This is a genomic window from Enterobacter sp. BNK-18, from assembly GCF_047456135.1.
Taxonomy (GTDB): domain Bacteria; phylum Pseudomonadota; class Gammaproteobacteria; order Enterobacterales; family Enterobacteriaceae; genus Enterobacter; species Enterobacter ludwigii.
In genome coordinates this window covers 516067-572721 of sequence record NZ_CP179899.1, presented here as the reverse complement: position 1 = coordinate 572721, position 56655 = coordinate 516067, and the positions used below count along the sequence as shown (strand labels likewise).

At 56.2% G+C, this 56655-nt stretch carries 56 protein-coding genes and 1 riboswitch (2 of these 57 cut by a window edge); of the genes, 29 read left to right on the top strand and 27 right to left on the bottom strand.

Translation table 11 applies throughout. The features are described 5' to 3' along the window. Positions 1 to 475: the 5' portion of a 23S rRNA (adenine(1618)-N(6))-methyltransferase RlmF gene (gene rlmF, locus ACMGG3_RS02785; protein ID WP_414149557.1), read on the bottom strand. The gene continues 437 nt to the left of window position 1, outside the view; only the first 475 of its 912 coding nucleotides appear in the window; the start codon lies at positions 473 to 475; its stop codon lies beyond the left edge, outside the window. Positions 476 to 718: 243 nt separating this feature from the next. Between rlmF and mcbA the strand changes: the two genes are divergently transcribed. The 3 genes from mcbA to ybiJ all read left to right on the top strand — a co-directional run bounded on the left by mcbA (position 719) and on the right by ybiJ (position 1914). After that, complete coding sequence (gene mcbA, locus ACMGG3_RS02780) at positions 719 to 985, top strand: DUF1471 family periplasmic protein McbA (protein ID WP_032677729.1); 267 nt, start codon at positions 719 to 721, stop codon at positions 983 to 985. A gap of 116 nt (positions 986 to 1101) precedes the next feature. Continuing rightward, entirely contained in the window at positions 1102 to 1368 is a 267-nt protein-coding gene (locus ACMGG3_RS02775; RefSeq protein ID WP_414149556.1) for a DksA/TraR family C4-type zinc finger protein, read from the top strand. A 285-nt stretch (positions 1369 to 1653) separates the two neighbouring features. Beyond that, positions 1654 to 1914: a DUF1471 family protein YbiJ gene (ybiJ, locus tag ACMGG3_RS02770; RefSeq protein ID WP_020884917.1), complete on the top strand. Its 261-nt coding sequence runs from the start codon at positions 1654 to 1656 to the stop codon at positions 1912 to 1914. A 115-nt stretch (positions 1915 to 2029) separates the two neighbouring features. Here ybiJ and ybiB read toward each other — a convergent pair whose 3' ends face one another. Further along, on the bottom strand, positions 2030 to 2992 hold the full coding sequence (ybiB, locus tag ACMGG3_RS02765; protein ID WP_032677728.1) for a DNA-binding protein YbiB: 963 nt from the start codon (positions 2990 to 2992) through the stop codon (positions 2030 to 2032). A 256-nt stretch (positions 2993 to 3248) separates the two neighbouring features. Here ybiB and ACMGG3_RS02760 point away from each other — a divergent pair, with 256 nt between their 5' ends. The 5 genes from ACMGG3_RS02760 (at position 3249) to ACMGG3_RS02740 (ending at position 8619) form a co-directional block, all read left to right on the top strand. Beyond that, positions 3249 to 3785, top strand: a complete 537-nt coding sequence (locus ACMGG3_RS02760) for a fimbrial protein (protein WP_014169244.1) — start codon at positions 3249 to 3251, stop codon at positions 3783 to 3785. A gap of 68 nt (positions 3786 to 3853) precedes the next feature. Then, positions 3854 to 4528, top strand: coding sequence for a molecular chaperone (locus ACMGG3_RS02755; protein ID WP_059305587.1), 675 nt, complete (start codon positions 3854 to 3856; stop codon positions 4526 to 4528). A 26-nt stretch (positions 4529 to 4554) separates the two neighbouring features. Continuing rightward, complete coding sequence (locus ACMGG3_RS02750) at positions 4555 to 7098, top strand: fimbria/pilus outer membrane usher protein (protein ID WP_414149555.1); 2544 nt, start codon at positions 4555 to 4557, stop codon at positions 7096 to 7098. A 22-nt stretch (positions 7099 to 7120) separates the two neighbouring features. Next, a complete protein-coding gene (locus ACMGG3_RS02745) occupies positions 7121 to 8110 on the top strand; it encodes a fimbrial protein (protein ID WP_153852459.1) in 990 nt (329 codons plus the stop codon). Between the two features lie 5 nt (positions 8111 to 8115). Further along, positions 8116 to 8619, top strand: coding sequence for a fimbrial protein (locus tag ACMGG3_RS02740; RefSeq protein WP_025204629.1), 504 nt, complete (start codon positions 8116 to 8118; stop codon positions 8617 to 8619). On the opposite strand, the gene dinG is transcribed toward ACMGG3_RS02740, so the two are convergent. Both dinG and rhlE read right to left on the bottom strand, forming a co-directional pair. Next, the gene (gene dinG, locus ACMGG3_RS02735) at positions 8606 to 10783 is read right to left on the bottom strand and encodes an ATP-dependent DNA helicase DinG (protein WP_106503852.1); all 2178 of its coding nucleotides are present in this window, start codon (positions 10781 to 10783) and stop codon (positions 8606 to 8608) included. The two genes, ACMGG3_RS02740 and dinG, sit on opposite strands and share 14 nt — an antisense overlap. Before the next feature lie 96 nt (positions 10784 to 10879). Beyond that, positions 10880 to 12268, bottom strand: coding sequence for an ATP-dependent RNA helicase RhlE (gene rhlE / locus ACMGG3_RS02730; RefSeq protein WP_020884924.1), 1389 nt, complete (start codon positions 12266 to 12268; stop codon positions 10880 to 10882). Between the two features lie 237 nt (positions 12269 to 12505). Between rhlE and cecR the strand changes: the two genes are divergently transcribed. The 5 genes from cecR to ACMGG3_RS02705 are packed head-to-tail and all read left to right on the top strand — an operon-like array spanning position 12506 to position 18146. After that, positions 12506 to 13183 carry a transcriptional regulator CecR gene (gene cecR, locus ACMGG3_RS02725; RefSeq protein ID WP_014169235.1) on the top strand — a complete coding sequence of 226 codons (678 nt, stop codon included), beginning with the start codon at positions 12506 to 12508 and terminating at the stop codon, positions 13181 to 13183. Beyond that, positions 13180 to 14175, top strand: coding sequence for a secretion protein HlyD (hlyD, locus tag ACMGG3_RS02720; protein ID WP_078774840.1), 996 nt, complete (start codon positions 13180 to 13182; stop codon positions 14173 to 14175). The genes cecR and hlyD overlap by 4 nt, the downstream gene beginning before the upstream one ends. Continuing rightward, complete coding sequence (locus ACMGG3_RS02715; RefSeq protein ID WP_414149554.1) at positions 14168 to 15907, top strand: ATP-binding cassette domain-containing protein; 1740 nt, start codon at positions 14168 to 14170, stop codon at positions 15905 to 15907. The genes hlyD and ACMGG3_RS02715 overlap by 8 nt, the downstream gene beginning before the upstream one ends. After that, positions 15897 to 17030 carry an ABC transporter permease gene (locus ACMGG3_RS02710; protein WP_041162504.1) on the top strand — a complete coding sequence of 378 codons (1134 nt, stop codon included), beginning with the start codon at positions 15897 to 15899 and terminating at the stop codon, positions 17028 to 17030. Before ACMGG3_RS02715 ends, ACMGG3_RS02710 begins: the two co-directional genes overlap by 11 nt. A 9-nt stretch (positions 17031 to 17039) precedes the next feature. Next, on the top strand, positions 17040 to 18146 hold the full coding sequence (locus tag ACMGG3_RS02705; protein WP_014169231.1) for an ABC transporter permease: 1107 nt from the start codon (positions 17040 to 17042) through the stop codon (positions 18144 to 18146). Here the strand turns inward: ACMGG3_RS02705 and ACMGG3_RS02700 are convergent. After that, positions 18108 to 18518, bottom strand: a complete 411-nt coding sequence (locus tag ACMGG3_RS02700; RefSeq protein WP_014169230.1) for a YbhQ family protein — start codon at positions 18516 to 18518, stop codon at positions 18108 to 18110. The two genes, ACMGG3_RS02705 and ACMGG3_RS02700, sit on opposite strands and share 39 nt — an antisense overlap. Positions 18519 to 18651: 133 nt before the next feature. Here ACMGG3_RS02700 and ACMGG3_RS02695 point away from each other — a divergent pair, with 133 nt between their 5' ends. The 3 genes from ACMGG3_RS02695 to ACMGG3_RS02685 are packed head-to-tail and all read left to right on the top strand — an operon-like array spanning position 18652 to position 21613. Further along, on the top strand, positions 18652 to 19413 hold the full coding sequence (locus tag ACMGG3_RS02695; RefSeq protein ID WP_014169229.1) for an endonuclease/exonuclease/phosphatase family protein: 762 nt from the start codon (positions 18652 to 18654) through the stop codon (positions 19411 to 19413). Continuing rightward, positions 19410 to 20651 (top strand): cardiolipin synthase ClsB, encoded by a 1242-nt coding sequence (gene clsB / locus ACMGG3_RS02690; RefSeq protein ID WP_014169228.1) that lies wholly within the window; start codon positions 19410 to 19412, stop codon positions 20649 to 20651. The genes ACMGG3_RS02695 and clsB overlap by 4 nt, the downstream gene beginning before the upstream one ends. Beyond that, entirely contained in the window at positions 20651 to 21613 is a 963-nt protein-coding gene (locus tag ACMGG3_RS02685) for a lysylphosphatidylglycerol synthase transmembrane domain-containing protein (RefSeq protein WP_020884928.1), read from the top strand. The genes clsB and ACMGG3_RS02685 overlap by 1 nt, the downstream gene beginning before the upstream one ends. 58 nt (positions 21614 to 21671) lie before the next feature. On the opposite strand, the gene ACMGG3_RS02680 is transcribed toward ACMGG3_RS02685, so the two are convergent. The 6 genes from ACMGG3_RS02680 to moaA form a co-directional block, all read right to left on the bottom strand. Further along, entirely contained in the window at positions 21672 to 22379 is a 708-nt protein-coding gene (locus ACMGG3_RS02680) for a Bax inhibitor-1 family protein (protein WP_014169226.1), read from the bottom strand. A gap of 58 nt (positions 22380 to 22437) precedes the next feature. After that, positions 22438 to 22890 (bottom strand): molybdopterin synthase catalytic subunit MoaE, encoded by a 453-nt coding sequence (gene moaE, locus ACMGG3_RS02675; RefSeq protein ID WP_014169225.1) that lies wholly within the window; start codon positions 22888 to 22890, stop codon positions 22438 to 22440. A 1-nt stretch (position 22891) separates the two neighbouring features. Continuing rightward, complete coding sequence (moaD, locus tag ACMGG3_RS02670) at positions 22892 to 23137, bottom strand: molybdopterin synthase sulfur carrier subunit (RefSeq protein ID WP_020884929.1); 246 nt, start codon at positions 23135 to 23137, stop codon at positions 22892 to 22894. Next, entirely contained in the window at positions 23130 to 23615 is a 486-nt protein-coding gene (gene moaC / locus ACMGG3_RS02665; protein ID WP_008501142.1) for a cyclic pyranopterin monophosphate synthase MoaC, read from the bottom strand. Before moaC ends, moaD begins: the two co-directional genes overlap by 8 nt. A gap of 3 nt (positions 23616 to 23618) precedes the next feature. Continuing rightward, positions 23619 to 24131 (bottom strand): molybdenum cofactor biosynthesis protein B, encoded by a 513-nt coding sequence (gene moaB / locus ACMGG3_RS02660; protein WP_020884931.1) that lies wholly within the window; start codon positions 24129 to 24131, stop codon positions 23619 to 23621. Positions 24132 to 24155: 24 nt separating this feature from the next. After that, on the bottom strand, positions 24156 to 25145 hold the full coding sequence (moaA, locus tag ACMGG3_RS02655; RefSeq protein ID WP_063925241.1) for a GTP 3',8-cyclase MoaA: 990 nt from the start codon (positions 25143 to 25145) through the stop codon (positions 24156 to 24158). Further along, positions 25133 to 25267, bottom strand: a riboswitch (molybdenum cofactor riboswitch). (Overlaps the previous gene by 13 nt.) Before the next feature lie 226 nt (positions 25268 to 25493). Between moaA and yvcK the strand changes: the two genes are divergently transcribed. After that, the gene (yvcK, locus tag ACMGG3_RS02650; RefSeq protein ID WP_020884933.1) at positions 25494 to 26402 is read left to right on the top strand and encodes a uridine diphosphate-N-acetylglucosamine-binding protein YvcK; all 909 of its coding nucleotides are present in this window, start codon (positions 25494 to 25496) and stop codon (positions 26400 to 26402) included. A gap of 86 nt (positions 26403 to 26488) precedes the next feature. Here the strand turns inward: yvcK and uvrB are convergent, their stop codons facing one another. Further along, a complete protein-coding gene (gene uvrB / locus ACMGG3_RS02645) occupies positions 26489 to 28504 on the bottom strand; it encodes an excinuclease ABC subunit UvrB (RefSeq protein WP_414149553.1) in 2016 nt (671 codons plus the stop codon). A gap of 752 nt (positions 28505 to 29256) precedes the next feature. On the opposite strand from uvrB, the gene ACMGG3_RS02640 reads away from it, so the two are divergent. Beyond that, the gene (locus ACMGG3_RS02640; RefSeq protein ID WP_414149552.1) at positions 29257 to 29979 is read left to right on the top strand and encodes an ABC transporter ATP-binding protein; all 723 of its coding nucleotides are present in this window, start codon (positions 29257 to 29259) and stop codon (positions 29977 to 29979) included. Here ACMGG3_RS02640 and bioD read toward each other — a convergent pair. From bioD to bioB, 4 genes are read right to left on the bottom strand one after another with little or no spacing between them, the layout of a single operon-like run. Then, positions 29942 to 30643: a dethiobiotin synthase gene (gene bioD, locus ACMGG3_RS02635; RefSeq protein ID WP_414149551.1), complete on the bottom strand. Its 702-nt coding sequence runs from the start codon at positions 30641 to 30643 to the stop codon at positions 29942 to 29944. The genes ACMGG3_RS02640 and bioD overlap by 38 nt on opposite strands. After that, positions 30636 to 31391 (bottom strand): malonyl-ACP O-methyltransferase BioC, encoded by a 756-nt coding sequence (gene bioC, locus ACMGG3_RS02630; RefSeq protein WP_032677719.1) that lies wholly within the window; start codon positions 31389 to 31391, stop codon positions 30636 to 30638. Before bioC ends, bioD begins: the two co-directional genes overlap by 8 nt. Next, positions 31375 to 32532: an 8-amino-7-oxononanoate synthase gene (gene bioF, locus ACMGG3_RS02625; protein WP_414149550.1), complete on the bottom strand. Its 1158-nt coding sequence runs from the start codon at positions 32530 to 32532 to the stop codon at positions 31375 to 31377. The genes bioC and bioF overlap by 17 nt, the downstream gene beginning before the upstream one ends. Beyond that, complete coding sequence (gene bioB / locus ACMGG3_RS02620) at positions 32529 to 33569, bottom strand: biotin synthase BioB (protein ID WP_014169215.1); 1041 nt, start codon at positions 33567 to 33569, stop codon at positions 32529 to 32531. The genes bioF and bioB overlap by 4 nt, the downstream gene beginning before the upstream one ends. A gap of 86 nt (positions 33570 to 33655) precedes the next feature. Here bioB and bioA point away from each other — a divergent pair, with 86 nt between their 5' ends. Together bioA and ACMGG3_RS02610 are read left to right on the top strand one after the other, a co-directional pair. Beyond that, a complete protein-coding gene (gene bioA / locus ACMGG3_RS02615; RefSeq protein WP_032681394.1) occupies positions 33656 to 34945 on the top strand; it encodes an adenosylmethionine--8-amino-7-oxononanoate transaminase in 1290 nt (429 codons plus the stop codon). A 72-nt stretch (positions 34946 to 35017) separates the two neighbouring features. Then, positions 35018 to 35494 (top strand): kinase inhibitor, encoded by a 477-nt coding sequence (locus ACMGG3_RS02610; RefSeq protein ID WP_014169213.1) that lies wholly within the window; start codon positions 35018 to 35020, stop codon positions 35492 to 35494. 42 nt (positions 35495 to 35536) lie between these two features. Here ACMGG3_RS02610 and hutH read toward each other — a convergent pair whose 3' ends face one another. The 5 genes from hutH to hutI form a co-directional block, all read right to left on the bottom strand. Then, positions 35537 to 37057: a histidine ammonia-lyase gene (hutH, locus tag ACMGG3_RS02605; protein WP_032677716.1), complete on the bottom strand. Its 1521-nt coding sequence runs from the start codon at positions 37055 to 37057 to the stop codon at positions 35537 to 35539. After that, entirely contained in the window at positions 37057 to 38742 is a 1686-nt protein-coding gene (hutU, locus tag ACMGG3_RS02600; protein WP_020884940.1) for a urocanate hydratase, read from the bottom strand. Before hutU ends, hutH begins: the two co-directional genes overlap by 1 nt. A gap of 136 nt (positions 38743 to 38878) precedes the next feature. Then, positions 38879 to 39613: a histidine utilization repressor gene (locus ACMGG3_RS02595; RefSeq protein ID WP_014169210.1), complete on the bottom strand. Its 735-nt coding sequence runs from the start codon at positions 39611 to 39613 to the stop codon at positions 38879 to 38881. A gap of 19 nt (positions 39614 to 39632) precedes the next feature. After that, positions 39633 to 40571, bottom strand: coding sequence for a formimidoylglutamase (gene hutG, locus ACMGG3_RS02590; protein WP_414149549.1), 939 nt, complete (start codon positions 40569 to 40571; stop codon positions 39633 to 39635). Next, positions 40568 to 41791: an imidazolonepropionase gene (gene hutI / locus ACMGG3_RS02585; protein ID WP_414149905.1), complete on the bottom strand. Its 1224-nt coding sequence runs from the start codon at positions 41789 to 41791 to the stop codon at positions 40568 to 40570. Before hutI ends, hutG begins: the two co-directional genes overlap by 4 nt. Positions 41792 to 42015: 224 nt before the next feature. Between hutI and ACMGG3_RS02580 the strand changes: the two genes are divergently transcribed. After that, positions 42016 to 43299 (top strand): putative acyl-CoA thioester hydrolase, encoded by a 1284-nt coding sequence (locus ACMGG3_RS02580; protein ID WP_014169207.1) that lies wholly within the window; start codon positions 42016 to 42018, stop codon positions 43297 to 43299. Between the two features lie 91 nt (positions 43300 to 43390). On the opposite strand, the gene pgl is transcribed toward ACMGG3_RS02580, so the two are convergent. Next, entirely contained in the window at positions 43391 to 44386 is a 996-nt protein-coding gene (gene pgl / locus ACMGG3_RS02575) for a 6-phosphogluconolactonase (protein WP_182268363.1), read from the bottom strand. Positions 44387 to 44526: 140 nt separating this feature from the next. Here pgl and ACMGG3_RS02570 point away from each other — a divergent pair, with 140 nt between their 5' ends. Continuing rightward, positions 44527 to 45345, top strand: a complete 819-nt coding sequence (locus tag ACMGG3_RS02570; protein ID WP_182268362.1) for a pyridoxal phosphatase — start codon at positions 44527 to 44529, stop codon at positions 45343 to 45345. Here ACMGG3_RS02570 and modC read toward each other — a convergent pair whose 3' ends face one another. The 4 genes from modC to ACMGG3_RS02550 all read right to left on the bottom strand — a co-directional run bounded on the left by modC (position 45346) and on the right by ACMGG3_RS02550 (position 48198). Next, complete coding sequence (gene modC / locus ACMGG3_RS02565; RefSeq protein WP_414149548.1) at positions 45346 to 46404, bottom strand: molybdenum ABC transporter ATP-binding protein ModC; 1059 nt, start codon at positions 46402 to 46404, stop codon at positions 45346 to 45348. A gap of 2 nt (positions 46405 to 46406) precedes the next feature. Further along, on the bottom strand, positions 46407 to 47096 hold the full coding sequence (modB, locus tag ACMGG3_RS02560; RefSeq protein ID WP_020884946.1) for a molybdate ABC transporter permease subunit: 690 nt from the start codon (positions 47094 to 47096) through the stop codon (positions 46407 to 46409). Then, complete coding sequence (modA, locus tag ACMGG3_RS02555) at positions 47096 to 47869, bottom strand: molybdate ABC transporter substrate-binding protein (RefSeq protein ID WP_414149547.1); 774 nt, start codon at positions 47867 to 47869, stop codon at positions 47096 to 47098. Before modA ends, modB begins: the two co-directional genes overlap by 1 nt. A 179-nt stretch (positions 47870 to 48048) precedes the next feature. Then, positions 48049 to 48198, bottom strand: a complete 150-nt coding sequence (locus ACMGG3_RS02550; RefSeq protein WP_020884948.1) for an AcrZ family multidrug efflux pump-associated protein — start codon at positions 48196 to 48198, stop codon at positions 48049 to 48051. Between the two features lie 127 nt (positions 48199 to 48325). On the opposite strand from ACMGG3_RS02550, the gene modE reads away from it, so the two are divergent. The 7 genes from modE (at position 48326) to gpmA (ending at position 56077) form a co-directional block, all read left to right on the top strand. Then, positions 48326 to 49114, top strand: coding sequence for a molybdenum-dependent transcriptional regulator (gene modE, locus ACMGG3_RS02545; RefSeq protein WP_414149546.1), 789 nt, complete (start codon positions 48326 to 48328; stop codon positions 49112 to 49114). Between the two features lie 67 nt (positions 49115 to 49181). Beyond that, positions 49182 to 50654 (top strand): molybdate ABC transporter ATP-binding protein ModF, encoded by a 1473-nt coding sequence (modF, locus tag ACMGG3_RS02540; RefSeq protein WP_032677710.1) that lies wholly within the window; start codon positions 49182 to 49184, stop codon positions 50652 to 50654. Positions 50655 to 50856: 202 nt separating this feature from the next. Further along, positions 50857 to 51873 carry a UDP-glucose 4-epimerase GalE gene (gene galE / locus ACMGG3_RS02535; RefSeq protein ID WP_079231262.1) on the top strand — a complete coding sequence of 339 codons (1017 nt, stop codon included), beginning with the start codon at positions 50857 to 50859 and terminating at the stop codon, positions 51871 to 51873. A 9-nt stretch (positions 51874 to 51882) separates the two neighbouring features. Further along, positions 51883 to 52929, top strand: coding sequence for a galactose-1-phosphate uridylyltransferase (gene galT / locus ACMGG3_RS02530; RefSeq protein WP_044858639.1), 1047 nt, complete (start codon positions 51883 to 51885; stop codon positions 52927 to 52929). Positions 52930 to 52932: 3 nt separating this feature from the next. After that, positions 52933 to 54081, top strand: a complete 1149-nt coding sequence (gene galK, locus ACMGG3_RS02525) for a galactokinase (RefSeq protein ID WP_025204645.1) — start codon at positions 52933 to 52935, stop codon at positions 54079 to 54081. After that, positions 54075 to 55118, top strand: a complete 1044-nt coding sequence (galM, locus tag ACMGG3_RS02520) for a galactose-1-epimerase (protein WP_333177724.1) — start codon at positions 54075 to 54077, stop codon at positions 55116 to 55118. The genes galK and galM overlap by 7 nt, the downstream gene beginning before the upstream one ends. A 206-nt stretch (positions 55119 to 55324) precedes the next feature. Beyond that, a complete protein-coding gene (gene gpmA / locus ACMGG3_RS02515) occupies positions 55325 to 56077 on the top strand; it encodes a 2,3-diphosphoglycerate-dependent phosphoglycerate mutase (protein WP_020884954.1) in 753 nt (250 codons plus the stop codon). A 61-nt stretch (positions 56078 to 56138) separates the two neighbouring features. On the opposite strand, the gene aroG is transcribed toward gpmA, so the two are convergent. Next, on the bottom strand, positions 56139 to 56655 hold the 3' portion of the coding sequence (aroG, locus tag ACMGG3_RS02510) for a 3-deoxy-7-phosphoheptulonate synthase AroG (protein WP_040016953.1). Its footprint extends 536 nt past the window's final position; only the last 517 of its 1053 coding nucleotides appear in the window; its start codon lies off the right edge, out of view; the stop codon is at positions 56139 to 56141.

Below are 56655 nucleotides of genomic sequence, written 5' to 3'. Positions count from 1 at the left end.
GGACAGACCGGCTTAACCCAGGGTTGGCGTTGATAATCGCCTGTGCGCTGGAAAACGCCTCATTACCGATTTCACTGCCGGTAAAGCGCCAGTGATATTCATGAACGCCAATCAACGGATAAATCAGATTCGCCCCGGTACCGATATCAAGCACGGATGCTTGCTCAGGGATGACACCGTTGCAATCGTCTGCGAGAAGATCGGCAAGATGGTGGAGATAATCGGCCCGCCCCGGCACGGGTGGGCAGAGAAAGCCTTCCGGAATATCCCAGTGCGCCACACCGTAATAGTGTGCCAGCAGGGCTTTATTGAGCATTTTAACCGCCTGCGGATCGGCAAAGTTGACCGAAGGTTCACCGGCAGGTGTCTGCACAATGTAGTCCTGCAGCGAAGGACAGCTCTGACACAACGCATTCATGTCATAGCGGTTACGATGGCGATTTCGTGGGTGCAATCCCGGCTTTTGGGAAGTCATGGCTTTCTCCTTTAAACAGCGGCGTAAGATACCCTTTGCAGGCTCAACGGTAAATATTTCTCTGCGACGCTCAAAAACCCGTCATAAATCAAACACCTTTATGTCTATGATCTGTCAGTAAAACGTCAGTTTTTATCGTTCAAAAAATAAGCAGATCATCATCAAATTTTTGCGCTAAATCACACTCGCCAGGCTTCTAAACTTAAAGGGAATCACCTGTTGTTTCCTCATGAGGATGTGATTATGAAAAAATACCTGACCCTTGTTGTTCTCGCGGGTGCACTGGCTACCGCGTCATTCTCTGCCATGGCGGTACAGTCATTGACCGACAATACAGACACCAGCCAGCTTAAGCCTGCGGGCACCGTCTCGGTAAGCCGCGCAAGTAACCTTGACGATCTCCAGAATAAACTCGCCGAAAAAGCCCGCCAGGAAGGGGCTAAAGGTTTCGTGGTTAACGCCGCGGGCGGGGATAACCATATGTATGGCACGGCGACCATTTATAAATAACGTCTCTTTCTATAAACAAACTGCATCTGCCTGACAGATGCAGTTCCTCTCTACCTTGACTGCACGTTTTTTCACCCCATATTAAAACAGGGTTTAACAGATTCCAGGAGTAAACCATGGCTTCCGGTTGGGCGAATGATGACGCCGTTAACGAACAAATCAACAGTACAATTGAAGATGCGGTTGCACGCGCTCGCGGTGAAATTCCGCGCGGTGAAAGTCTCTATGAATGTGAAGAGTGCGGAGAAGTGATCCCGGAAGCGCGGCGCAAAGCCATACCGGGCGTACGGTTATGTATCGCCTGCCAGCAGGAGAAAGATTCGAAAAATAGCGCTCGCTCAGGATATAATCGCAGGGGATCGAAAGACAGCCAGCTACGTTGACTTTCCTTTACCGAAGTTAACGGCGCAAGCGGTTACCTTTACGCTCACGGTTTTTTGCGAACCGCGTAGCAAAATGTGCCCTTCTCGTCGCGTCTGTAAAGCGCAGCTACAAGAAGTGTAAAGTCGTCCTCTGAATTTATTAATATTCAATAAGTTATTTGTCATTCAATTTTTTTGAGCAACCACGTCAATTCTCTTCGATTTTCTCTCGCATAAAAAAACGTGATACTTATCACATCGACGGAACATCGTCCCCTTAACAGAATCACCTGCGAGAGATTAATTATGAAAACCATCAAATATGCTGTTGCTGCTGTTGCCCTGTCCGCTCTGTCTTTCGGCGCTTTTGCTGCAGAACCTGTTTCTCCATCTCAGGCGCAGAGCATGAACAAACTCGGTGTGGTAAGTGCTGAAGGCGCGACCACTCTGGACGGTCTGGAAGCGAAACTGGCTGAGAAAGCTGCTGCTGCCGGTGCAAGCGGATACACCATCACCTCCGCGAACACCAATAACAAACTGAGCGGTACTGCGGTTATCTATAAGTAATTGACTGAATGCTCCACCCTCGCCATACCCTCTGGTGAGCTGCTCCAACCCTCATTGACCCTGTTGTTGTTACCCTTGCTTGCCCGTCCGCCACTGGACGGGCTTTTTTTGGGGCTTAAAACGTCTTCCCGACGCGTTCCATCCCTGCCTCTACGGATTCAACTTCACCGGTCGCCAGCAGGCAACAGGCCATCTGCAACTTGATCGCGTGCGGTACCGGAACCTTTCCGGCCAGGCACTGCTCAATCCAGTGGGCGGTGGTATGCGGATCTTTTGCGTCAGGCAGGATCGCGTCGGAACGCTCTTCCCCTCGCTCGAGAATGGCGCGCGTGCCAGCGGAATCAATCAGCATCATCTGTGGGCAGCGCTGCGGGTTAGCATACACCTCGCCTTCCGTGCCGTGCATCAACAAGGCCCTGCCGCCTATGTCTTCAAAGAATTTCCCCACGCGCGTCACGTACTCCGGGTGAGAGACGCTGGAAAGACGCAGCGCCGCGTCTTCGCCAAACGGCGTAGCCAGTTTCGCCAGCGTATGCGCGCTGTTACGCACGCCCATGCGCCAGCGCATATCAAGCTGCTTCTCCAGCGGGGGGCAGAGTGCTCCGACAGGGATATAAACCGGCTGATGGCCATCAAGCTTCGCCTGTGCCTGGCCGGCATGCCGTGTGGGTTCGATACCCAGCATGCCGAAAATCGTTTCGGTCAGCACGCGGGTTGGATCTTCGCTTACGCCATGCACCACCACCGGGAAGCCCAGCTTGTGCAATAAAATAGCGAGCAGCGGCGTCAGGTTGGCCTGCTTGCGTGCCCCGTTGTAGCTCGGGATCACAATCGGCATCGGTTTTGCCACTGGCGCGTTTAAGCGCAGGGTCTGCGCCTGCATTGCTTCGTAGAAGCCACGCATCTCCGCTTCGCCTTCTCCTTTGATACGCAGCGCTATCAGGATACCGCCCATTTCAAGGTCGGGTACGTCACCGTTGAGCATATGCGTATAGAGCGCACGAGCGGTTTCATGGTCCAGATCGCGGGCATGATTTTTCCCTCGTCCTACCTCTTTGATAATTTTGCGATAATCCACGACATCTCTCCTGACAGCTTCATCTTGTTAACAATATAGCCCTGAAGAACGTCTGGCCGTTAGTGTTTTTGAACCGGATCATCCTTCTGTTTTTATGACGAAAAAAGAAACTCAAGCACTATTTCAATTATTTGTGATTGCCGTTGAAGATTCTTACCCCACCCGTTTCTGATTAAATAACCAACGGAAAATCATTTAAGGTCAACGGTGAAAACGTCCAGGCAACGTTCTCACCAGAAACATACCAGGATTTGTTATGAACAAGGTTGCTATAGGTTTATTTATCGCCGCAACGGCAGGATGTTCTGCATCCGCATTTGCGGCAACAAACGGTGAAGGTCAGATTAACTTCACCGGTGAAATTATTGATTCTGCTTGTCAGGTAGTGAACGGGTTAAGTAATCCATTAAATGTTCAGTTAGGCAAAGTTTCTAAAACGGTATTTACCGGGGCTGGATCTACCAGCACATTAACCAAGTTTGATATTCAATTAAAGAATTGCCCGGAGACCGTGACTTCCGCCGCCATTAACTTCGGCGGCACGCCGGATCCGGATAACAACACTACGCTGGCATTAACGCCGGATGTAGATGCTGCAACAGGTGTCGCTATTCAACTGGTGGACGCGTCTGAGCAACCGGTGAGTCTGTATACGCCCTCTCAGCAATATCCGTTAGCCTCCGGTACGGCGGTCAATAACCTGGAATTTGGAGCCCGTTATATTCAGACCCAGGCTGCAATCACCGCAGGCCTGGCAAACGCCGTGTCGACCTTCACCGTTATTTATAACTGATATTATCCATCCTGAGATATTAGCTCTGTTCTGAGAGTTAATATCTCTTCTTTTATTGAGATACCTTTATGCGCCACGGTTATTTACTGAGTGCTCTTTTACTGGTAGCCGCCACTTCCCATGCCGGTGTCGTTATTAATGGCACACGCCTGGTCTATCAGGGCGACAAAAAGGAGTCGTCTCTGGGTCTTTCAAACCCAGATGCCACGGATTATCTGGTACAGTCCTGGGTTGATTCTGGCGGTAAAAACCCGGCTAAAGCCCCCTTCCTGATCACCCCACCGCTGTTTCGTCTCGATGCAAAAGAGGATAACGTCCTGCGTGTCGTGCGTACCGGCGGAAATTTGCCCGAGGATCGTGAGTCTCTCTACTGGCTTAATATCAAAGCTATTCCCTCGTCAAAGCACGTCGAAGGGGTAAATACCCTGCAGATTGCCATTAATACACGCATTAAATTGTTGTATCGCCCGTCAGCAATAACTGGCAAACCCGAGGCTGTGGCGGACAAGCTTCAGTGGCATCGTGAAGGTCACGACCTGGTTGTGAATAACCCGACGCCTTTCTATATGAATTTCCAGACGGTGATGCTTAACGGCCATAAAGTGGATAAAGCCACCTGGGCAGTCCCCAAAACGGAAACGCACTTTGCCTTACCCGATAATGCCAGCGGGTCGACCGTCACCTACTCCGTTATTACTGATTACGGCAGCATCAGTCAGACCTGGTCGGCATCCGTTCATTAACACCCACTCAGGCTATTAATATCATCATGTACAGCCATAAAAAGCCGTTCATCCATCGCCTTTCTTCAATGCTGGTCATTTTATGTGGCCTGGCACTGGCGATCTTTGCGCAGCAGGTTATGGCTGATGATTATTTCAACCCGGCATTACTGGATATTGATAATCCTCAACAGGGGAAAACCGACCTGTCTGTTTATGAAAAAGGACCGGGACAAGCCCCCGGAAAATATCAGGTCAACATTTTCATCAACAATAATAAAATTGATACCCGTGATGTCACGTTCAAATTAATAAAAGACGATCAGGGCAATCATTCTCTTCAACCCTGCTTTAGCCTGGATGAGCTAAAAAACCTTGGGATCAAAACCCGGCAGTATCCCGCGCTGATGGCTAAAGGCCAGTGCGCCGATATAAACGCCATTCCCGCGGCATCCGCAACGTTTCAGGTTCGTCATCAGCAACTGTTGCTCAGTATTCCACAAACGGCGCTGGGCCAGGTCCCGCGCGGGTATATCGACCCGAAAACGTTCGACGAAGGGATCACCGCAGGTCTGCTGAACTACAGCGCCACCGCCAGCCAGAGCCATGCCCGTGTGCAGGGAGAGCAGGATAACAGCAGCCAGTACGTTAACCTGCGCCCGGGCCTCAATGTGGGGGCCTGGCGCATACGCAATTATTCCACGTGGAATCGCAGTACAACGGGCAACGAGGAAGAGCACAGGTTCTCCTCCGTCTACACCTATGCTCAACGCGATATCGTGGCGATGAAAAGCGATATGACCGTCGGGCAAAGCACCTCCCCGTCGGACGTTTTCGACAGCGTGCCCTATACCGGGGTTGAGCTTAAATCCGATACCGACATGCTCCCGGACAGTGAAAAAGGCTATGCGCCGATTATTCGCGGCACTGCCCACAGCAATGCGCTGGTGATGGTTCGTCAGAACGGTTACGTCATTTATCAGAACACGGTTGCACCCGGTGCGTTTGAAATTAACGATCTCTATCCCACCGGCAGCAGCGGCGATCTGCAGGTCACCGTGAAAGAGACCGACGGCAGCGAAAGTCACTTTGTCGTGCCTTACGCCTCGGTCCCGGTCCTGCAGCGTGAAAAGAATCTCCGCTACAGCGTGACCGCCGGGCGTTACCGGTCTTACGACAAGGACGTCGAACAAACCCCGTTTGCCGAGGGCAGCGCCATCTACGGCATGCCATTGGGTTTCACCGCCTACGGTGGTGCGCAGCAGAGTCGCCATTATCAGTCCCGGGCGCTGGGCGTCGGGAAAAACCTGGGCGATTTGGGTGCTTTCTCCCTTGATGTCACCCGCGCCAAAGCGCTGCTGAAAAAGCAGCAGGCCAGCAAAGGCCGATCCTGGCGCGTTCGCTACAGCAAAGATTTTGTCGCCTCGGGCACTCACTTCTCCCTGGCGGGCTATCGCTACAACAGCAAAGGGTTTTACACCCTGGAAGACACGATGGAGTCTTACACCCGTTCAGATGACGGGTCTGCGCCGCAGCAGCGACGTGCCCGAACGGAAGCCACCGTCGACCAGACGCTGCCCGCGGGCTGGGGCTCTGTCACCCTGAGCCTGGTCAAAGAGACCTACTGGAGCCAGAGCCAGGATATGACCTCCATGAGCGTCAGCTACAACAACAGCTGGCACGGCGTCAGCTATAGCCTGAGCTACAGCATGAACAAAAACACCCAGGACAGCGATGCGAACGGTGAGGATGTGATGAACGACAACCAGTTCTCATTAAACGTCTCCGTTCCACTGGATCGCTGGATGCATAACACCTGGGCCACCTACAACCTCAACAACACCAAAGACGGTACGACGCAGAACATCGGCCTTAACGGTACCGCGCTGAAGGGAGACAACCTCAACTGGAATATTCAGGAGGGGCTGAGCAGCACCGGTAGCGGAAACTCCACCAGCATGAACGCCGATTATAAAGCGACCTATGGTGAAGTGAGCGGCGGGGTAAGCCAGGATAAATATCAGCAAACCGTAAACGTCGGGCTGCAGGGTGGCGCGATCGTGCACGCCAACGGGATAACCCTGAGCCAGCCGCTCGGAGAGACCATTGCGCTGGTGAAAGCACCGGGAACACACGGTACGCATATCGCCAATCAGACGGGCGTTGAGACCGACTTCCGCGGCTATACCGTCGTGCCGTTTGTTACCCCTTATCGCCACAATACCATTGCGCTGGATACCGAAACCCTGCCCGACGAGGCCGACGTGACGCACGCAGCGTACGTTGTGACCCCGACACGCGGGGCCGTGGTGCGCGCCAGCTTTAATACCCGCGTGGGCAGCCGCGTCCTGATGACGCTGACGCACAACGGTAAACCGCTGCCCTTCGGTGCGACGGTAACAACGGAGGATAAGGACAGCGAATTTATTGTCGGCAATGACGGCCAGACCTATCTCTCCGGCCTGCCAAAGCAAGGGCATCTCGCCGTCACCTGGGGACAGGATGCGAGCGAGCACTGCGAGGCCGACTACGCCCTTACGGATGAGACAGAGAAAACCAACATCCTTAACGCTGCTGCGCAGTGCCACTGATTCACCGTTCAGGCAAACCATTATGCAAATGATTAAACAGTGCTTTTTCTTCCTGGTTCTGGGAGCCGCCGCGTTATTTATGCCACATGCTAACGCGCTCTGTACCTCCTCCGATCTGCCAAAACAGATTAATGTGGCCTCCGTATCCGTCTCGAGCACGTTGCCGGTAGGTGCCACCATTCCGGGCACCGAGCAGATCGTTCACGTGGCGGGCAACTGCTATAACCCTTCTGACTTCGGGCTTCCGATTGTTGCGTGCTATTACGGCGCAGGTCTGGAGATCCCCGGTCTTTCTGGGGTGTATGAATCAGGGCTGGAAGGAATTGGCGTAGCGCTGATGAATGACAAAGGCCAGCGAATTACCGGTGCCGGGGGAATGTACTGTAATTCAAGCGGCACGCCGCTGGGCTATGTCTCCAACGACATTACTGAGGCCTTTAACTTTAATGTCACGCTGGAACTGGTGAAAACGAGCAATACGGTCAAATCAGGTTCGCTTTCTCAGGCGGAGTCTAAATTTGGTGTCGGGGTTTATCAGCATGAAGGCATCAGCGATCCTAATACGATTTCCTATGCGGGCAATGTGAATCTCGAAACGGTTACCTGCTCTGTCCTGCCTAAAAATCTCACCGTGAACCTGGGCGATTTTCCCGTCAGTGATTTTATCAGTATCGGGTTGCTATCCAGCCCTGCACAAAACTTTGACGTCACGATTAATTGCGACAGCACCGTCCAGCCTGAGCTAAAGGTGACCAGCGCAAACGGCTACGAAACGGCATTCGAAGGGGTGATCAAATTGACTCAGCAGAACGGAATGGCAACCGGCGTGGGCGTGAGAATGCTCTTTGATGACCATCTCGCCACCTTTGACACCTATGTCAGCACCCGAAGCCAGGCCATCGCCAACGAAACCCTGCGAATACCGTTCGAGGTTCGTTACGAACAGGTCAGCAACGTGGTGACACCGGGGCCGGCCAATACCGTGGCGACGATCACTCTGGCTTATAAGTGACCAACATGAAAAAGACACTTGCGATCCTGATTCTCGGCTTGATTGCCCGGGCACAGGCGGACGATATTCAGATCCAGATGACAGGCAATATTTACGCCAACACCTGCATTATTGACAGCGCCAGCCGCAACCTGACGGTGGATTTAGGCCAGGCGGTATCAGGGGATTTTAAAAATGTGGGCGATACCGGCGCGTGGAAAGACTTTACGCTCTCGGTCTCACATTGTCCTCCCACACTTGCGCTGGCGACCGCCTTTTTCTATGGTCAGGCCGACAGTACGCACCCGACAAAATTCGCCAATATCGGCAGTGCGAAAGGGTTGGCTCTGGAACTGGCAGACCGCCAGGACAATATACTCATTGCCCCGCAGGCAGCCTTTAACGTTCCGGTTAACTCAGCGGACCACACGGCAACGTTTCCTCTGGCTGCCCGCTATTATGCCAGCGCATTGCCCGTCACCGCCGGAACGTTTAACAGCGTGGTCCAGGTGACCTTTACTTACCAGTAGGCCCGCGCCCCTTCGTACGGATGCTTTTACGCCGTCCGGCGGCAGGTTTTGCCGGACGTTTTTTAACATCGGGCACGTCCGGCTGTTCAATCGGAAAAACAGGCAGAGCGTTGAGTAACCGCTGGCCGTAATTTTTGGTGAGCAGACGTTTGTCATAAATCACCACCTCTCCCCAGCAGCTGTGGCTACGGATGAGACGCCCCACCTGCTGAATCAGATTAAACGATGCCGCGGGTAAGCTTTGGACCTCGAACGGATAGCGATTGAGGCTTTTGAGCCATTCACCTTCGGTGATGACGACCGGGCTGTCGATGGGCGGGAAGGCGATTTTATGGATATGCACCTGCGTCAGGTAATCCCCCTTCAGATCCAGCCCCTCCGCGAATGACTGCAGCCCGATCAGCACGCTACGTTCCCCGTTATCAATGCGTTTGCGGTGCAGCTCTACCAGCCGGTAGCGGGGCTGATCGCCCTGCACCAGCAACAGTAATCGCAGGTCGGTAACGTGCTCCAGAAAACGCTGCATCGCCCTTCCACTGGCAAACAGGACCAGCATGCCGGGATATTTTTCACTCTCCAGCTGCTCGCGGAAATACGCTGCCATTTCGGCAATGTGCTGTTCTTCGTTGTCGATAAGCGGCTCATACTTCATGCGCGGAATGACCAGCTTGCCCTGTTCACAGTGGTTAAACGGCGAATCCAGCGCCACAAAACGATCGCCAGCTTTCTCTTTCAGTCCGCTCATCTCCTGTAAACGGGAGAAACTGTTCAGGGAACGCAACGTCGCGGAAGTCACTACCACGTGCGGCACGCTGCGCCAGATAAGCTTTTCCAGCTGATCGGCAACACGAATCCCCACGCAGTGGAAAAACAGGTGCGCCTGCCCGTCTTTCACGTCACGGGTTGCCCATTTGGTGACCGGCGCTCCGGACGCCTGCGCCATCGAGGCCAGACGCCAGAGCTTGCTCTGGGCTTCGAACATGCCCAACGCACGGTTCATCTGCAGCAGAATGCGGTGCAAACGCACCACGTCGTGGCTACCGGTTTTCTCACTGAGATCGTTTAAGAACATCTCCGCCAGCCCGCGCAGCTTTTCAAGGTGCTTCGCCAGTTGCTGGCAAATCTCCATCACCTCGTCGGGCAGCTCTCCCATCGCAAAGCGGTGCTCTGCTTCCTGGGTCGCCGGGAGATAAAGATTGAGGATGTTATTCAGGGAAGCAATAAGGCTGTAGACCGCTTCGCAATGTTCGCTCAGCCGCTCGGGCACTGCCAGCGGCGGCGTGGTTTTCGGGCGGAACTGCTCCATACAGGTCGCCACCAGCTTGCAGAACAGATCCAGCTGCAGGCGGAACCACGGCGCGGTGATTTCGGCGCTCATCTCCAGCGCATCCCGCGCCACATCCGGCAAATGGTGGCCTTCATCGAGCACCAGCAGCAGGTTTTTAGGCTCCGGCAGGACGGCCTCACTCTCCAGCGCGGCCATGACCAGCGCGTGGTTAGCGACAACCACCTCCGCTTCCTGAATCTCCCGCCGTGCGACAAAGAACGGGCACTCGCGGTAGTAGTGGCAGTTGCGGTTAAGGCAACTGGCTTTATCGGTGCTGAGCCTGCGCCACAAATCATCGCTGATGGCATGGCTGGTGTGATCGCGAAGGCCGTCCCACTTGTAGCTGTCGAGCTCGGTTTTTAGCTTCGCGCACTGCTCCTGTTCCGCTTTGTTGTTCGGCGTCAGTTCATCATCCAGGAAGGCCAGCAGATCCTGCTGAGAGGGCTCACTGCTGGCGAGAGCCGCGAGATTGCGCGGACACACATAACGCCCACGGCCAAAGGCGGCTGTAAATCGCAGTTCAGGGATGATTTTGCGCAGCAGCGGCAGGTCTTTGCTGAAGATTTGATCCTGCAGGGCCACGTTAGCGGTGCTGACCACCAGCGTTTTTTGCTCTTCCCGCGCAATGGCAATGCCCGGGATTAAATACGACAGGGTTTTCCCGACACCCGTCGGGGCTTCAATCGCCAGATGTCGTCCGTCGTCCCCGGAGAGCGTTTTTGCCACATCAGCAATCATCTGCCGCTGAGGCGCTCGGGGGATAAAATCGGGGATCTGCTGTTGTAGCGCCTTATACCAGGCGCCAATTTGCGCTTTGAGCGCCGCGGTTAAAGCCATCGGAGGACCTGAAATACTGTATAAACAGCCACTATTGTGGCACTTTCTTTCCGCTGTCGCAAAAGAAAAGCCCGGCTCTACGACCGGGCTTCCAGATTACTGCGGGTTAGCAGGTTTACGCGGGCGGCGTCGGCGCTGCCCTTCCCCTGCCGGTTTCCCCTCGCCGCTACGCCATGGGCTTTCACCGCCTGGCTTAGCCTCTGTATTACGACGCGGAGGTTTGCCCGCGGCTTTCGGTGCACCGCCTTCAGAACGACGCGGCTGCTGACTGCGCCCTCCGCCACCCTGACCACGACCACCGCCGCCGCCCTGACGGCCATTCTGAATAGGCTCCGCCTTGATGGACGGGTCAACGTCATAGCCCGGGGTTTCGATACGCGGGATCTCTTTTCTCAGCAGACGTTCGATATCACGCAGCAGTTTGTGTTCATCCACACACACCAGCGAAAGCGCTTCACCGGTTGCCGCCGCACGACCGGTACGACCGATACGGTGAACATAGTCTTCCGGTACGTTTGGCAGCTCGTAGTTTACGACGTGCGGCAGCTCTTCAATATCCAGACCACGGGCAGCAATGTCGGTGGCAACCAGGACGCGAATGTCACCGGATTTAAATTCAGCCAGCGCGCGGGTACGTGCCCCCTGACTTTTGTTACCGTGGATCGCCGCGCTGCGGATACCGTCTTTATTCAGCTGTTCCGCCAGATGGTTAGCACCGTGCTTGGTACGGGTAAAGACCAGCACCTGCTGCCAGTTGCCCTGACCAATCATATGGGAGAGCAGTTCCCGCTTACGCTTTTTATCAACGAAGTGCACGTGCTGGGTAATTTGCTCAGAGGCGGTGTTGCGGCGCGCCACTTCCACTTCCAGCGGGTTATGCAGCAGTTTTTCCGCCAGCGCCTTGATCTCATCAGAGAAGGTGGCAGAGAACAGCAGGTTCTGACGACGCGGTGGCAGCTTAGCCAGCACGCGACGAATGTCGTGGATAAAGCCCATATCCAGCATGCGGTCAGCTTCGTCCAGCACCAGGATTTCGATGCTATCAAGCTTCAGGGCATTCTGGTGCTCAAGATCCAACAGACGACCCGGCGTTGCCACCAGCACGTCCACGCCACCGCGCAGCTTCATCATCTGCGGGTTAATGCTTACTCCACCGAAAACCACCAGCGAGCGAATGTTGAGATAGCGGCTGTACTCACGCACGTTCTCACCAATCTGGGCCGCCAGCTCACGCGTTGGGGTGAGGATCAGGGCACGCACCGGACGACGTCCTTTGGCGTGCGGCTGATTTTTTACCAGCAGCTCTAACAGCGGCAGGGTAAAACCCGCGGTCTTACCGGTACCGGTCTGGGCGCTGGCCATCAGGTCGCGGCCCTGCAGAACGGCCGGAATAGCCTGCTGCTGGATTGGGGTTGGCTCGACGTAGCCCTGCTCTGCGATAGCGCGCAAAATTTCAGGGTTCAGGCCAAGGGAATCAAAAGACATAAAAACTCCGAACCGCCCCGACCATCACAGGTGTAGTTTTCAGGGAGATATAACGAATAGGGAAGGACAAAAACCACAATGTCGTGAAGCAGCGGAGTGTAGCAGGTTTTGTGACGTGGCGCATAAAATATCCCGCGGCGCTGCGTTGACGAAAGATTTCCCGCCGTGGGGTCACTGGACAAAAAGGGCAACCGGGCATAATGTTAATCAATCGATTGATTAATTTTTAAAACCGCCATGAATACGACCCCTACGACATCGAAAGGTGAACAGGCCAAAAACCAGCTTATTGCCGCCGCGCTGGCGCAGTTTGGCGAATATGGTCTGCATGCCACCACGCGGGACATCGCGGCGCAGGCCGGGCAAAACATTGCGGCCATCACCTACTATTTTGGCTCAAAAGAGGATTTGTACCTCGCCTGTGCCCAGTGGATCGCCGACTTTATCGGTAACCATTTTCGGCCACACGTTGAAGAGGCCAGCGGGCTATTGAGCCAGCCGTCGCCGGATCGCGCCGCCATCAGGCAGCTGATTATCAGCGCCTGCGACAATATGATTCGCCTGCTGACCCACGACGAGACGCTGAGCCTGAGTAAGTTCATCTCCCGTGAGCAGCTCTCCCCTACGGCGGCTTACCAGCGAGTGCACGATCAGGTGATTGCCCCGATGCATACGCACCTGACCCGGCTGATCGCGGCCTATACCGGACGAGACGCCGACGATACCGAGACTATTTTGCATACCCACGCCCTGCTGGGTGAAATTCTCGCCTTCCGTCTTGGGCGCGAAACGATCCTGTTACGCACCGGCTGGACACAATTTGATGAGGATAAAGCCGCGCAGATTAGCCAGGTCATCACCTGTCATCTCGATCTGATCCTGCAAGGCTTAACGCAAAGGAGCCTGAAGTCATGAAAAAACCTGTCGCCATCATTCTGGTGGTCGTTGTTCTGCTTGCCGCAGGTATCGGCGGCTGGCTGTGGTATCAAAGTCACCAGGACAGAGGCCTGACGCTGTACGGCAACGTCGATATTCGCACCGTGAATATGAGTTTCCGCGTCGGGGGGCGCCTGGCCTCCCTCACCGTTGATGAAGGCGATACCATCAAAACCGGTCAGATGCTGGGGATGCTCGACAAGGCCCCGTACGAGAACGCGCTGATGCAGGCGAAAGCAGGCGTTTCCGTGGCGCAGGCGCAATATGACCTGATGCTGGCCGGCTACCGTGACGAAGAGATTGCTCAGGCCGCCGCCGCGGTCAAACAGGCGCAGGCCGCCTATGACTACGCGCAAAACTTCTATGCTCGTCAGCAGGGCCTGTGGAAAAGCCGCACCATTTCTGCCAACGACCTGGAAAACGCCCGCTCCTCCCGCGACCAGGCCCAGGCGACGCTGAAATCCGCCCAGGATAAATTAACCCAGTACCACACCGGTAATCGCCCGCAGGACATCGCGCAGGCAAAAGCCAGCCTGGAACAGGCGCAGGCGCAGCTGGCGCAGGCGGAACTGGATCTGCACGACACCACGCTCATTGCCCCGTCTGACGGCACGCTGATGACCCGCGCCGTGGAGCCGGGCAGCATGTTAAGCGCGGGAAGCACCGTCCTGACGCTTTCTCTGACGCGTCCGGTATGGGTGCGCGCCTACATTGATGAGCCTAATCTCGGCCAGATGCAGCCGGGCCGCGAGCTGCTGCTCTACACCGACGGTCGGCCGGATAAACCGTATCATGGCAAAGTTGGCTTTGTGTCACCGACGGCTGAATTCACACCCAAAACGGTTGAAACGCCGGATCTGCGTACCGACCTGGTTTATCGCCTGCGCATCATCGTGACCGATGCCGACGACGCGCTGCGTCAGGGCATGCCTGTCACCGTAAAAGTCAGCGACGGGGAACGACATGAATGACGCGGTTATTCAGCTCAACAATCTGGTCAAACGCTTCGCGGGGATGGAAAAACCTGCCGTCGCCCCGCTGAACTGTACCATTCAGAAAGGCTATGTGACCGGGCTGGTTGGCCCGGACGGCGCAGGAAAAACGACGCTGATGCGGATGCTGGCGGGTTTGTTAAAGCCCGATGAAGGAACCGCCAGCGTGCTCGGACTCGACCCGATTAAAGACGATGGCGCGCTCCATGCCATGCTGGGCTATATGCCGCAGAAGTTTGGTCTGTATGAAGACCTGACGGTGATGGAAAACCTTAATCTGTATGCTGACCTGCGCAGCGTCACTGGCGAAACCCGTCAGAAGACCTTTGCCCGTTTGCTGGAATTTACCTCGCTTGGCCCCTTCACCGACCGGCTGGCGGGCAAGCTCTCCGGTGGGATGAAACAAAAGCTGGGGCTGGCCTGTACGCTGGTGGGCGAGCCGAAGGTTCTCTTGCTCGATGAACCCGGCGTGGGCGTCGACCCGATTTCGCGCCGCGAGCTGTGGCAGATGGTGCATGAGTTAGCCGGCGATGGGATGCTGATCCTCTGGAGCACCTCGTACCTTGATGAAGCGGAACAGTGCCGTGACGTTCTGCTGATGAACGAAGGTGAGCTGCTTTATCAGGGAGAGCCGACCACGCTGACGCAGAGCATGGCTGGTCGCAGCTTCCTGTTGCACAGCGCCCAGGCCTCCAACCGTCAGCTGCTGCAGCGGGTGCTGAAGCTACCTCAGGTCAGCGACGGAATGATTCAGGGCCGTTCGGTGCGCGTGATCCTCACGAAAGAGGCGACCGTGGACGATATACGTCGTGCACCGGGTATGCCTGAAATTGAGATGGAGGAGACCGCGCCACGCTTTGAAGATGCGTTTATCGATCTGCTCGGCGGCGCAGGGACATCAGAATCCCCCCTCGCCGCGATCCTGCACACGGTTGAAGGTACGCCGGGTGAAACGGTGATTGAAGCCAAATCCCTCACCAAAAAGTTTGGGGATTTTGCCGCCACCGATAACGTCAATTTCGCGGTGAAACGCGGTGAGATTTTTGGCCTGCTCGGGCCAAACGGCGCCGGGAAATCGACCACTTTTAAGATGATGTGCGGCCTGCTGGTACCGACCTCGGGGAAAGCGCTGGTGCTCGACATGGACCTGAAGGTCAGCTCCGGCAAGGCACGTCAGCATCTGGGCTATATGGCGCAGAAATTCTCACTGTATGGCAACCTGACGGTCGAGCAGAACCTGCGCTTTTTCTCCGGCGTGTACGGCCTGCGGGGACGCGCGCAGAACGAGAAAATCCACCGCATGAGCGAGGCCTTTGGCCTGACGGGCATTGCTTCCCATGCCACCGACGAACTGCCGCTCGGCTTCAAGCAGCGGCTGGCGCTGGCCTGCTCATTAATGCATGAGCCCGATATCCTGTTTCTCGATGAGCCGACCTCCGGCGTTGACCCCCTCACGCGCCGCGAGTTCTGGCTGCATATTAACAGCATGGTGGAGAAAGGGGTCACGGTCATGGTAACCACCCACTTTATGGATGAGGCGGAATACTGCGACCGCATCGGGCTGGTGTATCGCGGCAAGCTGATTGCCCACGGTACGCCGGACGACCTGAAAGAACAGGCCGCCGATGACGAGGTCCCGGACCCGACCATGGAACAGGCGTTTATTACCCTCATCCACGACTGGGATAAGGGGAATGCCCATGCGCAATAACGCCATTTCATGGCGCAGGGTGCGTGCGTTGTGTATCAAAGAGACGCGCCAGATCGTGCGTGACCCCAGCAGCTGGCTGATCGCTGTGGTGATCCCCCTGCTGCTGCTCTTTATCTTTGGCTACGGGATCAACCTCGACTCCAGCAAACTGCGGGTCGGGATTTTGCTGGAGCAGCAGAGCGAAGAGGCGCTTGATTTCACCCACACCATGACCGGCTCCCCTTACATCGACGCCACCATCAGCGACAACCGGCAGGCGCTAATCCAGATGATGCAGGCCGGGAAGATACGTGGGCTGGTGGTGATCCCGGTGGATTTTGCCGCCAACATGGCGCGCACCGATACCAGTGCGCCGGTGCAGGTGATCACCGACGGCAGCGAGCCAAACACCGCGAACTTTGTACAAGGCTATGTGGAGGGTATCTGGCAGCTGTGGCAAATGCAGCGCGCCGAAGATCGCGGGGAAACCTTCGAACCGCTGATCGACGTGCAGACGCGCTACTGGTTTAACCCTGCGGCCATTAGCCAGCATTTTATTATCCCGGGTGCGGTGACCATCATCATGACGGTTATTGGCGCCATTTTGACCTCGCTGGTGATTGCCCGCGAGTGGGAACGCGGCACCATGGAGGCGCTGCTGTCTACCGAGGTCACACGGGTTGAACTGCTGCTCTGTAAGCTTATCCCCTACTACTTCCTCGGCATGCTGGCGATGCTGCTCTGCATGCTGGTCTCGGTGTTTATCCTCGGCGTGCCGTACCGTGGATCGCTGGTGGTGCTGTTCTTTATCACCAGTCTGTTTTTACTGAGCACCCTCGGGATGGGGCTGCTTATCTCCACCATCACCCGTAACCAGTTCAACGCCGCGCAGGTGGCCCTGAACGCCGCCTTTTTACCGTCGATTATGCTGTCCGGGTTTATTTTCCAGATAGACAGCATGCCCGCCGTGATCCGTGCCGTGACCTACATTATTCCGGCGCGCTACTTCGTGAGTACGCTGCAAAGCCTGTTCCTGGCGGGGAATATTCCGGTGGTGCTGATCATCAACACGCTGTTTTTGCTGGCATCGGCAACGATGTTTATTGGGCTGACGTGGATAAAGACCAAACGGCGTCTGGATTAAGGAGCGAACATGTTTCACCGTTTATGGACATTGATACGCAAAGAGCTGCAGTCGCTGCTGCGCGAGCCGCAGACGCGCGCCATTCTGGTATTACCGGTGTTGCTTCAGGTGTTGCTCTTCCCGTTTGCCGCCACGCTGGAGGTGACTAACGCCACCATTGCTATCTACAACGAAGATAACGGCAAACATTCCGTCGAATTGACGCAGCGTTTCGCCCGGGCGAAGGCTTTTACCCACATCCTGCTGCTGAAAAGCCCCCAGGAGATCCAGCCCACCATCGATACGCAAAAAGCATTATTGCTGGTGCGTTTTCCGGCCGATTTTTCCCGCAACCTGGATACCTTCCAGACGGCACCAATGCAGTTAATCCTCGACGGGCGCAACTCCAACAGCGCCCAGATTGCAGCCAACTATCTTCAGCAGGTGGTGAAAGATTACCAACAGGAGTTGATGGACGGGAAACCTAAACCCAACAACAGCGAGTTGGTGGTGCGCAACTGGTATAACCCGAATCTGGATTACAAATGGTTCGTGGTGCCATCGCTGATCGCCATGATCACCACCATCGGAGTGATGATCGTAACGTCGCTCTCCGTCGCCCGTGAGCGCGAACAGGGGACGCTCGATCAGCTGCTGGTTTCCCCGCTCGCAACATGGCAAATTTTCGTCGGCAAAGCGGTTCCGGCGCTGATTGTCGCGACCTTCCAGGCCACCATCGTGCTGGGCGTGGGAATATGGGCCTACCAGATCCCGTTCGCCGGTTCGCTGGCGCTGTTCTACTTCACCATGGTGATTTACGGGCTGTCGCTGGTCGGGTTTGGACTGCTGATTTCCGCGCTCTGCTCTACCCAGCAGCAGGCATTTATTGGCGTGTTCGTCTTTATGATGCCGGCGATTTTGCTTTCGGGCTACGTCTCACCCGTCGAGAACATGCCGGTATGGTTACAGGATTTGACGTGGATAAACCCAATTCGGCACTTCACGGATATCACCAAGCAGATCTATCTGAAGGATGCGAGTCTGGACATTGTCTGGGGAAGTTTGTGGCCGCTACTGATCATAGCGGCCACGACGGGTTCAGTGGCGTACGTGATGTTTAGACGAAACATCGCGTAGCTTTTTCTCTTTGGTCAGTAACGAGACCACGGCAGGCCCTGCGAGGATTGCCAGACCGGCCAGGGCCAGCAGCAGGTTGTTTTGCAGCACACGCGACAGCAACCAAAGCACAATCATCGCCGCACCAAAGTACCAGGTGGTGGTGAGCTCTTCGAGCACATCACCCACCTCACGCCAGCGTGCTTCGTGGTGGCGCTGTAAAAACAGCATCGACAGTACGGTGACGCCATAGAGGACGCATAGCCCTAAGCCGACCCGCACCAGCGTGCCGCTCATCCAGCCCATCACCAGTACGGCCACGACCAGTAAATGCAACATTATCTGCCAGCAACTCAGGCCAGTTGCGACACGAACGCGTTGTTGCCACTTCATGGCTTCTCTCCTGAAGGATTTTTCTCTGCTTAATCAGACTACCGCACTTTACGGAAAATTCCGTAACACCGCATCTTTTTGTGACGCCTACTACACTTTATTTTCATCGGGATAGTCACCCTGGAAGGAACGTATGACCAAAAAAATGCAGCATTTCTCGCTTAAAGTGCTGACGATAAACATTCATAAAGGCTTCACAGCATTTAACCGCCGCTTCATTTTACCGGAGCTGCGCGACGCGGTTCGCACCGTCAGCGCGGACATTGTCTGCCTTCAGGAAGTCATGGGCGCGCACGAAGTGCATCCGCTTCACTTTGAAAACTGGCCGGACACCCCGCACTACGAATTCCTGGCCGACACCATGTGGAGTGATTACGCCTACGGGCGCAACGCGGTGTACCCGGAAGGGCATCACGGTAATGCGGTGCTGTCACGTTTTCCCATCGAACATTACGAGAACCGCGACGTCTCTGTGGGTGAAAGTGAAAAACGCGGGCTGCTATACTGCCGTATCGCCCCGCCGGACCTGGCGTTCCCGGTGCACGTGGGCTGTGTTCATCTGGGCCTGCGCGAAGCCCATCGCCAGGCACAGCTAAAAATGCTGGCTGAATGGACCAATGCCCTGCCCGAAGGTGAACCCGTGGTCGTGGCCGGTGATTTCAACGACTGGCGGCAGCGGGCTAACCATCCGTTGAAGGTTGATGCGGGACTTGAGGAGATTTTCACCCGTGCAAACGGCAGGCCTGCACGCACCTTTCCGGTACGGTTCCCGTTTTTGCGACTCGACAGAATCTACGTGAAAAACGCCCATGCCAGCAGCCCGACCGCACTGGCGTTACTTAACTGGCGACATCTTTCCGACCATGCGCCGCTCAGCGCGGAGATCCACTTATGAAATGTTCATGGCAGGAAGGCAACCGGATCACGCTGCTGGTCAACGGGGATGAATATTACCCCGCGGTGTTTGACGCGATTGACCACGCAAAGCAGAAAGTGATCCTTGAAACGTTTATCTGGTTCGAAGACGACGTCGGTAAGCAGTTGCACAGCGTGCTGCTTCGTGCTGCCCTGCGTGGCGTCAAAATCGAAGTGCTGCTGGATGGCTATGGCTCACCGGACCTCAGTGATGCGTTCGTCAATGAGCTCACCTCGGCAGGCGTCGTGTTCCGTTATTACGATCCTGGCCCTCGCCTTTTCGGCATGCGTACCAATCTTTTCCGCCGGATGCACCGCAAAATTGTGGTGGTGGATGAGACGGTAGCGTTTGTTGGCGGCATTAACTACTCCGCTGAACATATGTCCGATTACGGCCCGGAAGCCAAGCAGGATTACGCGATTCGCATTGAAGGACCGGTGGTGCAGGATATCCTGCTCTTTGAGCTGGAAAACCTGCCCGGTAAAGAGGCTGCCCGGCGCTGGTGGCAGCGCCGCCATCATCGTCCGGAAGAGAACCGTCACCCCGGTGAAGCGCAGGCGCTGTTTGTCTGGCGGGATAACGGTGAGCACCGGGACGACATTGAGCGGCATTACCTGAAGATGCTGGCGAATGCGAAGCGCGAAGTGATTATCGCCAACGCTTACTTTTTCCCGGGCTATCGCCTGCTGCATGCCATGCGCAATGCGGCCCGACGCGGCGTGCGGGTGAAGCTCATTGTTCAGGGCGAGCCGGACATGCAGATTGTCAAAATCGGTGCCCGGTTGCTGTACAACTATCTGGTGAAAGGTGGCGTACAAATTTACGAATATCGCCGCCGGCCGCTGCACGGCAAAGTTGCCCTGATGGACGATCACTGGGCCACCGTGGGCTCCAGCAATCTCGATCCGCTGAGTTTGTCACTGAATCTTGAAGCTAACCTGATCATCCACGATCGCCAGTTCAACCAGACTCTCAGGGATAACCTGCAGGCGTTGATCGTGAACGACTGCGTGCGCGTGGACGAATCCATGGTGCCCAAACGCACCTGGTGGAATCTGGGCATTAGCGTGGTGGTGTTCCACTTCCTGCGTCATTTCCCGGCGATGGTGGGCTGGCTGCCGGCGCACACGCCAAAACTTGCGCTGGTGGATCCGCCTGTCCAGCCCGAAATGGAAACCCAGGACCGCGTTGAAGCGGAAGATGGAGGGAAAACCTGATGTCGAAATCACATCCACGCTGGCGGCTGGCTAAAAAGATCCTCACCTGGCTGTTTTTCATCGCCGTCGCGGTTCTGCTGGTGGTTTACGCCCAGAAAGTTGACTGGGAAGAGGTGTGGAAAGTTATCCGCAACTACAACCGGCTGGTGCTGCTGGGCGCGGTGGGGCTGGTGATTGTAAGCTACCTCATATACGGCTGCTATGACCTGCTGGGCCGCGCCTACTGCGGCCATAAGCTTGCGAAGCGCCAGGTCATGCTGGTGTCGTTTATCTGTTACGCCTTTAACCTGACATTGAGTACCTGGGTGGGCGGGATCGGCATGCGCTATCGCCTTTACTCGCGCCTCGGCCTGCCGGGTGGGACCATTACGCGCATTTTTTCCCTCAGCATCACCACCAACTGGCTGGGTTACATTCTGCTCGGCGGGGTGATTTTCACCATCGGCGTAGTGCAATTGCCTGCGCACTGGTACATCGATGAAACCACGCTGCGGATTTTAGGCTTTGCATTACTGCTCATCATTGCGCTCTATCTTTGGGCCTGCGCCTTTGCCAAACGCCGACACATGACCATCAAGGGGCAAAAACTGGTGCTGCCTTCGTGGAAATTCGCGGTCCTGCAGATGGCCGTGTCCAGCGCCAACTGGATGGCGATGGGGGCGATTATCTGGATGCTCATTGGTGAAGATGTGAATTACTTCTTTGTGCTGGGCGTGCTGCTGGTCAGCAGCATTGCCGGCGTGATCGTGCATATTCCGGCGGGGATTGGGGTGCTGGAGGCGGTATTTATCGCCCTGCTCGCCGGAGAGCATGTTTCACAGGGTACGATTATTGCCGCCCTGCTGGCCTACCGTATGCTCTATTACTTCCTGCCGCTGGCGCTGGCAACGGTATGTTATCTGGTGCTGGAGAGTCGGGCGAAGAAACTGCGGGCGAAGAATGAGAAAGCGTTAGCGAAGTGAGGTCTGGCGGGGGAACTTACCCGGCCTGCGCAACGCAGGTCGGGTAAGGGAAATACCCTTAACGACGGTTGCCTAAAATACGCAGCAACATCAGGAACAGGTTGATAAAGTCCAGATACAGCGTCAGGGCGCCCAGAATCGCGTATTTGCGCAGGTTTGAGCTGTCGCGTACGTCAATCTGTTCGCCAATATTTTTCAGCTTCTGAGTGTCGTAGGCCGTCAAACCGACGAAGATCACCACCCCGATATAGGTCACCGCCCACATCAGCGCTTCACTCTTCAGCCACAGGTTCACCAGCGACGCCAGCACAATCCCAATCAGCCCCATAAACAGCATGCTGCCGAAACCGCTCAGGTCACGCTTCGTGGTGTAGCCGTAGAGGCTCATCGCACCAAACATCCCGCCAGCGACCACAAACGTGCTGGCGATGGAGGAATAGGTATACACGATGAAGATGCTGGAGAGCGTTAGCCCCGTCAGTGCCGAATAGAGCATAAACAGCGTGGTCGCCATTCCGGCGCTCAGCTTCTGCACCAGGCCGGAGAGAACAAAGACCAGCGCCAGTTGCGCGATGATCAGCCCAAAGAAGGTGATTTTGCTTGAGAAGATAAACATCATCAGCTCAGGCGTGTTGGCTGCATACCATGCGATAAAGGCGGTCAGCAGTAAACCGACCGTCATCCAGCCATAAACCTGAGCCATATACGTCTGCAGCCCGGTACGGGTCTGCTGTACTATTGAATCGGAACGCGGAAATCGGTCCATGATTCACTCCTGATTAAGTAGACACACACGTTAAGACTAACACATCCACGCAAACCGACTACCAACGACTGGCGGCTTCTTTGTCGCTGTCACGCGACTCAACCCACCTGTCGCCTTCCGGCGTCGCTTCACGTTTCCAGAATGGCGCTTTGGTTTTGAGGTAATCCATAATGAACTCCCCAGCTGCAAACGCGCTACTACGGTGGGCACTGGTCACGCCGACAAAAACGATTTCCTCGCCAGGCCACATTTCACCAATACGGTGGATAACCGTCACTCGCCCGAGCGGCCAGCGGCCACGCGCCTGTTCAACGATCTCCGCGAGGGATTTCTCCGTCATGCCCGGATAGTGTTCCAGCGTCAGCGCCTTTACGCTGTCGCCGAGATTATGGTTACGCACTTTACCGGTGAAGGTGACAACCGCACCGTCTTCGTCACGCTCTGCCAGCCAGTCATATTCTGTACCAACGCTGAAACGATCATGACCTACCAGAATTCGGGTTTCAGCCATCTTAGCCCCCTGTCACCGGCGGGAAGAAGGCCACTTCATCCCCGGCCGTCAGCGGATGGGTCAGCTCCACCAGCGTCTGGTTAACCGCGGCCAGCAGCTTGCCTTCATCCAGCGCCAGCGCCCAGCGGTCGCTTTGCGCGGCAAGATGCGCACGCAGGTCGGCAACGGTGTCAAACGGGGCATCAAGCGTCAGGCTGTCGGTGCCCACCAGCTCGCGGACCTGAGCAAAAAAGAGCACCTTAATCATGGCTGTCCACCTTAAAATCACCGGATTTACCACCGCTTTTCGCCAGCAAACGAACCGGGCCAATCACCATATCTTTCTGCACCGCTTTGCACATGTCATAGATAGTTAACGCGGCGACAGAGGCCGCCGTCAGGGCTTCCATCTCAACCCCGGTTTTCCCGGTTAAGCGGCAGAGCGACTCGATGCGCACGCGGTTGTGCTCCGGCTGCGCCTGCAGGTTAACTTCCACCTTGCTCAGCATCAGCGGGTGGCAGAGCGGAATTAAGTCCCAGGTGCGTTTCGCAGCCTGGATCCCGGCGATGCGGGCGGTGGCAAAGACGTCGCCTTTGTGATGGCTGCCGTCAATAATCATCGCCAGGGTCTCTGGCAACATGGTCACGAAGGCTTCAGCACGCGCTTCACGCACCGTTTCGGCTTTGGCGGAGACATCCACCATATGTGCTTCGCCAGCGGCGTTAATGTGGGTCAGTTGCGACATAACTTATTTCTTTAAATGGGGATGGAAATTACACGGACGGGTACGGGCATCCAGCTGCGGCGCAATGATATTTTCCCACGCGGTGCGACACGCTTTTGTCGAGCCGGGCATGGCAAAAATCAACGTGCCGTTCGCCACACCGGCCACCGCACGCGACTGCAGCGTGGAGGTGCCAATCTCTTCAAACGAGAGCATGCGGAACACTTCACCAAAGCCTTCCACTTCCCGGTCAAACAGCGGGACGAGCGCCTCGGGAGCCTGGTCGCCTGTGGTAAAACCGGTGCCACCGGTGATCAGCACCACCTGCACCTCATCGCTGGCAATCCACTGAGAGACCCGGGCACGAATGGCATAACGGTTCTCTTTCACGATCGCCTTATCAACAATACTGTGCCCGGCATCATGTGCCGCATCGCGCAGCCAGTGGCCGGAGGTGTCATCCTCTTCACCGCGGCGGTCGGAAACGGTAAGAATAGCAATGCGTGTCGGGATAAATTCCGCGCTAACCTGACTCATCTTCTGGTTCCTTCTTAAGCCTGATTACCCGCCAATGTAGGACAGGTTCTGAGTAATGCCGGTGTTGCCCTGATGCAGGAAGTGGGTCTGTTTTTTGTGCGTCAGAGCTTCAGAAATCCGCGCTTCAAGCGCGGCCTGTTGGGCGTCGTCCGCCAGCAGATCGCGAAGGTCGACACCGCCATCCCCGAACAGGCACAGATGCAGCTTACCAACGGAGGAGACGCGAAGACGGTTACAGCTGGCACAGAAGTCTTTCTCATACGGCATGATAAGCCCGATTTCCCCTTCGTAATCCGGGTGACAAAAGACCTGCGCCGGGCCGTCGCTGCGCTGACGGATCTGGTGGATCCAGCCGCGTTTCAGCAGCTCATCACGCAACACCATCCCGGAGATGTGATGCCGACGGAACAGCTCACTGCCCTCGCCGGTTTCCATCAGCTCGATAAAACGCAACTGGATGGGGCGGGATTTGATCCACGCCAGGAAGGTATCAAGCTGGTGATGGTTGACGTCACGCATCAGCACCGTATTGACTTTGACCTTCTGGAACCCGGCACTGAATGCCGCGTCAATTCCATCCATCACCTGGCGGAATTTATCCTGGCCGGTAATGGCATGAAACTGGCGGGCATCGAGGCTGTCCACGCTGACGTTAATGGCTGTTAAGCCCGCGTCGCGCCAGGCCGCAACGTCGCGAGCCATGCGGTACCCGTTGGTGGTGACCGCAATCTGACGGATACGATCGTTCTCACGCACCGCAGCAATGATATCGGGGAAATCACGACGCAGAGAGGGTTCCCCTCCGGTCAGTCGGACCTTTTCCGTGCCGAGTTCAGAGAATGCGCGCGTGACGCGGCGCACTTCGTCCACGGAGAGAAAGCCGTTATTGGTGACGCTGCCCGGTTTGTAGCCATCGGGCAGACAGTAGGTGCAACGGAAGTTGCACACATCGGTAATCGACAGACGTAAGTAAAAAAACTTACGCGCGAATGCATCAGTAAGTTGTGAAGCCATGTACACCTTTCCAGAGACGGGAGGCACAGTCATTTCTTTCTGTACCCTGGTGGCATATTCGCCACGGCCAGGACGCCATATCTTTCGACACAGGCGCCAGGGCTCGAGTGTATGTTTTCAAATTTGAAAACGTGGTTATGGCGATAGTAGCGCGGAAATCTTCCCTTCGCCATTATCACTTAACGCTATATAACCATATACATAACGACATAATCGTGTATTTTCGCTACAGAATACCTAAAAACAGCATATTCACATTGATATACGTCATTTTGCGCCGGGTGAGGCATCGTCTTTTAGGGGTAGTTAGGGTAGTGTTACGCAGATCGAACGTGATAAGGAATGTGTATGCGCAATCGCACTTTTGCGGATCTTGACCGTGTTGTCGCTCTTGGCGGAGGCCATGGTCTGGGGCGAGTGATGTCTTCTCTGTCCTCACTTGGCTCAAGGCTGACAGGGATAGTGACAACCACGGATAATGGCGGCTCCACCGGGCGTATTCGACGCGCGGAAGGGGGTATCGCCTGGGGCGATATGCGTAATTGTCTGAACCAGTTAATTACCGAGCCGAGCGTCGCTTCGGCGATGTTTGAGTACCGTTTTGGCGGTAACGGCGAACTTTCCGGGCATAACCTTGGAAATTTGATGCTTAAAGCGCTGGATCACCTGTCAGTGCGCCCGCTGGAAGCCATCAATTTGATCCGAAACCTGCTCAAGGTTGACGCGTTCCTGATCCCGATGTCCGAACAACCGGTCGATTTGATGGCAATCGATGCGGAAGGGCACGAGGTTTATGGCGAAGTGAACATCGACCAGCTTACCGTGCCGCCAAAAGAGCTGATGACCTACCCAAGCGTGCCCGCCACGCGTGAAGCCATTGAGGCCATCGGCGAAGCGGATTTGATTTTGATTGGGCCGGGCAGTTTTTACACCAGTCTGATGCCCATTTTACTGGTCAAAGAGCTGGCACAGGCCCTGCGCAGAACGCCCGCCCCCATGGTTTACATCGGCAATTTAGGCCGTGAGCTGAGCCCGGCGGCGGCCAGCTTGTCGCTGGCGGATAAACTGAATCTGATGGAGCAGTACGTCGGGAAGAAAATCATCGATGGCGTGGTGGTCGGCCCGAAAGTTGATGTATCAGGAATTGGCGATCGCGTGGTGGTGCAGGAGCCGCTGGAAGCGAGCGATATCAAATATCGCCACGACCGTCACCTGCTACGTGAAGCGCTGGAGAAGGCGATTCAGGACCTGGGATAGAGATTATGCCTTCACCCAACTTCTCTCCCGTGGGAGAGAGCAAACACTAAAAAAATGACAGCCTGCGGCTGTCATTTTGCTTTTACCTAGGAGGCGGCGATAAACAGATCGCGCAGCTGATGCAGCTGATCGCGGATTTGCGCGGCCTCTTCGAATTCGAGGTTCTGCGCATGCTGCATCATCTGCCCTTCCAGTTCGTGGATTTTCTGCTGCAGCGCTTTTGGCGTCAGCTCGACGGTATCCGGCTCAACCACTGAACGCGCTTTCCCGCGCCCTTTCGCTTTGGTCTTCGCAATGTTCTGACCCAGCGCCAGAATATCCACCACTTTCTTGTTCAGACCCTGCGGCGTAATACCGTGCTCTTCGTTGTAACGCTGCTGTTTCTCACGACGACGCTCCGTTTCGCCAATTGCTTTCGCCATTGACTGGGTAATTTTATCGCCGTAAAGGATCGCTTTACCGTTAACGTTACGCGCGGCACGGCCAATGGTCTGGATCAGGGAGCGTTCAGAACGCAGGAAGCCCTCTTTGTCGGCATCCAGAATCGCCACCAGCGAGACTTCTGGCATATCCAGGCCTTCTCGCAGCAGGTTGATACCCACCAGCACGTCAAACTCGCCCAGACGCAGGTCGCGGATGATCTCCATACGCTCGACGGTATCGATATCCGAGTGGAGGTAACGCACCCGCTCACCGTGCTCCTCAAGATACTCGGTGAGATCTTCCGCCATGCGCTTGGTCAACGTCGTTACCAGCACGCGCTCGTTGATGGCCGCGCGGATACGGATTTCTGACAGCAGATCGTCAACCTGAGTGGCGACCGGACGCACCTCGATAATCGGATCCAGCAGCCCGGTCGGACGCACCACCTGGTCAACCACCTCATCGCCCGATTTTTCGAGCTCGTAGTTGCCCGGCGTAGCCGAGACGTAGATGGTTTGCGGTGCCAGCGCCTCAAATTCTTCAAACTTCATGGGACGGTTATCCAGCGCAGATGGCAGACGGAAACCATACTCCACCAGCGTCTCTTTACGCGCCCGGTCACCGCGATACATCCCGCCAATTTGCGGGATAGTCACGTGAGATTCGTCGATCACCAACAGACCGTCTGCCGGCAGATAATCAAACAGCGTCGGCGGTGGCTCGCCCGGACCACGCCCGGAGAGGAAACGTGAGTAGTTTTCGATACCGGAGCAGTAGCCCAGCTCGTTCATCATCTCCAGGTCAAACTGGGTGCGCTGGCTCAGGCGTTGCTCTTCCAGCAGCTTATTATTCGCCAGAAGCACCTTACGGCGGTCTGCCAGTTCAACTTTGATCTCTTCCATCGCCTGCACGATACGCTCGCGTGGCGTCACGTAGTGCGTTTTCGGGTAGATGGTATAGCGCTGAACAACCGACTCGACGTGGCCGGTCAGCGGGTCAAACAGCGACAGGCGTTCAACTTCTTCGTCAAACAGCTCAACGCGCAGGGCGATATCGTCCGACTCTGCCGGGAAGATATCAATCACCTCGCCGCGCACGCGGAAGGTACCGCGCTGGAACGCCTGATCGTTACGGGTGTACTGCAGCTCTGTCAGACGGCGTAAAATAGCGCGCTGATCGATGATCATCCCCTGGGTCAGGTGCAGCATCATCTTGAGATAGAGATCCGGATCGCCCAGACCGTAGATAGCCGACACTGACGCCACCACCACTACATCGCGACGCTCAAGGAGCGCCTTCGTCGCCGACAAACGCATCTGCTCAATGTGTTCGTTTACCGAGGCATCTTTCTCGATGAAGGTGTCAGAGCTCGGGACATACGCTTCAGGCTGGTAGTAATCGTAGTAGGAGACAAAATATTCCACGGCGTTATCCGGGAAGAACTCTTTCATCTCACCGTAAAGCTGAGCGGCCAGGGTTTTGTTTGGGGCCAGCACCATCGTGGGGCGCTGCAGATCGGCGATAACGTTGGCAATGGTAAACGTTTTGCCCGAACCGGTTACCCCCAGCAGCGTCTGGTGCGCCAGCCCATCTTCCAGCCCCTCTTCGAGACGTCGGATCGCCTCAGGCTGATCGCCGGAAGGACGGAATGCAGAATTCAATTTGAACGGTTTACTCATGGGCGACAACCTGATGACGTTATAAGCGGCAGGTGAGTAATTTTACTCGTTGCTGCCAGGAATGCCAGTAAAAAACACTGGATGAAAAACCAGTAGCATGTCAGGATATTTAGAGTACCGGCAGGGTGATTAGCGCGATAGCGGTCAAAATTTGGACCGTGACAACATAAAACACCAGTCAGGACGGGTTATCCCCAGAACTTTTTCTTTTTTAACATTTGTCAAGCCAGGTAATGATAGTTTTATGGCAACAGGTGACACTTTCATTACGGCAATTGCTTTTATCTAACCAATTAAATATTAAGCGATATTTTCTAAAGCCGCGTTTCGCGCCAATTTGGTCGTAACCCGCGTCTTCTCTCGCTTATCGCGTGTTTTCTAACTCTAATGCACATGGTTATCCACAGGAATAGTGGATAACTGCTTCCAGCCCGTGCAGACCGCCGCTCAGCAAATTCCCGACTTTTCCCACGAAACGGCAGCAAAAATTTTTTATAGCTATTTTTTGCTGATAAACAGTTGTGTCATTCATAACCAACCGATGCGATCTTGCTCACATTTCCACCATTTTAACCCTGCACCACAACTCATCACGTCCGGCACCGCGGATGTGCAAAGGGGGGTAATCACACACCGCTTATCCCGGATAAATTCCTAAAAAAGTCTCTTTTTTAATCAATTTAGGGTTTCTGGCAGGAGTTTTGCACATCCCACAATGAGCCTCATCCACACAGATTTTTAAGGAGAGAAAGATGTTGAGTCTGCGTGCAGTTAACCAGTTTTACGGAAGCCAACATACGCTATGGAACGTGGATTTAGATTTTCCCAAAGGCGTGTGTACAGGCGTTGTTGGCCTGCCGGGGATGGGCAAAACGACCCTGATGAATTGCATCGCCGGGAAAGTGCCTGTCGACAGCGGCACCATCATCTGGCACGAAGCCGGTGCACCGCCGCGAGATTTGCTTAGCCAGACGCCAGAACCCTTCGCTGGCCCGGGAATAGGCTATGTCCCGCAGGACAGGCGGATTTTCTCCCAGTTAACCATTGATGAAAATCTGCATATCGCCATGCGGGCGACAGGGAAACCAGACCCTGAAGCGAAAAGTGACGTTTACGACCTCTTTCCGGAACTCTATGCGCTGCGACAAACCCGGGCCAACACGCTTTCGCCAGACGACCAGTATCAGCTGGCGCTGGCCAATGCGCTGGTCATCCGTCCGCGGATGCTGATTCTGGATGAACCGATGCATGGCGCGGGCCACAGCTTCGCCCAGAAGCTGAGCCAGCTGCTGGTGCGGTTAAACCGGGAACTGGGAATGACGGTGTTGTTAGCTGAGCAGCAGCTGTCGTTTATCCGCCGGGTCGCGGAGCGCTTTTGCATGCTGTATCGCGGGCGTAACGTGGCCCAGGGCCACGTTAACGAGCTGGACGACGAGCTTATCGCCCACTGGATGTCGCTGGAGGCAAGACGCTGAGATCGAGGTAATGCCCGGTTTCAGCGCACCCGGCCGTGTCAGCCAGCCACGGGATCTCCCCAAGAAACGGCGCAGGAATCACCCGCTTCAGCGTTGCCAGATACTCCTGATGTCGCCTGCCCGGCGCAACCACGTCGTTGGCTATCCAGCCGGCCAGGCGCAGCCCGGCCTGCTGAACGGCCTGGGCAGTCAGCATCGCATGGTTGATACAGCCGAGCTTGACCCCTACCACCAGGATTACCGGCAGCTGCTCGATTTGCACCCAGTCAGCAAAGGTCTGGTCCGCCGAAAGTGGCGTAAACCAGCCACCGGCGCCCTCCACCAGCACCCAGTCAGCCTGGCGTTCAAGGGCGCGTAACCCGGCAGAAAGCACGGCAAAATCAATCGGGCGACCTTCATCTGCGCTGATAATATGCGGCGAGGTGGGCTCGGCAAAGGTATACGGATTCACCGCTGAATAGGCAAGTTCAAGCGTACTGTTCCGCTGGAGCGCCAGCGCGTCGGTATTGCGTAACCCGTGCGTCGTCATCTCGCTGCCGGAGGCGACAGGCTTATATCCGGCGGTGGTTTTTCCCTGCATGCGCGCCGCATGCAGCAGCGCTGAGCTGGCAACCGTCTTGCCCACTTCGGTATCTGTTCCGGTGACAAAATAACGTTCAGTCACGTTCAATAATCCCATGAAAAAGTTGATATGAGAGCGGGAACTGCCCCCGCTGCTGCGGCCACGCCAGCTCCAGACGCTGTAACTGGCCGCGGGTAAGAGGTTTCTTTTCACGCCCCGCATGCAGATGGGTCGCGCCAATGCCCTTCAGGGAGCGCATGGCGCTGAAGGCATCGTCGAAATTCAGCGTAATGGTCTGCTCAGCACAGCGATAGCGCCATCCCGCCAGCGCGTGGATGACCTGCTCGTGCGGCAAAAAACGGTTAGCGTGAGGTTGTTCATCCACCGCTTTCCACGCCTGATTGAGCTCCGGTAAAGAGCTTTCCAGCAGCGTGGTGAAGGCCACGCATCCACCCGGACGCGCCACGCGATAAAGCTCGTTTAATGCCTGCGGGAGACTACTGCACCACTGTACCGCCAGATGGCTCCAGACCAGATCAAACCGCGCATCCGGCAGCGGAATGGACTCAATATCGGCAACCAGATAGTGGTGCGCGGCCTGCTGCTGACGGGCCTCCTCGAGCATATCGGGCGACAGATCGATAGCCGTCACCTCGCTGCCGGCCGCACGCCAGTGTCGGCTATTGGCACCCGGCCCACACCCGGCGTCTAGCACCTGAGGGAACCGGGTCTCGTTGAGTAAAGCAAGCAGCCCCTGCGCGCTCTGACGCTGGAGTTCATCGTGCTGCGAATAGCTGCGCGCGGCCCGGCCAAATGCCGCCGCGATCGCCTGTTTATTCACGGGTGTCATGCAGCGCCTCCAGAAGTGCCTCGATATCCTCTGCTTCGTGCGCCGCCGTGAGCGTCAGACGCAGCCGGGCAGTGCCTGGCGGTACGGTTGGTGGACGAATAGCCGTCACCCATATCCCCCGCTCGCGAAGCGTCTGCGCCAGCGTGAGAGCCAGACCGTTTTCCCCCACCATCACCGGCTGGATTGCGCTCTGCGAATCGGTGCTCTGGAACGGGAGATGGCGTAACCCCTGGCGAAAACGCCGGATATGTTCCGCCAGACGCGCCCGTCGTTCCGCGCCTTCTGCGCTGCGGATCACCGCCAGTGATGCAGACAGCGCCACGGCCTGTGCGGGCGGCATACTGGTGCTGTAAATGAGATGACGGGCGAACTGCAGCAGATAGTCGGCGACAGACTCGCTGCACAACACGGCCGCCCCGCTCACGCCAAAACCTTTCCCGAAAGTCACCACCAGCAGTTCCGGCTTCACGTTTTGCTGATGGATGCTACCGCGCCCTTCCTCACCCATCACGCCAATACCATGCGCATCATCAACCAGCAGCCAGGCGTTTTGTCGCTGCGCCGTCTCATGCAGCGGACGCAGCGGTGCACTGTCGCCGTCCATGCTGAACACCCCTTCTGTGACCACCAGCTGCTGTCCGGTGCAGGGCTTATCGAGCAGGCCAGCAAGCTGAGCCGCATCGTTATGGGCAAAGCGGCGGAGCTGCGCAGGGCTTAAACTTGCCGCTTCCAGCAGCGAGGCGTGACTTAAGCGGTCGGCAACAATGCGGTCGTCCTTGCCCATTAGCGCGGTGATGACCGCCTGGTTGGCGGCAAAACCTGAAATGAACAGCAACGCACGCGGATACCCCAGCCAGTCGGCAAGGGCCTCCTCCAGCGCCTGATGCGCCGTGGTGTAGCCGCTGACATGCCCCGAGCCGCCGCTGCCGACGCCAAACCGCTCCGCCCCCTGCTGCCAGGCGCGGACGATTGCCGGGTGCTGGCTCAGCCCGAGATAATCATTGCTGGAGAAATTGCAAAACTGCCGGCCCTCGTGGGTGAGAAAACGGCCTGCGCCGTTTTCTACCACGTTGCGAACGCGAAAGGCATCTGCCGCCCGCCGTTCTTCGAGCGCAGAATGGATACGTGCCTGCCAGGTCATACGGTTGCCGCGTTGTAGAACTGGTCAGTATCGGCGTTGAAAATCTGCTGCTCCAGCTGCTGCTGTTGCTCGTTATCCCCCGTCAGGACGTCGGTCTGATGCGGGTTCAGCCCCAGCTTGCGGAACAACTGGACGTCTTTGTCCTCTTCCGGGTTCGGGGTGGTCAGCAGTTTGCAGCCGTAGAAGATGGAGTTGGCCCCGGCCATAAAGCACATCGCCTGCGTCTGCTCGCTCATCTGCTCACGACCCGCCGAGAGGCGCACGTAGGAGGTCGGCATCATGATACGCGCCACCGCAATGGTGCGGATAAAATCAAATGCATCCACGTCTTCGTTATCCGCCAGTGGCGTACCTTTAACTTTCACCAGCATGTTGATCGGCACGCTTTCCGGCGGCGTGGGCAGGTTCGCCAGCTGCAGCAGAAGACCCGCACGGTCTTTCACCGTTTCGCCCAGCCCCACAATCCCACCGGAACAGACTTTGATGCCGGCGTCACGCACTTTATCCAGCGTATCGAGACGCTCCTGATAGGTCCGCGTGGTGATGATATTGCCGTAAAATTCAGGGGAGGTGTCGAGGTTGTGGTTGTAGTAATCCAGCCCCGCTGCGGAAAGGCGTTGCGCCTGCTCTTCGTTCAGCGTGCCAAGGGTCATGCAGGCTTCCAGCCCCATCTCTTTCACCCCTTTCACCATCTGCTCCAGATACGGCATGTCGCGATCGTGCGGGTTTTTCCATGCCGCGCCCATACAGAATCGGGTTGAGCCTGCATTTTTCGCCTTACGGGCAGAGTCGAGCACCTGCTCCACTTCCATCAGACGTTCAGATTCAAGCCCGGTTTTATAGCGCGCACTCTGCGGGCAGTATTTGCAATCTTCTGGGCATGCGCCGGTCTTGATCGACAGCAGCGTACTGACCTGCACATGGCGTGGATCGAAGTGCTGACGATGCACCTGTTGGGCTTCAAACATCAGCTCAAGGAAAGGTTTATTGAATAATTCAGTAACTTGCGACATCGTCCAGCGTGCGTGGTGAGCCATGGGGCTTCTCCAAAGGGTTTTGTTAATTTTCAGATCGGTTTATACTCGTAAACCTAAAACTTTTCAAAATGGTTTACAAGTCGATTATGACCCAGGACGATCTCGCCTTCGACAAGCAGCATATCTGGCACCCATACACTTCCACTACCCGCCCCCTCCCCGTTTACCCGGTCGCCTCGGCTCACGGGTGCGAACTGACCCTGAGCAGCGGTGAGTCGCTTGTGGACGGCATGTCATCCTGGTGGGCGGCTATTCACGGGTATAACCACCCGCGTCTGAATGCGGCGATGAAAGCGCAGATTGACCAGATGTCGCACGTGATGTTTGGCGGTATCACCCATCAGCCTGCGGTTGACCTGTGCCGGCGTCTGGTCGCGATGACCCCGACCCCGCTGGAGTGCGTTTTCCTTGCAGATTCCGGCTCTGTTGCTGTGGAAGTGGCGATGAAAATGGCGCTACAGTACTGGCACGCCAGAGGTGAGACCCGCCAGCGGTTCCTCACCTTCCGCAACGGCTATCACGGCGACACGTTCGGCGCGATGTCGGTGTGCGATCCGGATAACTCCATGCACAGCCTGTGGAAGGGCTATCTGCCAGAGAACCTCTTTGCCCCGGCACCGCAAAGCCGTTTTGACGGGGAGTGGGATGAAATGGACATGGTCGGTTTTGCGCGGCTGATGGCTGCCCACCGCCATGAGATTGCCGCCGTTATTCTTGAGCCGGTTGTGCAGGGTGCAGGCGGGATGCGGATGTACCACCCGGCATGGCTGACGCGCATTCGTAAGATGTGCGATCGCGAGGGCATTCTGCTGATTGCCGATGAGATCGCCACCGGCTTTGGCCGCACCGGCAAGCTGTTCGCCTGCGAGCATGCGGGGATCGCACCGGATATTCTGTGTCTGGGTAAAGCGCTGACCGGCGGCACCATGACGTTGTCCGCCACGCTGACAACGCGCCACGTTGCCGACACCATCAGCGACGGCGACGCGGGCTGCTTTATGCACGGCCCGACGTTTATGGGCAACCCGCTGGCCTGCGCGGTGGCGAGCGAAAGCCTGGCCATTCTCGAGAGCGGCGAGTGGCAAACGCAGGTCGCGACGATTGAAGCGCAGCTTCGCCAGGAGCTGAGCGCAGCGTCAGCGGCTGAATTCGTGGCGGATGTGCGCGTGCTGGGTGCCATCGGCGTGATTGAGACCACCCATCCGGTTAACATGGCGGCGCTGCAGCGTTTCTTCGTGGAACGGGGAGTGTGGGTGCGTCCTTTCGGCAAGCTTATCTATCTGATGCCGCCTTATGTTATCTCGCCGGCTCAGCTACGTCAGTTAACGGCTGCGGTAGTTGACGCCGTTAACATTCCCGCACATTTTGCGATTTAACCCTGAGCGTTAACGTCGGTACTCTGTTTATGCATTACACTTTTTGCATAATCGGGTACCGAGGTAAATCGTATGAAAATCATCAGTAAAGATCTGCGCGACGGGGAAAAACTGCCTGAACGCCACGTTTTTAACGGCATGGGTTATCAGGGGGATAATATCTCTCCGCATCTGGCGTGGGACGATGTTCCGGCGGGAACCAAAAGCTTTGTTGTCACCTGCTATGACCCGGATGCTCCTACAGGCTCAGGGTGGTGGCACTGGATAGTGGCGAACCTGCCTGCGGATACGCGCGTTCTGCCGCAAGGTTCCGGCTCTGACCTGGTGGCGCTGCCTGAAGGCGCTATCCAGACCCGAACCGATTTTGGCAAAGCGGGTTACGGTGGCGCCGCGCCGCCAAAAGGGGAAACGCACCGCTATATCTTCACGGTTCACGCGCTGGATGTGGACAAGATTGAGGTGGATGAGGGCGCGAGTGGCGCAATGGTCGGCTTTAACGTCCATTTTCATTCGCTGGGCAGCGCATCGATCACGGCGATGTATTCGTAAAAAAACCGGTGGCCTGAACGTGTCCGGGCCACCGGGCAAATCTTAGAGCACCGAAGGCAGTAAGCCCACCAGGCTTCCCTTCTCAAGCAGCGCGATCGCTTTATCAATATCCGGCGCAAAGAAACGGTCATCATCGTAATGCGCGACCTGTTCACGCAGCAGATGACGCGCCTGTTCCAGCAGCGGGCTGGACTTCAGACCTTCACGCAGATCAACGCCCTGACATGCGGCCAGCCATTCCACCGCCAGCACGCCGCGGGTGTTAGCGGCCATCTCCCACAGACGACGTCCGGCGGCCGGGGCCATCGAAACATGATCTTCCTGGTTCGCTGACGTTGGCAGACTGTCCACGCTGTGCGGATGCGACAGGGCCTTGTTCTCGCTCGCCAGCGCTGCGGCCGTCACCTGGGCAATCATAAAACCGGAGTTAACCCCGCCGTTGCGGACCAGGAACGGCGGCAGCTGGGACATATGTTTATCCATCATCAGCGCGATGCGACGTTCGGATAAGGCCCCTACTTCCGCAATCGCCAGCGCGATATTATCCGCCACCATCGCCACAGGCTCGGCGTGGAAATTTCCCCCGGAGACCACTTCGTTTTCCTGAGCGAACACCAGCGGGTTATCAGACACCGCATTCGCCTCCACCAGCAGCACTTCTGCCGCGTGGCGGAGCTGCGTCAGACAGGCTCCCATCACCTGGGGCTGACAGCGAAGCGAATAGGGATCCTGTACCTTATCACAGTTATGGTGAGAGTCTGCAATATCGCTGGTCTCGGTCAGCAGGTGACGGTACATCGCCGCGGCGTCAATCTGCCCGCGCTGGCCGCGCACCTCGTGGATACGGGCGTCAAACGGACGACGTGAGCCAAGCACCGCCTCGGTGGTCAGCGCACCGCACACGACCGCGGAGGCGAAAAGATCCTCGGCTTCAAACAGACCACGCAACGCAAACGCCGTCGAGGCCTGGGTCCCGTTAAGCAGCGCCAGCCCCTCTTTCGCCGCCAGCGTTATCGGGGTTAACCCGGCTTTTTTCAGCGCCTCTTTCGCAGGGAGCCACTCGCCCTTCCAGCGAGCCTGACCTTCACCGAGCAGCAGCAGCGACATATGGGCCAGCGGCGCAAGATCGCCGGATGCACCGACGGAACCTTTTGCCGGGATCCACGGATAGACTTCCGCATTCACCAGCGCCATCAGCGCCTCGATCACGCTGAGGCGAATTCCGGAGAACCCACGTGCCAGACTGTTGATTTTGAGCACCATCATCAGGCGGACAATGTCATCATCCAGCGGTTGACCGACACCCGCCGCATGCGAAAGCACCAGCGAGCGCTGTAAATTTTCCAGATCGTGCGTGGCGATACGCGTCTGCGCCAGCAGACCAAATCCGGTGTTGATGCCGTAGGCGGTACGTCCTTCGGCAATAATGGCTTCAACGCAGGCAACGCTGTCGTTAATCGCGGCGTGGGCGCTTTCATCAAGTGAGAGCGTGACCGGTTGACGCCAGACGTTACGCAGCTGTTTGAGCGTCAGTGAGCCGGGAGTGAGGGTTAAGGCGTTCATTAATGCTTTCCTTGTGTGGCAGGGATCATCGGCAGGTTCAGGCCCTGCTCTTTGGCACATTCAATCGCAATCTCGTAACCGGCATCCGCGTGGCGCATTACGCCGGTTGCCGGGTCGTTATGCAGCACGCGAGCGATACGCGCTGCCGCTTCATCCGTACCATCACACACGATGACCATTCCCGAGTGCTGGGAGAAGCCCATTCCTACGCCACCACCGTGATGCAGCGACACCCAGGTCGCCCCGCTGGCGGTATTCAGTAAGGCATTCAGCAGTGGCCAGTCGGAGACGGCATCGGAGCCGTCGCGCATGGCTTCGGTTTCACGATTCGGGCTGGCAACAGAGCCCGAGTCGAGATGGTCGCGTCCGATAACAATCGGAGCGGAGACTTCACCGCTGCGCACCATTTCGTTAAAGGCCAGACCCAGTTTTTGTCGCCACTCCAGCCCGACCCAGCAGATCCGCGCCGGCAAGCCCTGGAAGTTAATGCGCTCGCGAGCCATATCCAGCCAGTGGTGCAGATGTTCGTCGTCGGCGACGATCTCCTTCACTTTGGCGTCGGTTTTGTAGATATCTTCCGGGTCGCCGGACAGGGCCACCCAGCGGAACGGGCCAATACCGCGACAGAACAGCGGACGAATATAGGCAGGCACAAACCCCGGGAAGTCGAAGGCGTTACTCACGCCCATCTCTTTCGCCATCTGGCGAATATTGTTGCCGTAATCAAATGTCGGAATGCCCATCTGGCTAAAGGCCAGCATGGCGTTCACGTGCTCCGCCATGGAACGTTTAGCGGCGAGCACCGTGCCTTCCGGGTCACTTTCGGCTTTTTGCTGGTACGCTTCCCACGTCCAGCCCGATGGCAGATAGCCGTGAAGGGGGTCGTGCGCGCTGGTCTGGTCAGTGACGAGATCCGGGCGTACACCACGGGCCACCAGTTCAGGGAGAATGTCAGCCGCGTTGCCGCAGAGCGCAATCGACATCGCTTTGCCTTCTGACGTGTATTTTTTGATGCGTGCCAGCGCGTCATCCAGGTTTTCAGCCTGTTCATCGACGTAACGGGTACGCAGTCGGAAATCAATGCGGCTCTGCTGACATTCGATGTTCAGGGAGCAGGCACCGGCAAGGGTCGCGGCCAGCGGCTGTGCGCCCCCCATTCCCCCCAGACCGGCGGTCAGTACCCAGCGACCTTTCAGCGAACCGTTATAGTGCTGACGACCGGCTTCCACGAAGGTTTCGTAGGTGCCCTGCACAATCCCCTGACTGCCGATGTAGATCCAGCTTCCCGCCGTCATCTGGCCATACATCGCCAGCCCTTTGGCGTCCAGCTCGTTAAAGTGTTCCCAGGTCGCCCAGTGCGGGACAAGGTTAGAGTTGGCGATCAGCACGCGCGGTGCATTCTTGTGGGTTTTGAACACGCCGACCGGTTTGCCGGATTGCACCAGCAGGGTTTCGTCATGTTCCAGATGAGTCAGGGATTCAACAATCGCGTCATAGCACTCCCAGTTGCGCGCGGCGCGGCCTATGCCGCCATACACCACCAGCTCGTGGGGGTTCTCCGCGACCTCAGGATCGAGGTTATTCATCAACATGCGCAGCGGGGCTTCGGTGAGCCAGCTTTTGGCGGTAAGTGTGGTGCCGCGCGCGGCGCGGACATCCTGCTGGCGGTATTTACCTGACGACATTGTGTGCTCCTCATACGGGACAGATGATGTATTCAGATATACTTGTATAGACAAGCACACACAAGGTCAGATTTAACAAAAAAGATACAATTTTGTTATATTGCGTTAGCTATCACGCTTTTAAAACGTATGACCCTTACGACATGAAATGGCCCTGCAACCGGTATCGATTTCCCGGGAACAGCAGTCTGGCATGCGACACAATATGCGACGAAGACCAGGTACGGCGACGAATGAGCAGGCAAGGATCGTGCTCTTTGATCCGCAACAGTTCGCACTCCTGCGGCGTAGCGCGAACCGCTTCCACGATGTGTTCCCCTTCCGTCAGTGGCGCGATGAGCGAAAGATAGGCATGTGGCGTGGTCTGGGTGTAATCCTGATCCAGGTACTCGGGCACCCGATCGGCGTTCACGCAGCGATCTTCAATCTGCACCGGGATGTCGTTTTCATAATGCACCATCACGGAATGAAAGATGCGGCTTCCCTCTTTGACATTCAGCTCTACGGCCTGCTCGGCGCTGGCCTGTGTCTCTTCGAGCACCAGCACTTCACAGTGGTGCTGATGGTTTCGCGAGGCTATCTCATCGGCAATACTTCTGATCTCAAACAGCGCCGATTGCCCTTTCGGCTCCGCGACGAAGGTTCCGACCCCCTGCAGACGCACCAGAAGGCCCTCATCGGTCAGCTCGCGCAGCGCCCGGTTGATGGTCATTCGGCTAAAACCAAACTGTGCGACCAGTTCGGCCTCGGACGGAATGCGATCGTGCGGCCGCCAGACGCCGGTTGCGATTTTTTCGCTGATGGCCTGCTTCACCTTTTCGTAGAAAGGCGCGGGAGGGCTGGACTGCGACAGCGGTGAGCGTGAAAACATCCTGACTCCTTAAACGTTGTTATGCCCACCAGTGAGCAATTTGCCAGGCCAGACGGGCGGCAAGCTTTGCCCCCTGTCCGTCCCGATCGTACTGCGGGTTAAATTCTACCAGATCGGCAGCCTGCAGTTTTCCACTGTGGCAGATGTGTTCAATCACCGGCAGAAGATCCAGCGCGGGTACCCCTAACGCCGCGGGCGCTGAGACGGCTGGCATTTCGCCAGCAGGCAAAACATCGAGGTCAATGGTGAGGTAAACGCGGTCGGCCTGGGCCAGGACCTTGTCCAGAGCCGATAACGCATCTCGCCTGAAATGAAGGTCTTCCACCAGCGTGACGTTTAGTCGCTCAGCTTCATCCCACAGCGCCTGCGTGTTCGCCGCCCGGCTGACGCCCAGGCAGGCATACTGAAAATCGCGCGCCTGATCCGCACAGTAGTGTGCCAGCTGACGAAACGGCGTGCCGGATGTCGCGTGCTCCGCCTTGCGCAGGTCAAGGTGTGCATCCAGATTTATCACCACCACGCGCGCGTTCGGGAAAGCATCCAGAACCCCGCGGCCATGCGCCCAGGCGGTCTCGTGTCCCCCGCCAAAAACCAGCGTACGCATGCCGGACTGCTGGCAGGCCTGCACGGCATCGCTTAACGCCCGCTGAGCCGCTTCCAGGTTATCGCCCTCGACATATACCGACCCCATATCCACCAGCCGGTCATGTCCATGATGACTTGCCATGTTCGCCAGCGCTTTGCGAAGCACCTCCGGGGCCTGTACGGCGCCGGGCCTGCCCTGATTGCGTTTTACCCCTTCATCACATTCAAACCCTATCAAAGCGATGCCGGATGACTGAGGGGTAAATACCGGCATCTGTCGTAGGGTCTGAAAAATACGTTTTGCATTGCTGGCCTCGGCGCTGTCGTCGCGCCCCTGCCAGACGGTCTCGGCAACCGGCCGCCAGAGTCTCATACGCTCTCCCCACGGAAAATACGTTGATACAACGGATTGCGTCCCGGCTCGTAGACCATTTCGACCGGGTGATGTGCATCCCAGACGACAAAGTCAGCCACGAATCCAGCCTGCAGCTGCCCGTGCGTGGCCCCGCGTCCCAGCGCCTGGGCAGCATGTCGCGTCGCGCCAGCCCAGGCCTCTTCAGGCGTCAGGCCAAACTGCACGCAGGCCATATTCATCGCGAGATGAATACTCGCGAACGGGCTGGTGCCGGGGTTATAGTCGGTGGCGACAGCCATGGGAACGCCCTCTTTTCTGAGTTTTTCAACCGGCGGACGCTGGCGCTCCTGAAGAAAATAGAACGCCCCCGGCAGTAATACCGCAACCGTGCCGTTGTGCGCCATCGCCTGAACACCGTCATCGTCGAGATATTCAATATGATCGGCGGAAAGCCCCTTAAAGCGGCTGACCAGCGCCGCGCCGCCAAGATTTGAAAGCTGTTCCACGTGTCCTTTGACCGGAATCCCCAGGGCAGTGGCAGCGCGGAAAAGCCGCTCGGTTTGCGCTGGCGTGAAGCCGACATTTTCGCAAAACACATCCACGGCTTCGAATAAGCCTTTTTGCCACAGCGTGGGCATCATCTGCTCGCACACCGTGGTGAGATACGCGTTCGCGTCATGGCGGTATTCCGCCGGAACCGCATGCGCAGCCAGAAGCGTTGGGCTGATCTCTACCGGATTGTTCTGGCCCAGCTGGCGGGCGACCTGCAGCATCTTCTCTTCCGCTTCGGCGTTGAGACCATATCCCGACTTGATTTCAACCGTGGTCACCCCTTCATCGATCAGCCGCTGCAGACGCTGTTGCGCCAGCCTGAGCAGGGTCTCGGGCGAACTGCTCCGCGTCGCCGTCACGGTCGCGTTAATCCCGCCGCCCTGCGCGCTGATGGTTTGATAAGAGACGCCGTTCAGACGCTGCTCCCACTCTGCCGCACGATCGCCACCGAACACCAGGTGGGTATGGCAGTCAATCAGCCCGGGGGTGACCAGACGACCGTGCAGATCGACACAGTGACGGTGGCCGGAAGGGATGTCGGATTCGGGAATAACGGCCAGAATCGTCTGGCCGCGCACCACCAGGGCGTGCTGCGCTTTCAGGCCATAAGGCGTGCTGTCGTCCGGGATCATTGTCGCCAGTCGCGCATTGCGCCATATTACATCGTCGGGATGAAGCTGCTGCATGGGCATTCCACTTGTCATGGGTTGTATAGACATTTATTTTCATCTGCCCCCTGCTGTCAACCGCTCTGGCGGAAAATGTTATTTATTTGTGATGACTTTCCCGCCTCCCGCGGGTAAAAAATGCATCTTTTACCCTTTTTATCTTCCCGTTTCGCTCAACTTAGTATAAAAAAGCAGGCTATTTCGTCTATCCCGTTAAGACTTGCATACCCAGGAGCTTTACCTTGAACATTTCCAGGATTTCCCGTCTGGCGTTAGCGCTCGCCTTTGGCGTGACATTATCCGCATGCAGTTCTACCCCACCGGACCAGCAGCCTTCTGAGCAGGTTGCACCGGGTACCGCCTCTCGCCCGATTTTGTCCGCTGATGAAGCGAAGAACTTTGACCGTGCACACTACTTCTCGGCGATGGACCCTAACGCTGCGCCGTGGACACCGTCTTCTATTAACCTGCCGAAACAACCTGACTTCGTTGTCGGTCCGGCAGGTACGCAGGGCGTGACGCACACGACGATTCAGGCTGCGGTTGACGCGGCTATCACCAAACACAGCGCCTCTCGCCAGTACATCGCGATCCTGCCTGGGGAATATGAAGGCACCGTTTACGTTCCGGCAGCACCGGGCAGCATCACCCTTTACGGGACAGGCGAGAAAGCGGTCGACGTGAAAATTGGTCTGGCGATTGATTCTGAAATCGACAGCAACACCTGGCGTCGCCTGGTCAACCCGGCGGGTAAATACATGCCAGGCAAACCGGCGTGGTATATGTTTGACAACTGCCAGAGCAAGCGTGCAGCTACCATCGGCGTGATGTGTTCTGCGGTCGTCTGGTCTCAGAATAATGGCCTGCAGCTGCAGAACCTGACCATTCAGAATACCCTGGGCGATAGCGTTGATGCCGGTAACCACCAGGCCGTTGCACTGCGTAGCGATGGCGATAAAGTGCAGATCAACAACGTGAATATTCTCGGCCGTCAGAACACCTTCTTTGTGACAAACAGCGGTGTTCAGAACACGCTGCAGAATAACCGTCTGACCCGTACGCTGGTCACTAACAGCTACGTTGAAGGTGACGTGGATCTGGTCTCCGGTCGCGGCGCGGTGGTGTTTGAGAACACCGATTTCCGCGTGGTGAATTCACGCACTCAGCAGGAAGGTTATGTGTTTGCCCCTGCCACGCAATCTAACCTGTTCTACGGCTTCCTGGCCGTTAACAGCCGCTTTAACGCGTCCGGTGACGGCGTCGCGCAGCTGGGCCGCTCGCTGGATGTGGACTCTGCCACCAACGGTCAGGTTGTTATTCGTGACAGCGTGATCAACGAAGGTTTCAACATGGCTAAGCCATGGGCCGATGCCGCTATCTCCAAACGTCCTTTCTCCGGCAATACCGGTAGCGTGGATGATAAAGGTAACGTGCAACGCAACCTGAATGACGCGAACTTCAACCGCATGTGGGAATACAACAACCGCGGTCTGGGTAGCAAAGTGGTTGCTGAGCCTAAGCAATAAAAGAATGCGTTGATGTCTTTTGCTGTACTCGCCCGGTGCCCACCGGGCATAAAAAAACCTCGCATTTGCGAGGTTTTTTGTTTTAAGCCTTTTAGTGTGCGTTTACCACCACCCACATTGGCCCCTGGCCGACGGCGTAACGCCCTTTCTCTTCCAGCAGCCCCTGCGCACCTTTGATTTCGTACAGCGCGATGTGGTGAGATTTTTGCCCCGCCGCAATCAGGTATTTACCGCTGTGATCGATATTAAACCCGCGTGGCTGGGTTTCGGTAGGCTGGAAACCTTCAATCGCCAGCACGCTACCGTCTTCAGAAACGCTGAATACCGTAATCAGGCTGGAGGTACGGTCGCAGGCATACAGATGACGCCCATCCGGGGTGATGTGAATATCAGCCGCCCAGCGGGTGTCAGAGAAGTCAGACGGCATCATATCCAGCGTCTGCACGCACTCAATCTTGCCGTTAGGATCTTTCAGTTCCCATACGTCAACAGAACTGTTCAGCTCGTTCACCACATAGGCGTACTGTTGGTTCGGGTGGAACACCAGATGGCGCGGGCCCGCGCCCTCAACGGTGGTCACTTCAGCAGGATTCTGCGCCACCAGGTGCCCATCATCGCTCAGGGTAAACAGGCAGATACGATCCTGTTTCAGCGCAGGGACCCACAGCGTACGGTTATCCGGAGAAATATTCGCCGAGTGGCATCCTTCCAGCCCGTCAACCACCTCCACGGTTTCAAGCGGTAGGCCCGCTTCCAGACGCGTTACGCTGACACAGCCGGCATTGTAAGAGCCGCTGAAGATGAAGTTGCCTTTGCGATCGGTGGAGATATGCGTTGGGCTGCCCGGTAAAGGTGCTTCCGCAGTGTAAGTCAGCGCGCCGTCGTCCGGCGAGATGCGGTAGGCCAGCACGCGAAACTCCGGGCGCACACCCACGTACAAGAAACGTTTATCCGGGCTGATAACCATCGGCTGCACCTGACCTGGCACATCAACAACCTGAACCAGCGTGAGGGTACCCTCGGTATTTAAACGCCAGACGTGGATCTGCTGGCTTTCAGGACTGGCGGTATAAACGGTTTGTTTCATGAATATTCACTCCTCACTGCGCATGAAAGTAGTTAACTTTTGACGGTGAATGCTGAATTGTCATCGGGAATTTTGAAGCCTTTGCCTCTCGGTGTACCATCCCTTCAGAACGTAAATTCAATATTAACCCGGAAAAACAAATGACCTCGCGTGTAATAGCTCTGGATTTAGACGGTACCTTACTTACTCCGCAGAAAACCCTTCTCCCCTCTTCCCTTGAAGCACTCAAACGCGCGCAGGAAGTGGGATATCAACTCCTTATCGTAACGGGTCGACATCACGTTGCCATTCATCCTTTTTATCAGGCACTGGCGTTAGATACACCTGCAATTTGTTGTAATGGCACTTATTTGTATGATTATCAGGCAAAAAAGGTTTTAGAATCCGATCCGCTGCCCGTGCCTCAGGCGCTGCAATTGATTGATCTGCTTGATGAGCATGCCATTCACGGCCTGATGTATGTGGATAACGCAATGGTGTATGAACGTCCGACAGGCCACGTGATCCGCACCAGCAACTGGGCATTGTCTCTGCCTGAAGCGCAGCGTCCGGTCTTTACCCAGGTTTCCTCCCTGCGCCAGACGGCTCAGGATGTCGATGCTATCTGGAAATTTGCGCTGACGGATGAAGATACCACCAAACTGAATGCCTTCGCGACGCACGTTGAACAAACGCTGGGTCTGGAGTGCGAGTGGTCCTGGCACGACCAGGTCGATATCGCCCGCAAAGGCAACAGCAAAGGCAAGCGTCTGACGCAGTTCGTGGAGTCACAGGGCGGGTCAATGCAGGATGTGATTGCCTTTGGCGATAACTACAACGACATCAGCATGCTGGAGGCCGCCGGTACAGGCGTGGCAATGGGCAACGCCGACGATGCGGTAAAAGCGCGTGCTAACGTCGTGATTGGTGATAACACCACCGACAGCATCGCGCAGTATATTTATACCCACCTGCTGTAATCAGGTGGTGATGGAGACGCTCTTGATTTGCGCGTAAAGCCACAGGCCAGGCTTGATCCCTAACTCATCTCTGGCCCACGGACTGATGCGCGCCCAGAGCGTCTTGCTGCCCACCTCGAGCTTCACCTCAACCTGACCGTTATCATCAAAACACTCCGCCACTTTCGCGCGCAGGATATTGCGAATACTGGTCTGCAGCGGCGCTTGCAGCACCAGAGAGACATCTGAAGCCTGAATACGTATACGCAACGCAGACTGCAGCGGTTTGTCGATTTTGTTGACCCACAAATGCTGGTCGCCCAGCGCCAGTGCGGTCATCGCATAATGCGGGTGATGTTCCAGCACGCTCACCTTAAGGATGCTGCTCTGCTGCTCCTTCGGTAACCACGGGTGCATCACGCTGCTGCCCCACACCTCTTCCAGATTGCCGAATGCCTTAACGCTGCCCTCTTCCAGTACCAGCACTTTATCGGCCAGATGCAGGATCTCATCCAGCGAATGGCTGACGTAGAGCATCGGGATATTGATTTCGCGTGCCAGGCGCTGAAGATAGGGCAGCAGTTCACGTTTTCGCGGAATATCCAGCGAGGCCAGCGGTTCGTCGAGCAACAGCAGTTCTGGCGCGGTGAGCAACGCGCGGCCTATCGCTACGCGCTGTTTTTCACCACCAGAAAGCGATGAAGGGAGCCGGTCCAGCAGTGACTCAATGCCCAGCAGCGCCACCAGCTTATCAAATTGCGCGGCCATGCTTTTGGCCATGCCGTAGCGAAGATTACCGCGCACGCTGTAATGCGGAAATAATCGCGCATCCTGAAAAACATAACCAATTTGCCGCTTATCCGGTGCCAGGTAAATTTTGTTCTCAACGTCGTTTAAGACACGATCGTTGAGCACAATCCGTCCGGACTGCGGTCGCGTCAGCCCGCTGATGGCATTGATCAATGAGGTTTTCCCTGCACCTGATACGCCAAAGATGGCGGTAATGCCGCTCGCAGGCAGCGTCTCGTTAAGGGTCAGGGTATGATTTCCCAGCGTCTGGGTGAACTGAAGTTCGAGCATGACTATTTCCCCATCCGCTCGCGACTGAGTCGCGCCAGCCATTCCGAAACCAGCAGCGAGACCAGCGCCAGCACAATTGAGATAATGCACAGCCGCGCCGCGGCACCTTCTCCACCCGGCGTCTGGATCAGGGTGTACATTGCTGACGGGATCGTTCGCGTCTCACCGGGGATATTCGACACAAAGGTAATCGTGGCACCAAACTCACCCAGCGAGCGGGCGAACGCCAGTACCGTGCCGACAATAATGCCCGGCAGCGTAAGCGGGAGCGTGATGGTGAAAAAGACGCGCCAGCGCCCGGCACCCAGCGTGCGGGCAGCCTGTTCCAGTTTGATATCAACCCCTTCCAGCGCCAGGCGAATAGCCCTGACCATCAGCGGGAATGACATCACCGCCGCCGCCAGTACCGCCCCTCGCCAGCTAAACGCAAACGTCAGCCCAAACCAGTCATATAACCATTCGCCAATAAAACCGCGCCGCCCCATCGACACCAGCAGCAGGTAGCCAACCACCACCGGTGGCAACACGAGGGGAAGATGAAGAACGCTATCCAGCAGGGCTTTGCCGGGAAACTTACAGCGAACCAGTAACCAGGCAAAGAAGATCCCAAAGGGCAAACTCAGCGTAACCGCCAGGGAAGAGACTTTCAGGCTCAGCAGGACAGCCTGCCATTCAGGATCGGTCAATATCATTAGTGAGTCGTAAATCCGTAACGTTTAAAGATTGCGGACGCTTCGGGTCCCTTCAGGTATTCGCTGAAGGCCGTCACGGTCGCATTTTTATGTCCATCAACAATCGCAACAGGATATTCCACTTTCTTGTGGGAGTCTTCCGGGAACGTACCAACCACTTTCACCCCTTTACTGGCGACGGCGTCCGACCCGTAGACTATCCCCAGCGGCGCTTCATTACGTTCAACCAGCGCCAGAGCACCGCGCACATCTTCAGCCGGAGCCAGTGTGGGCGATAACGTCTCCCAGGCACCCAGTTTTTGCAATGCTTCTTTGGCGTAGATCCCCGCTGGTACATGCTCCGGATCGCCAACGGCCAGGCGTCCTCCGTTCAGCAGCCGGGTCCAGGGGGTCTCTTTGTTGATAGTGATTTCGCCTTGCTGACTGGCTTTCGGCGCCACCACGACAAGGCTATTCCCCAGCAATGTTTCGCGGGTAGTTGCATCAATCGATTTCTTTTCAGCCGCGTAATCCATCCACTTCTGGTCTGCAGAGATGAACAGATCGGCCGGTGCTCCCGCTTCAATCTGACGTGCCAGCGTCGATGAAGAAGCAAAAGAGGAGACCACCTCGACGTTCTTCTCTTTTTTATACGCTGTCGCAATATCCTGCATCGCGTTGGTCAACGACGCCGCCGCAAAGACGGTAATTTTACCCTCGTTAGCCAGCGCGTGTCCGCTCAGCGAAAGTGTCAGCGTTGCCCCTGCGAAAAGGCGTGCCCATGTACGTGCCATTTGTAGCTCCTGTGAGTATCGTTATATACACATTAATATAACGGTAACTCCGGGGAGATCCCAGCGTTAAATCGTACCGCTCAAGGGGTACAGCAAGCTGATGCTTTAAATAATATCGGCGAGAAAGGGAAATACTTGAGAGCAAAACGCCCGGGCAAGCCGGGCGTTTCGGGGGGAAATTAATGCTGCTTTTTAGCCTGGTCTCTGTGACCAATGTTCGAAAATACGTTGAACACTTCACCCAGGCCGTAGATGGCACCGAGGATAACGGCCATCACTACTGGTACCATGATCACGGCGAATACCAGACTTTTCAACAATTCCAACATGGTTTTCTCCAGATATTGTGAATAGCTTATTCTACCCTGAAAAGTGAGAAAAACATCCCCTTTTGTGCGGTGCCCTTTGCGACCTTCGCCATTTGGGTCACAATGCACTTTTTGCCAGGACAGTGTTATGCAGGCCGAAATTCTCCTCACTCTACGACTACAGCAGAAGCTTTTCGCCGATCCGCGACGTATCGCCCTGCTTAAACAAATAGAACAAACCGGTTCAATAAGCCAGGGGGCTAAGAACGCTTGCATTAGCTATAAAAGCGCCTGGGATGCCATCAACGACATGAACACCCTGAGCGAGCAAACGCTGGTTGACCGGGCCACGGGCGGCAAAGGCGGTGGAGGTGCGATCCTGACACGTTACGGCCAGCGCCTGGTTCAGCTGTATGATCTGCTGGCGCAGATCCAGCAAAAAGCATTTGATGTGTTAAGTGACGACGATAATCTCCCGCTGGACAGCCTGCTGGCTGCCATTTCCCGCTTTTCGCTGCAAACCAGCGCCCGTAACCAGTGGTTTGGTACGGTGATGGCGGGCGATAACGCCCAGGTGCAGCGTCATATTGAGATCCTGCTTGCCGATGGAACAACCCGTCTGAAAGCCGCGATTACCGCACAAAGCGCAGATCGACTGGCGCTGAATGAAGGTAAAGAGGTGCTGGTGTTACTGAAAGCGCCGTGGGTGAATATCACTGCCGATGCCGAAAAAGCAAAAGCCGCTGATAACCAGCTACGCGGTGCCATCCGCCACGTTGAACGCGGTGAAGAGCAGTGTGAAGTACTGATGACCCTGCCGGACGGGCAAGAACTCTGCGCAACCCTTCCCCTCAGCGATGCCGCAGAATTAGAAGAAGGTGCTGTGGTGACCGCATATTTCAACGCCGACCGGGTGATTATCGCCACATTGTGCTGAGCACATTGACAAGCGTGTCGACAGTGAGTATCCCTGACATCTGTTGCTGCAAAAAATGGGATAAGTCATGTCATCATTGCATATTTCGCAAGGCACGTTTCGTCTTAGCGACACCCGAACGCTGACGATTTCTGATTTAACAATACGCGCCGGTGAAAGCTGGGCGTTTGTCGGTACAAACGGAAGCGGGAAATCAGCGCTGGCCCGTGCGCTGAGCGGAGAGCTCGCGCACCTTAAAGGTGAATACCAGTGTAACTTTACGCGCCTGACGCGCCTGTCATTCGAGCAGCTGCAAAAGCTGGTGAGCGATGAATGGCAGCGCAATAACACCGATTTACTCAGCCCGGGCGAAGAGGATACGGGCCGCACGACGGCAGACATTATTCAGGATGAGGTCAACAATCCTGCCCGTTGTGCGTATCTGGCAGAACAGTTTGGCATCACCTCCCTGCTGAACCGGCGCTTTAAATACCTTTCGACCGGTGAGACCCGGAAAACGCTGCTGTGTCAGGCGCTGATGAGCGAGCCGGAACTGTTGATTCTGGATGAACCGTTCGACGGTCTCGACGTGCAGTCCCGCGCACAGCTGGCCACCCTGCTCGGCTCGCTTAACCAGCAGGGCTATACGCTGGTACTGGTGCTTAACCGTTTTGATGAAATTCCTGAGTTTATTCAGAACGCCGGCGTGCTCGCTGACTGCAACCTGACCGAAACCGGCGAAAAATCGGCGTTACTTAAGCAGGCGTTAATTGCCCAACTGGCGCACAGTGAAAACCTGGACGGCATTACGCTGCCGGAACCGGACGCACCTTCTGCCCGCCACGCGTTAGATCCCCACCAGCCGCGCATCGTGCTGCGTGATGGCGTGGTAGCGTATGACGATCGACCGATCCTTAATCATCTCAGCTGGACGGTCAACCCGGGTGAACACTGGCAAATTGTTGGCCCCAACGGCGCGGGAAAATCAACGCTGCTGAGCCTGATCACCGGCGATCACCCTCAGGGCTACAGTAACGATCTCACCCTGTTTGGCCGCCGCCGCGGAAGCGGTGAAACGATCTGGGATATCAAAAAGCATATCGGCTATGTCAGCAGCAGCCTGCATCTGGATTACCGGGTCAGCACCACGGTGCGCAATGTGATCCTGTCCGGGTATTTTGATTCCATCGGCATTTATCAGGCGGTCTCGGACAAACAGCATAAGCTGGCCCAGCAGTGGCTGGATATTCTGGGGATGGATAACCGGGTCGCTGACGCGCCGTTTCATAGCCTTTCGTGGGGACAGCAGCGTCTGGCACTGATCGTTCGCGCGCTGGTGAAACACCCGACCCTTCTGATCCTCGACGAACCGCTACAGGGGCTGGACCCATTAAACCGCCAGCTGATCCGCCGTTTTGTGGATGTCCTGATTAGCGAAGGCGAAACGCAGCTGCTGTTCGTTTCCCATCATGCCGAAGATGCCCCGTCCTGCATTACGCACCGCCTCGAGTTTGTGCCCGACGGTGAACGCTATCAGTACCTGCTGAGCAAAATCGATTAACCCCGGAGGGCTCTGCCCCTCCGTTTTTTCGGATAACCTGCACAAAGACTTCCCTATCCCTTTGATCTACAATGTCGCATTGCCGCCAAAAAACGGATTTTAAAAGCAGTGTAAACGATTCCACTATTTTATCCCATGTCACACTTTTCGCGTCTCTGTTATGCTATGGTTATTACATACCATAAGCCCAATGGAGCGAAATATGCGAGTTCTGGTAACAGGTGGTAGCGGTTACATTGGTAGTCATACCTGCGTGCAGCTGCTGCAAAACGGTCATGATGTCATCATCCTCGACAACCTGTGCAATAGTAAGCGCAGCGTGCTGCCTGTGATTGAACGTCTTGGCGGTAAACAACCGACCTTCGTGGAAGGCGACATCCGCAATGAAGCGTTGATGACCGAGATCCTTCACGACCATGCCATTGAGACGGTGATCCATTTCGCCGGCCTGAAAGCGGTGGGTGAATCCGTCGCGAAACCGCTGGAGTATTACGACAACAACGTCAACGGTACCCTGCGTTTGATCTCCGCCATGCGCGCAGCGAACGTTAAAAACTTTATCTTCAGCTCTTCCGCAACCGTCTACGGCGATCAGCCAAAAATCCCTTACGTTGAAAACTTCCCGACCGGTACGCCGCAAAGCCCGTATGGCAAAAGCAAACTGATGGTGGAGCAGATCCTCACCGATCTGCAAAAAGCGCAGCCTGAATGGAGCATCGCCTTGCTGCGCTACTTCAACCCGGTTGGCGCCCATCCGTCAGGCGATATGGGTGAAGATCCACAGGGCATCCCGAATAACCTGATGCCGTACATCGCCCAGGTGGCCGTTGGCCGCCGTGAGTCACTGGCTATTTTCGGTAATGATTATCCAACCGAAGACGGTACCGGTGTGCGTGATTATATCCACGTCATGGATCTGGCCGACGGCCACGTGGCGGCAATGCAGCAGCTGGCCGATAAGCCAGGCGTGCATATTTACAACCTCGGCGCCGGGATCGGCAGCAGCGTGCTGGACGTCGTGAATGCCTTCAGTAAGGCCTGCGGTAAGCCTGTGAATTATCACTTCGCACCGCGCCGTGAAGGCGACCTCCCGGCTTACTGGGCCGATGCCTCCAAAGCCGATAAAGAGCTTAACTGGCGTGTCACCCGCACGCTTGATGAAATGGCACAGGATACCTGGCACTGGCAGTCTCGCCATCCACAAGGTTATCCGGACTAAGGATCCGTCATGACTTCGTTCAATCCCGTCGATCATCCGCATCGTCGTTTTAACCCGCTAAGCGGGCAATGGATTTTGGTTTCTCCGCATCGCGCCAAGCGCCCCTGGCAGGGGGCGCAAGAGACGCCTGCAAAACAGACGCTTCCCCAGCACGACCCGGACTGCTTCCTGTGTCCGGGCAACACGCGTGTGACGGGCGATAAAAACCCGGACTACAAAGGCACCTTCGTTTTCACCAACGATTTTGCCGCCCTGATGACCGACACGCCCGACGCGCCGGATAGCCAGGACCCGCTGATGCGCTGTGAAAGCGCGCGCGGCACCAGCCGTGTTATCTGTTTCTCGCCCGATCACAGCAAAACGCTGCCGGAGCTGAGTGTTGACGCGCTGAAAGAGGTCGTCAGCACCTGGCAGACGCAAACTGCTGAACTGGGCCAGACCTACCCGTGGGTACAAGTGTTCGAAAACAAGGGCGCGGCAATGGGCTGCTCTAACCCGCACCCGCACGGTCAGATCTGGGCCAACAGTTTCCTGCCAAACGAAGCCGAGCGTGAAGACCGTCTGCAAAAAGCCTATTTCGCGGAAAACGGATCGCCGATGCTGGTGGATTACACCCGTCGTGAACTGGCCGATGGCAGCCGAACGGTGGTGGAAACCGAGCATTGGCTGGCCGTCGTACCTTACTGGGCAGCATGGCCATTTGAGACGCTGCTTCTGCCAAAAGCACAGGTTCTGCGCATCACCGATCTGAGCGTCGCACAGCGCGATGACCTCGCCCTGGCACTGAAGAAACTGACCAGCCGTTATGACAACCTGTTCCAGTGCTCCTTCCCCTATTCAATGGGCTGGCATGGCGCTCCGTTTAACGGTGAAGAGAATCAACACTGGCAGTTGCATGCCCATTTCTATCCGCCGCTGCTGCGCTCTGCGACGGTACGTAAATTCATGGTGGGCTATGAAATGCTGGCAGAAACCCAGCGTGACCTGACGGCAGAACAGGCTGCAGAACGCCTGCGGGCTGTGAGTGACGTCCATTATCGCGAATCAGGAGTCTAAAAAATGAGTCTGAAAGATAAAACACAATCCCTGTTTGCTGAGAAATTTGGCTACCCTGCCACCCATGTCATTCAGGCACCTGGCCGCGTGAACCTGATTGGTGAACATACCGACTATAACGATGGTTTCGTTCTGCCGTGCGCCATTGATTACCAGACGGTCATTAGCTGCGCTAAGCGCGATGACCGCAAAGTCCGCGTTATTGCAGCGGATTACAACAATGAGACGGATGAGTTTTCCCTCGATGCACCCATCGTTACCCACGACAGCCAGCAATGGTCTAACTACGTGCGCGGCGTGGTAAAACACCTGCAGAAACGTAATAAAAACGTGGGCGGCGCTGATCTGGTCATCAGCGGAAACGTGCCTCAGGGCGCCGGGTTAAGCTCGTCCGCGTCGCTGGAAGTCGCCGTGGGTACCGTCTTCCAGCAGCTTTATCATCTGCCACTGGACGGGGCACAAATCGCCCTGAATGGTCAGGAAGCGGAAAACCAGTTTGTGGGCTGTAACTGCGGCATCATGGACCAGCTGATCTCTGCGCTGGGTAAAAAAGAGCATGCCTTGCTTATCGACTGCCGCTCTCTGGGTACCAAAGCCGTTCCCTTGCCAAAAGGCGCAGCTGTGGTAATTATTAACAGCAACTTTAAACGCACGCTGGTGGGCAGTGAGTACAACACCCGCCGCGAGCAGTGTGAAACCGGCGCACGCTTCTTCCAGCAACCTGCGCTGCGTGACGTTTCGCTCAACGAGTTCAATAAAGTGGCGCACGAACTGGATCCGGTAGTGGCGAAACGCGTTCGCCATGTGCTGACGGAAAATGCCCGTACCGTTGAAGCGGCGTCCGCGCTGGCGAAAGGCGACCTGAAACGTATGGGTGAACTGATGGCAGAATCTCACGCCTCCATGCGCGATGATTTTGAAATCACCGTTCCGCAAATCGATACCCTGGTGGACATCGTCAAAGCCACGATTGGCGATAAAGGCGGTGTGCGCATGACCGGCGGCGGCTTCGGTGGCTGCATTGTTGCCCTGATGCCGGAAGAGCTCGTCCCTGCCGTCCAGCAGGCGGTGGAAAAACAGTACGAAGCGAAAACAGGTATTAAAGAAACTTTCTACGTGTGTAAAGCATCACAAGGAGCAGGACAGTGCTAAACGAAACGCCAACCCTTGCCCCGGATGGCCTGCCGTATCGCCTGTTAACCCTGCGCAACAGCGCAGGAATGGTGGTTACGTTAATGGACTGGGGTGCCACTTTGCTATCCGCTCGTGTACCAATGCCTGATGGCAGCGTACGTGAAACCCTGCTTGGCTGCGCGTCGCCTGAGCAGTATGTCAATCAGTCCGCCTATCTTGGCGCGTCTGTCGGCCGTTATGCTAACCGCATCGCGAAAAGCGCTTTCGAACTTGATGGCGAGCGTTACTCGTTGCTTTCCAGTCAGGGCGAAAACCAGTTGCACGGTGGACCTGAAGGGTTCGATAAGCGCCGCTGGAAAATCGCTCAGCAAAACGACCGCGAAGTGCTGTTCTCACTGGACTCGCGTGACGGTGACCAGGGATTCCCCGGTAACCTCACCGCGTTCGCGCATTTCACGCTGGCTGACGATAACCGTATCGCCATTGAATATCGCGCGAAAGTTGATAAGCCGTGCCCGGTCAATCTGACCAACCACGCTTATTTCAACCTGGACGGCAACCAGTGCGACGTGCGTAATCACACGCTCCAGATCCTGGCCGATGCCTATCTGCCGGTGGATGAAATGGGGATCCCGTATCAGGGGCTCAAGGCCGTCAGCGGTACCAGCTTTGATTTTCGCAACGGAAAAACCATCGCACAGGATTTCCTGAGCGATGACGATCAGCGCAAGGTGAAAGGCTATGACCACGCGTTCCTGCTGCAGGCGAAAGGCGATGTGACTCAGCCTGCCGCGCAGGTCTGGTCTGCGGATGAGAAACTGCAGATGACGGTCTACACCACGGCCCCTGCCCTGCAATTCTATTCAGGCAACTACCTTGGCGGCACCACGGCACGCGAACATGAAGAGTACAGCGACTGGCAAGGGCTGGCGCTGGAAAGCGAGTTCCTGCCGGACAGCCCGAACCATCCAGAATGGCCACAGCCGGACTGTGTGCTGCGCCCGGGTGAAGAGTACGTTAGCGTGACAGAATATCATTTCATCCCGCATTCATAATTCCCAGCCCTCCTTGCGGAGGGCTTTTTCTCTCCGTCTTGCTGAAAATAGCGCCGATCGCAGACAAAATCATAACCCTGGATTCACAAGCATCTTACACTCAGAGACTATTTTCGCTATGGTTAGGGTTAAGCGTTGCTGCTGGCACTGTCACGGCAATATAATGAGAATTGTTATCATTCAATAAAGCTTATGAGGAGTACGATATGGCTGTAACTAAGCTGGTCCTGGTGCGTCATGGCGAAAGCCAGTGGAACAACGAAAACCGCTTTACCGGTTGGTACGACGTTGATCTGTCAGAAAAAGGCGTAAGCGAAGCAAAAGCAGCAGGTAAACTGCTGAAGGCTGAAGGCTTCAGCTTTGATTTTGCTTACACCTCTGTGCTGAAACGTGCCATCCATACACTGTGGAACGTTCTGGACGAACTGGATCAGGCCTGGCTGCCGGTTGAGAAATCCTGGAAACTGAACGAGCGTCACTACGGTGCGCTGCAGGGTCTGAACAAAGCGGAAACCGCTGAAAAATACGGTGACGAGCAGGTTAAACAGTGGCGTCGCGGCTTCGCGGTAACCCCACCAGAGCTGACCAAAGATGACGAGCGCTACCCGGGCCACGACCCGCGTTACGCGAAACTGACGGATGCTGAGCTGCCAACGACCGAGAGCCTGGCGCTGACCATCGACCGCGTTGTGCCTTACTGGAACGAAACCATTCTGCCACGCCTGAAAAGCGGCGAGCGCGTGATCATCGCAGCTCACGGTAACTCCCTGCGTGCGCTGGTGAAATACCTGGACAACATGGGTGAAGACGAGATCCTCGAACTGAACATCCCAACTGGCGTTCCGCTGGTGTATGAGTTCGACGAAAACTTCAAACCAATCAAACATTACTATCTGGGCAACGCTGATGAGATCGCTGCAAAAGCCGCGGCTGTAGCGAACCAGGGTAAAGCGAAATAATTTTCGCTGGACATAAAAAAAGCGTGGAGCAATCCACGCTTTTTTATTTGGCTCCTGAAACTCAGCCGCGACGCGCTTTTACCGCATTCGCCAGTTGACGCAGAAGGACATCCGTATCGTCCCAGCCGATGCAGGCGTCCGTGACGCTCTTGCCGTAAACCAGCGGCTCGCTGCCTTCCAGATTCTGGTTACCTTCCACCAGATGGCTTTCGATCATCACGCCAATAATCGCGTTCTCACCGCCGGCAATCTGCTGACAAACATCGGCGCCGACTTCCATCTGCTTTTTAAACTGCTTGCTGGAGTTGGCATGGCTGAAGTCGATCATCACCTGTTGTGGCAGACCCGCTTTTTCCAGCCCGACCTTCACGTCTGCCACATGTTTTGCGCTGTAGTTCGGCTCTTTACCGCCACGCAGAATAATATGACAGTCACCGTTACCGCTGGTATTCACAATGGCGGAGTGACCCCATTTGGTGACGGACAGGAAGCAGTGCGGTGCCCCGGCGGCATTGATGGCGTCAATTGCCACCTTAATGGTGCCATCGGTACCGTTTTTAAAACCAACCGGACACGAG

Excerpts from the sequence above, each read along its gene's own strand:
- ACMGG3_RS02695 (WP_014169229.1), top strand. The coding sequence starts at position 18,652 with ATGACCAAAAAAATGCAGCATTTCTCGCTTAAAGTGCTGACGATAAAC.
- bioA (WP_032681394.1), top strand. The coding sequence starts at position 33,656 with ATGACCCAGGACGATCTCGCCTTCGACAAGCAGCATATCTGGCACCCA.
- cecR (WP_014169235.1), top strand. The coding sequence starts at position 12,506 with ATGAATACGACCCCTACGACATCGAAAGGTGAACAGGCCAAAAACCAG.
- moaA (WP_063925241.1), bottom strand. The coding sequence starts at position 25,145 with ATGGCTTCACAACTTACTGATGCATTCGCGCGTAAGTTTTTTTACTTA.
- modC (WP_414149548.1), bottom strand. The coding sequence starts at position 46,404 with ATGCTCGAACTTCAGTTCACCCAGACGCTGGGAAATCATACCCTGACC.
- galK (WP_025204645.1), top strand. The coding sequence starts at position 52,933 with ATGAGTCTGAAAGATAAAACACAATCCCTGTTTGCTGAGAAATTTGGC.
- bioF (WP_414149550.1), bottom strand. The coding sequence starts at position 32,532 with ATGACCTGGCAGGCACGTATCCATTCTGCGCTCGAAGAACGGCGGGCG.
- yvcK (WP_020884933.1), top strand. The coding sequence starts at position 25,494 with ATGCGCAATCGCACTTTTGCGGATCTTGACCGTGTTGTCGCTCTTGGC.
- modE (WP_414149546.1), top strand. The coding sequence starts at position 48,326 with ATGCAGGCCGAAATTCTCCTCACTCTACGACTACAGCAGAAGCTTTTC.
- hutH (WP_032677716.1), bottom strand. The coding sequence starts at position 37,057 with ATGAACGCCTTAACCCTCACTCCCGGCTCACTGACGCTCAAACAGCTG.
- galT (WP_044858639.1), top strand. The coding sequence starts at position 51,883 with ATGACTTCGTTCAATCCCGTCGATCATCCGCATCGTCGTTTTAACCCG.
- moaE (WP_014169225.1), bottom strand. The coding sequence starts at position 22,890 with ATGGCTGAAACCCGAATTCTGGTAGGTCATGATCGTTTCAGCGTTGGT.
- ACMGG3_RS02680 (WP_014169226.1), bottom strand. The coding sequence starts at position 22,379 with ATGGACCGATTTCCGCGTTCCGATTCAATAGTACAGCAGACCCGTACC.
- moaC (WP_008501142.1), bottom strand. The coding sequence starts at position 23,615 with ATGTCGCAACTGACCCACATTAACGCCGCTGGCGAAGCACATATGGTG.
- ACMGG3_RS02750 (WP_414149555.1), top strand. The coding sequence starts at position 4,555 with ATGTACAGCCATAAAAAGCCGTTCATCCATCGCCTTTCTTCAATGCTG.
- gpmA (WP_020884954.1), top strand. The coding sequence starts at position 55,325 with ATGGCTGTAACTAAGCTGGTCCTGGTGCGTCATGGCGAAAGCCAGTGG.
- pgl (WP_182268363.1), bottom strand. The coding sequence starts at position 44,386 with ATGAAACAAACCGTTTATACCGCCAGTCCTGAAAGCCAGCAGATCCAC.
- hutI (WP_414149905.1), bottom strand. The coding sequence starts at position 41,791 with ATGCAGCAGCTTCATCCCGACGATGTAATATGGCGCAATGCGCGACTG.
- ACMGG3_RS02685 (WP_020884928.1), top strand. The coding sequence starts at position 20,651 with ATGTCGAAATCACATCCACGCTGGCGGCTGGCTAAAAAGATCCTCACC.
- galE (WP_079231262.1), top strand. The coding sequence starts at position 50,857 with ATGCGAGTTCTGGTAACAGGTGGTAGCGGTTACATTGGTAGTCATACC.
- hutG (WP_414149549.1), bottom strand. The coding sequence starts at position 40,571 with ATGAGACTCTGGCGGCCGGTTGCCGAGACCGTCTGGCAGGGGCGCGAC.
- moaB (WP_020884931.1), bottom strand. The coding sequence starts at position 24,131 with ATGAGTCAGGTTAGCGCGGAATTTATCCCGACACGCATTGCTATTCTT.
- ACMGG3_RS02700 (WP_014169230.1), bottom strand. The coding sequence starts at position 18,518 with ATGAAGTGGCAACAACGCGTTCGTGTCGCAACTGGCCTGAGTTGCTGG.
- modF (WP_032677710.1), top strand. The coding sequence starts at position 49,182 with ATGTCATCATTGCATATTTCGCAAGGCACGTTTCGTCTTAGCGACACC.
- ACMGG3_RS02755 (WP_059305587.1), top strand. The coding sequence starts at position 3,854 with ATGCGCCACGGTTATTTACTGAGTGCTCTTTTACTGGTAGCCGCCACT.
- ACMGG3_RS02570 (WP_182268362.1), top strand. The coding sequence starts at position 44,527 with ATGACCTCGCGTGTAATAGCTCTGGATTTAGACGGTACCTTACTTACT.
- ACMGG3_RS02595 (WP_014169210.1), bottom strand. The coding sequence starts at position 39,613 with ATGTTTTCACGCTCACCGCTGTCGCAGTCCAGCCCTCCCGCGCCTTTC.
- clsB (WP_014169228.1), top strand. The coding sequence starts at position 19,410 with ATGAAATGTTCATGGCAGGAAGGCAACCGGATCACGCTGCTGGTCAAC.
- ACMGG3_RS02715 (WP_414149554.1), top strand. The coding sequence starts at position 14,168 with ATGAATGACGCGGTTATTCAGCTCAACAATCTGGTCAAACGCTTCGCG.
- ACMGG3_RS02760 (WP_014169244.1), top strand. The coding sequence starts at position 3,249 with ATGAACAAGGTTGCTATAGGTTTATTTATCGCCGCAACGGCAGGATGT.
- ybiJ (WP_020884917.1), top strand. The coding sequence starts at position 1,654 with ATGAAAACCATCAAATATGCTGTTGCTGCTGTTGCCCTGTCCGCTCTG.
- ACMGG3_RS02610 (WP_014169213.1), top strand. The coding sequence starts at position 35,018 with ATGAAAATCATCAGTAAAGATCTGCGCGACGGGGAAAAACTGCCTGAA.
- modA (WP_414149547.1), bottom strand. The coding sequence starts at position 47,869 with ATGGCACGTACATGGGCACGCCTTTTCGCAGGGGCAACGCTGACACTT.
- ACMGG3_RS02775 (WP_414149556.1), top strand. The coding sequence starts at position 1,102 with ATGGCTTCCGGTTGGGCGAATGATGACGCCGTTAACGAACAAATCAAC.
- ACMGG3_RS02710 (WP_041162504.1), top strand. The coding sequence starts at position 15,897 with ATGCGCAATAACGCCATTTCATGGCGCAGGGTGCGTGCGTTGTGTATC.
- modB (WP_020884946.1), bottom strand. The coding sequence starts at position 47,096 with ATGATATTGACCGATCCTGAATGGCAGGCTGTCCTGCTGAGCCTGAAA.
- moaD (WP_020884929.1), bottom strand. The coding sequence starts at position 23,137 with ATGATTAAGGTGCTCTTTTTTGCTCAGGTCCGCGAGCTGGTGGGCACC.
- ACMGG3_RS02745 (WP_153852459.1), top strand. The coding sequence starts at position 7,121 with ATGCAAATGATTAAACAGTGCTTTTTCTTCCTGGTTCTGGGAGCCGCC.
- ACMGG3_RS02740 (WP_025204629.1), top strand. The coding sequence starts at position 8,116 with ATGAAAAAGACACTTGCGATCCTGATTCTCGGCTTGATTGCCCGGGCA.
- uvrB (WP_414149553.1), bottom strand. The coding sequence starts at position 28,504 with ATGAGTAAACCGTTCAAATTGAATTCTGCATTCCGTCCTTCCGGCGAT.
- mcbA (WP_032677729.1), top strand. The coding sequence starts at position 719 with ATGAAAAAATACCTGACCCTTGTTGTTCTCGCGGGTGCACTGGCTACC.
- hlyD (WP_078774840.1), top strand. The coding sequence starts at position 13,180 with ATGAAAAAACCTGTCGCCATCATTCTGGTGGTCGTTGTTCTGCTTGCC.
- ACMGG3_RS02705 (WP_014169231.1), top strand. The coding sequence starts at position 17,040 with ATGTTTCACCGTTTATGGACATTGATACGCAAAGAGCTGCAGTCGCTG.
- rhlE (WP_020884924.1), bottom strand. The coding sequence starts at position 12,268 with ATGTCTTTTGATTCCCTTGGCCTGAACCCTGAAATTTTGCGCGCTATC.
- bioC (WP_032677719.1), bottom strand. The coding sequence starts at position 31,391 with ATGACACCCGTGAATAAACAGGCGATCGCGGCGGCATTTGGCCGGGCC.
- ACMGG3_RS02550 (WP_020884948.1), bottom strand. The coding sequence starts at position 48,198 with ATGTTGGAATTGTTGAAAAGTCTGGTATTCGCCGTGATCATGGTACCA.
- ACMGG3_RS02640 (WP_414149552.1), top strand. The coding sequence starts at position 29,257 with ATGTTGAGTCTGCGTGCAGTTAACCAGTTTTACGGAAGCCAACATACG.
- hutU (WP_020884940.1), bottom strand. The coding sequence starts at position 38,742 with ATGTCGTCAGGTAAATACCGCCAGCAGGATGTCCGCGCCGCGCGCGGC.
- bioB (WP_014169215.1), bottom strand. The coding sequence starts at position 33,569 with ATGGCTCACCACGCACGCTGGACGATGTCGCAAGTTACTGAATTATTC.
- dinG (WP_106503852.1), bottom strand. The coding sequence starts at position 10,783 with ATGGCTTTAACCGCGGCGCTCAAAGCGCAAATTGGCGCCTGGTATAAG.